At 52.0% G+C, this 56,532-nt stretch carries 55 protein-coding genes and 6 pseudogenes (2 of these 61 running past the window's edge); 14 read left to right on the top strand and 47 right to left on the bottom strand.

The annotated features are described in order from the left end of the window. Positions 1-900, bottom strand: the 5' portion of a protein-coding gene (brnQ, locus tag B5E84_RS07285; RefSeq protein ID WP_087221260.1) for a branched-chain amino acid transport system II carrier protein. Its footprint begins 297 nt before the window's first position; the window shows 900 of its 1,197 coding nt (coding positions 1-900); the start codon lies at positions 898-900; its stop codon lies off the left edge, out of view. A 216-nt stretch (positions 901-1,116) separates the two neighbouring features. Between brnQ and B5E84_RS07280 the strand changes: the two are divergent. The 7 genes and pseudogenes from B5E84_RS07280 to B5E84_RS07250 all read left to right on the top strand — a co-directional run. Then, positions 1,117-2,334 (top strand): annotated as a pseudogene (locus B5E84_RS07280) (Na/Pi cotransporter family protein); the annotation flags it as partial. Positions 2,335-2,626: 292 nt separating this feature from the next. Continuing rightward, positions 2,627-3,232: a YgjV family protein gene (locus tag B5E84_RS07275; RefSeq protein WP_087221254.1), complete on the top strand. Its 606-nt coding sequence runs from the start codon at positions 2,627-2,629 to the stop codon at positions 3,230-3,232. Positions 3,233-3,435: 203 nt separating this feature from the next. Then, positions 3,436-4,203, top strand: a complete 768-nt coding sequence (locus B5E84_RS07270; protein ID WP_087221251.1) for a Crp/Fnr family transcriptional regulator — start codon at positions 3,436-3,438, stop codon at positions 4,201-4,203. A 284-nt stretch (positions 4,204-4,487) separates the two neighbouring features. Next, a complete protein-coding gene (locus B5E84_RS07265) occupies positions 4,488-5,309 on the top strand; it encodes a purine-nucleoside phosphorylase (RefSeq protein ID WP_087221248.1) in 822 nt (273 codons plus the stop codon). 130 nt (positions 5,310-5,439) lie between these two features. Further along, positions 5,440-6,441: a helix-turn-helix transcriptional regulator gene (locus tag B5E84_RS07260; protein WP_087221245.1), complete on the top strand. Its 1,002-nt coding sequence runs from the start codon at positions 5,440-5,442 to the stop codon at positions 6,439-6,441. A 241-nt stretch (positions 6,442-6,682) separates the two neighbouring features. Next, positions 6,683-7,294, top strand: coding sequence for a hypothetical protein (locus B5E84_RS07255; RefSeq protein WP_087221242.1), 612 nt, complete (start codon positions 6,683-6,685; stop codon positions 7,292-7,294). A 24-nt stretch (positions 7,295-7,318) separates the two neighbouring features. After that, positions 7,319-7,645 carry an HIRAN domain-containing protein gene (locus B5E84_RS07250; RefSeq protein WP_087221239.1) on the top strand — a complete coding sequence of 109 codons (327 nt, stop codon included), beginning with the start codon at positions 7,319-7,321 and terminating at the stop codon, positions 7,643-7,645. A 440-nt stretch (positions 7,646-8,085) separates the two neighbouring features. On the opposite strand, the gene B5E84_RS07245 is transcribed toward B5E84_RS07250, so the two are convergent. Then, positions 8,086-9,147: a helix-turn-helix domain-containing protein gene (locus B5E84_RS07245; RefSeq protein WP_087221236.1), complete on the bottom strand. Its 1,062-nt coding sequence runs from the start codon at positions 9,145-9,147 to the stop codon at positions 8,086-8,088. 176 nt (positions 9,148-9,323) lie between these two features. Then, complete coding sequence (locus B5E84_RS07240; RefSeq protein WP_087221233.1) at positions 9,324-10,697, bottom strand: MATE family efflux transporter; 1,374 nt, start codon at positions 10,695-10,697, stop codon at positions 9,324-9,326. Positions 10,698-10,931: 234 nt separating this feature from the next. On the opposite strand from B5E84_RS07240, the gene B5E84_RS07235 reads away from it, so the two are divergent. Both B5E84_RS07235 and B5E84_RS07230 read left to right on the top strand, forming a co-directional pair. Continuing rightward, the gene (locus tag B5E84_RS07235) at positions 10,932-11,150 is read left to right on the top strand and encodes a heavy-metal-associated domain-containing protein (RefSeq protein WP_050005262.1); all 219 of its coding nucleotides are present in this window, start codon (positions 10,932-10,934) and stop codon (positions 11,148-11,150) included. Between the two features lie 63 nt (positions 11,151-11,213). After that, complete coding sequence (locus B5E84_RS07230) at positions 11,214-13,079, top strand: heavy metal translocating P-type ATPase (RefSeq protein WP_087221230.1); 1,866 nt, start codon at positions 11,214-11,216, stop codon at positions 13,077-13,079. Positions 13,080-13,143: 64 nt separating this feature from the next. Here the strand turns inward: B5E84_RS07230 and B5E84_RS07225 are convergent, their stop codons facing one another. Further along, positions 13,144-13,506, bottom strand: a complete 363-nt coding sequence (locus tag B5E84_RS07225; protein WP_050005260.1) for an ArsR/SmtB family transcription factor — start codon at positions 13,504-13,506, stop codon at positions 13,144-13,146. Between the two features lie 75 nt (positions 13,507-13,581). Between B5E84_RS07225 and B5E84_RS07220 the strand changes: the two genes are divergently transcribed. Next, positions 13,582-13,899, top strand: coding sequence for an ArsR/SmtB family transcription factor (locus B5E84_RS07220; protein ID WP_087221228.1), 318 nt, complete (start codon positions 13,582-13,584; stop codon positions 13,897-13,899). A 48-nt stretch (positions 13,900-13,947) separates the two neighbouring features. Here B5E84_RS07220 and B5E84_RS07215 read toward each other — a convergent pair whose 3' ends face one another. Beyond that, entirely contained in the window at positions 13,948-14,466 is a 519-nt protein-coding gene (locus tag B5E84_RS07215) for a nitroreductase family protein (protein WP_087221225.1), read from the bottom strand. A 145-nt stretch (positions 14,467-14,611) separates the two neighbouring features. Here B5E84_RS07215 and B5E84_RS07210 point away from each other — a divergent pair, with 145 nt between their 5' ends. Further along, the gene (locus B5E84_RS07210; RefSeq protein WP_087221222.1) at positions 14,612-14,965 is read left to right on the top strand and encodes a winged helix-turn-helix transcriptional regulator; all 354 of its coding nucleotides are present in this window, start codon (positions 14,612-14,614) and stop codon (positions 14,963-14,965) included. 542 nt (positions 14,966-15,507) lie between these two features. Here B5E84_RS07210 and B5E84_RS07205 read toward each other — a convergent pair. The 11 genes from B5E84_RS07205 to B5E84_RS21290 form a co-directional block, all read right to left on the bottom strand. Next, positions 15,508-15,783 carry a DUF2442 domain-containing protein gene (locus B5E84_RS07205; protein WP_087221219.1) on the bottom strand — a complete coding sequence of 92 codons (276 nt, stop codon included), beginning with the start codon at positions 15,781-15,783 and terminating at the stop codon, positions 15,508-15,510. A 14-nt stretch (positions 15,784-15,797) separates the two neighbouring features. After that, positions 15,798-16,067 carry a DUF4160 domain-containing protein gene (locus B5E84_RS07200; RefSeq protein WP_087221216.1) on the bottom strand — a complete coding sequence of 90 codons (270 nt, stop codon included), beginning with the start codon at positions 16,065-16,067 and terminating at the stop codon, positions 15,798-15,800. A 276-nt stretch (positions 16,068-16,343) separates the two neighbouring features. Further along, the gene (locus B5E84_RS07195) at positions 16,344-17,555 is read right to left on the bottom strand and encodes a tyrosine-type recombinase/integrase (RefSeq protein ID WP_002576318.1); all 1,212 of its coding nucleotides are present in this window, start codon (positions 17,553-17,555) and stop codon (positions 16,344-16,346) included. A gap of 145 nt (positions 17,556-17,700) precedes the next feature. Continuing rightward, a complete protein-coding gene (locus B5E84_RS07190; protein ID WP_002576319.1) occupies positions 17,701-18,912 on the bottom strand; it encodes a tyrosine-type recombinase/integrase in 1,212 nt (403 codons plus the stop codon). Positions 18,913-18,996: 84 nt separating this feature from the next. After that, positions 18,997-19,227 carry a hypothetical protein gene (locus B5E84_RS07185; RefSeq protein WP_002576320.1) on the bottom strand — a complete coding sequence of 77 codons (231 nt, stop codon included), beginning with the start codon at positions 19,225-19,227 and terminating at the stop codon, positions 18,997-18,999. Positions 19,228-19,703: 476 nt separating this feature from the next. Continuing rightward, entirely contained in the window at positions 19,704-20,174 is a 471-nt protein-coding gene (locus B5E84_RS07175; RefSeq protein ID WP_002576321.1) for an RNA polymerase subunit sigma-73, read from the bottom strand. A 167-nt stretch (positions 20,175-20,341) separates the two neighbouring features. Next, positions 20,342-21,169 (bottom strand): bacitracin resistance undecaprenyl-diphosphatase BcrD, encoded by an 828-nt coding sequence (bcrD, locus tag B5E84_RS07170; protein ID WP_002576322.1) that lies wholly within the window; start codon positions 21,167-21,169, stop codon positions 20,342-20,344. Beyond that, the gene (locus tag B5E84_RS07165) at positions 21,169-21,918 is read right to left on the bottom strand and encodes an ABC transporter permease (RefSeq protein WP_002576323.1); all 750 of its coding nucleotides are present in this window, start codon (positions 21,916-21,918) and stop codon (positions 21,169-21,171) included. Before B5E84_RS07165 ends, bcrD begins: the two co-directional genes overlap by 1 nt. Further along, positions 21,911-22,828, bottom strand: a complete 918-nt coding sequence (gene bcrA, locus B5E84_RS07160) for a bacitracin ABC transporter ATP-binding protein BcrA (RefSeq protein ID WP_002576324.1) — start codon at positions 22,826-22,828, stop codon at positions 21,911-21,913. Before bcrA ends, B5E84_RS07165 begins: the two co-directional genes overlap by 8 nt. A 180-nt stretch (positions 22,829-23,008) precedes the next feature. Continuing rightward, entirely contained in the window at positions 23,009-23,629 is a 621-nt protein-coding gene (gene bcrR, locus B5E84_RS07155) for a bacitracin resistance transcriptional activator BcrR (protein WP_087166405.1), read from the bottom strand. Continuing rightward, complete coding sequence (locus tag B5E84_RS21290) at positions 23,619-23,816, bottom strand: helix-turn-helix domain-containing protein (RefSeq protein ID WP_009246557.1); 198 nt, start codon at positions 23,814-23,816, stop codon at positions 23,619-23,621. Before B5E84_RS21290 ends, bcrR begins: the two co-directional genes overlap by 11 nt. Positions 23,817-23,981: 165 nt before the next feature. Here B5E84_RS21290 and B5E84_RS07145 point away from each other — a divergent pair, with 165 nt between their 5' ends. Then, complete coding sequence (locus B5E84_RS07145) at positions 23,982-24,335, top strand: helix-turn-helix domain-containing protein (protein ID WP_002576326.1); 354 nt, start codon at positions 23,982-23,984, stop codon at positions 24,333-24,335. Positions 24,336-24,415: 80 nt separating this feature from the next. Here B5E84_RS07145 and B5E84_RS07140 read toward each other — a convergent pair whose 3' ends face one another. From B5E84_RS07140 to B5E84_RS07110, 6 genes are all read right to left on the bottom strand, one after another. Further along, a complete protein-coding gene (locus B5E84_RS07140; protein WP_002576327.1) occupies positions 24,416-24,712 on the bottom strand; it encodes a hypothetical protein in 297 nt (98 codons plus the stop codon). 284 nt (positions 24,713-24,996) lie between these two features. Continuing rightward, positions 24,997-26,412, bottom strand: a complete 1,416-nt coding sequence (locus B5E84_RS07130) for a relaxase/mobilization nuclease domain-containing protein (protein ID WP_002578499.1) — start codon at positions 26,410-26,412, stop codon at positions 24,997-24,999. A 55-nt stretch (positions 26,413-26,467) separates the two neighbouring features. Continuing rightward, positions 26,468-26,800, bottom strand: coding sequence for a hypothetical protein (locus B5E84_RS07125; protein ID WP_002578498.1), 333 nt, complete (start codon positions 26,798-26,800; stop codon positions 26,468-26,470). Next, positions 26,797-27,651 (bottom strand): nucleotidyl transferase AbiEii/AbiGii toxin family protein, encoded by an 855-nt coding sequence (locus B5E84_RS07120; RefSeq protein WP_002578497.1) that lies wholly within the window; start codon positions 27,649-27,651, stop codon positions 26,797-26,799. Before B5E84_RS07120 ends, B5E84_RS07125 begins: the two co-directional genes overlap by 4 nt. Continuing rightward, entirely contained in the window at positions 27,648-28,241 is a 594-nt protein-coding gene (locus tag B5E84_RS07115) for a type IV toxin-antitoxin system AbiEi family antitoxin domain-containing protein (RefSeq protein ID WP_002578496.1), read from the bottom strand. The genes B5E84_RS07120 and B5E84_RS07115 overlap by 4 nt, the downstream gene beginning before the upstream one ends. 136 nt (positions 28,242-28,377) lie before the next feature. After that, positions 28,378-28,815, bottom strand: a complete 438-nt coding sequence (locus tag B5E84_RS07110; protein ID WP_002578495.1) for a hypothetical protein — start codon at positions 28,813-28,815, stop codon at positions 28,378-28,380. Between the two features lie 120 nt (positions 28,816-28,935). Here B5E84_RS07110 and B5E84_RS07105 point away from each other — a divergent pair, with 120 nt between their 5' ends. Beyond that, positions 28,936-29,175 (top strand): helix-turn-helix domain-containing protein, encoded by a 240-nt coding sequence (locus tag B5E84_RS07105; RefSeq protein WP_002578494.1) that lies wholly within the window; start codon positions 28,936-28,938, stop codon positions 29,173-29,175. 33 nt (positions 29,176-29,208) lie between these two features. Here the strand turns inward: B5E84_RS07105 and B5E84_RS07100 are convergent, their stop codons facing one another. The 7 genes and pseudogenes from B5E84_RS07100 to B5E84_RS21055 all read right to left on the bottom strand — a co-directional run bounded on the left by B5E84_RS07100 (position 29,209) and on the right by B5E84_RS21055 (position 39,522). After that, complete coding sequence (locus tag B5E84_RS07100; RefSeq protein ID WP_002578493.1) at positions 29,209-29,520, bottom strand: CD1845 family protein; 312 nt, start codon at positions 29,518-29,520, stop codon at positions 29,209-29,211. After that, positions 29,517-29,822 (bottom strand): hypothetical protein, encoded by a 306-nt coding sequence (locus tag B5E84_RS07095; RefSeq protein WP_002578492.1) that lies wholly within the window; start codon positions 29,820-29,822, stop codon positions 29,517-29,519. Before B5E84_RS07095 ends, B5E84_RS07100 begins: the two co-directional genes overlap by 4 nt. Positions 29,823-29,974: 152 nt before the next feature. Next, a complete protein-coding gene (locus B5E84_RS07085; RefSeq protein ID WP_002578491.1) occupies positions 29,975-30,319 on the bottom strand; it encodes a plasmid mobilization protein in 345 nt (114 codons plus the stop codon). Further along, complete coding sequence (locus tag B5E84_RS07080; RefSeq protein ID WP_002578490.1) at positions 30,316-31,122, bottom strand: DUF3848 domain-containing protein; 807 nt, start codon at positions 31,120-31,122, stop codon at positions 30,316-30,318. The genes B5E84_RS07085 and B5E84_RS07080 overlap by 4 nt, the downstream gene beginning before the upstream one ends. Position 31,123: 1 nt before the next feature. Next, positions 31,124-37,654, bottom strand: a pseudogene (locus B5E84_RS21380) (SNF2-related protein); the annotation flags it as partial. A 162-nt stretch (positions 37,655-37,816) separates the two neighbouring features. Then, positions 37,817-38,257 (bottom strand): annotated as a pseudogene (locus tag B5E84_RS21485) (MutS N-terminal domain-containing protein); the annotation flags it as partial. Between the two features lie 908 nt (positions 38,258-39,165). After that, positions 39,166-39,522 carry a TnpV protein gene (locus tag B5E84_RS21055; RefSeq protein ID WP_072853158.1) on the bottom strand — a complete coding sequence of 119 codons (357 nt, stop codon included), beginning with the start codon at positions 39,520-39,522 and terminating at the stop codon, positions 39,166-39,168. Between B5E84_RS21055 and B5E84_RS21050 the strand changes: the two genes are divergently transcribed. Continuing rightward, complete coding sequence (locus tag B5E84_RS21050) at positions 39,521-40,324, top strand: hypothetical protein (protein ID WP_072853160.1); 804 nt, start codon at positions 39,521-39,523, stop codon at positions 40,322-40,324. The genes B5E84_RS21055 and B5E84_RS21050 overlap by 2 nt on opposite strands. Before the next feature lie 49 nt (positions 40,325-40,373). Here B5E84_RS21050 and B5E84_RS07070 read toward each other — a convergent pair whose 3' ends face one another. The 18 genes and pseudogenes from B5E84_RS07070 to B5E84_RS06990 form a co-directional block, all read right to left on the bottom strand. After that, a complete protein-coding gene (locus B5E84_RS07070; protein ID WP_002588921.1) occupies positions 40,374-40,589 on the bottom strand; it encodes a transposon-transfer assisting family protein in 216 nt (71 codons plus the stop codon). 1 nt (position 40,590) lies between these two features. Then, a pseudogene (locus B5E84_RS21480) lies at positions 40,591-41,112 on the bottom strand (YodL domain-containing protein); the annotation flags it as partial. A gap of 38 nt (positions 41,113-41,150) precedes the next feature. After that, a pseudogene (locus B5E84_RS07065) lies at positions 41,151-43,812 on the bottom strand (LPD16 domain-containing protein); the annotation flags it as partial. A 2-nt stretch (positions 43,813-43,814) separates the two neighbouring features. After that, entirely contained in the window at positions 43,815-44,096 is a 282-nt protein-coding gene (locus B5E84_RS07060; RefSeq protein ID WP_002588923.1) for a hypothetical protein, read from the bottom strand. Then, positions 44,093-46,192 carry a type IA DNA topoisomerase gene (locus B5E84_RS07055; RefSeq protein ID WP_002588924.1) on the bottom strand — a complete coding sequence of 700 codons (2,100 nt, stop codon included), beginning with the start codon at positions 46,190-46,192 and terminating at the stop codon, positions 44,093-44,095. Before B5E84_RS07055 ends, B5E84_RS07060 begins: the two co-directional genes overlap by 4 nt. Next, positions 46,173-46,391: a hypothetical protein gene (locus B5E84_RS21535; protein WP_038270835.1), complete on the bottom strand. Its 219-nt coding sequence runs from the start codon at positions 46,389-46,391 to the stop codon at positions 46,173-46,175. The genes B5E84_RS07055 and B5E84_RS21535 overlap by 20 nt, the downstream gene beginning before the upstream one ends. Further along, positions 46,388-47,161 carry a DUF4366 domain-containing protein gene (locus B5E84_RS07045; protein WP_002588925.1) on the bottom strand — a complete coding sequence of 258 codons (774 nt, stop codon included), beginning with the start codon at positions 47,159-47,161 and terminating at the stop codon, positions 46,388-46,390. The genes B5E84_RS21535 and B5E84_RS07045 overlap by 4 nt, the downstream gene beginning before the upstream one ends. Next, positions 47,151-47,408: a DUF4315 family protein gene (locus B5E84_RS07040; protein ID WP_002588926.1), complete on the bottom strand. Its 258-nt coding sequence runs from the start codon at positions 47,406-47,408 to the stop codon at positions 47,151-47,153. The genes B5E84_RS07045 and B5E84_RS07040 overlap by 11 nt, the downstream gene beginning before the upstream one ends. Positions 47,409-47,438: 30 nt before the next feature. Beyond that, entirely contained in the window at positions 47,439-49,175 is a 1,737-nt protein-coding gene (locus tag B5E84_RS07035) for a CD1108 family mobile element protein (protein WP_002588927.1), read from the bottom strand. Then, entirely contained in the window at positions 49,168-49,542 is a 375-nt protein-coding gene (locus B5E84_RS07030; RefSeq protein ID WP_033126285.1) for a DUF3851 family protein, read from the bottom strand. The genes B5E84_RS07035 and B5E84_RS07030 overlap by 8 nt, the downstream gene beginning before the upstream one ends. Continuing rightward, a complete protein-coding gene (locus B5E84_RS07025; protein WP_002578788.1) occupies positions 49,539-51,920 on the bottom strand; it encodes a VirB4-like conjugal transfer ATPase, CD1110 family in 2,382 nt (793 codons plus the stop codon). Before B5E84_RS07025 ends, B5E84_RS07030 begins: the two co-directional genes overlap by 4 nt. Before the next feature lie 10 nt (positions 51,921-51,930). Continuing rightward, positions 51,931-52,353: a PrgI family protein gene (locus tag B5E84_RS07020; protein WP_002578789.1), complete on the bottom strand. Its 423-nt coding sequence runs from the start codon at positions 52,351-52,353 to the stop codon at positions 51,931-51,933. 20 nt (positions 52,354-52,373) lie between these two features. Then, on the bottom strand, positions 52,374-53,243 hold the full coding sequence (locus tag B5E84_RS07015) for a VirB6/TrbL-like conjugal transfer protein, CD1112 family (RefSeq protein WP_002578790.1): 870 nt from the start codon (positions 53,241-53,243) through the stop codon (positions 52,374-52,376). Between the two features lie 83 nt (positions 53,244-53,326). Further along, a pseudogene (locus B5E84_RS21040) lies at positions 53,327-53,425 on the bottom strand (Maff2 family mobile element protein); the annotation flags it as partial. A gap of 86 nt (positions 53,426-53,511) precedes the next feature. Then, complete coding sequence (locus B5E84_RS07005) at positions 53,512-55,131, bottom strand: recombinase family protein (protein ID WP_069988280.1); 1,620 nt, start codon at positions 55,129-55,131, stop codon at positions 53,512-53,514. A gap of 111 nt (positions 55,132-55,242) precedes the next feature. Continuing rightward, positions 55,243-55,431, bottom strand: coding sequence for a transposon-encoded TnpW family protein (locus B5E84_RS07000; RefSeq protein ID WP_066522963.1), 189 nt, complete (start codon positions 55,429-55,431; stop codon positions 55,243-55,245). Between the two features lie 14 nt (positions 55,432-55,445). Further along, a complete protein-coding gene (locus B5E84_RS06995) occupies positions 55,446-56,288 on the bottom strand; it encodes an ATP-binding protein (protein ID WP_087221213.1) in 843 nt (280 codons plus the stop codon). Beyond that, positions 56,285-56,532, bottom strand: the 3' end of a protein-coding gene (locus tag B5E84_RS06990; protein WP_072854084.1) for a phage replisome organizer N-terminal domain-containing protein. Its footprint extends 511 nt past the window's final position; the window shows 248 of its 759 coding nt (coding positions 512-759); its start codon lies beyond the right edge, outside the window; the stop codon is at positions 56,285-56,287. The genes B5E84_RS06995 and B5E84_RS06990 overlap by 4 nt, the downstream gene beginning before the upstream one ends.

Raw genomic sequence — 56,532 nt, 5'->3', positions numbered from 1 at the left:
GGTGCACACGTTCAGGCAGGCGATAAAAAAGATCAGCGCGATGATCACCGTCCCCGCCGTGCCGAAAAGGCGGTGCACCACCAGGGTCAGCACATCCGCCCCGTTGGTCACCGGCTGGCCCAGGCCGGAGGCGGCCACGCCCACGTAGGCCAGGCAGCTGTATACCGCGGCCAGAAGGACGCCGGCGATTCCGCCGGCCTTGATGGTTTCTCTGGCCACGTCCCCGTCCCGTTTTACCCCCATACCCTGGATATTCATGGCGATCACGATGCCGAAATTCAGGGCCGCGATGGTATCCATGGTCTGATACCCCTCCACAAACCCCTTTACCGCCGCCAGGCGCTCATACCCGGCTGTGGGCGCCGCGGCTGCCGTCTGATCCCCGAACAGGCAGCCCGCAAAAATCACCGCGATCAGCGCCAGCAGGGCCGGTGTCATAATTTTCCCCAGCATATCCTTCAGCCGGTCCGGACGCAGGGCAAAGAGAAATGCCAGCGCAAAAAACAGCAGGGAGTAGACCGCCATCACCAACGGTCTTGACACCGTCCCGACAGCTCCTAAAAAGGGGGCCGCCGCCATTTCAAAAGACGTGCTGGCCGTCCTGGGGATCGCCAGCCCCGGCCCGATCATCACGTAGATCAGCAGGGTAAATACTGACGCAAACACCGGATGCACCCGCCCCGCCAGCCGGTCCAGGCCGCCGCACTTAGCCACCGCCGCCACTCCTAAAATAGGAAGCCCCACGGCGCTGATCAAAAGCCCCGCCATGGCGGGAACCGCGGACGTACCCGCCTGGATTCCCACTAAAGGGGGAAAAATCAGATTCCCCGCCCCGAAAAACATGGAAAACAGGGTAAACCCAATGAGCACCCGTTCCTTTCTCTCCAGTTCCTTCTTCATGTTCTGTGTCCTCCTTCATCAGCCTGTCATATTCCGTCAAAAATGTGGGATTGTTCCACTATATCATGGGGTTTTGCGGCCTGTAAAGAGGGATTGTTAAATCTATGTAAAATCTGCGTTAAATGAAGGAAAACTCTATTGTTCTTCTTAAAAATTTCTTTTACAATACGCTCCAGGAACCTAAAAACCGTTTATAAGAAAATGAAGGGGATTACTATGCAAACATCAGACTTTTTGAACCTGTTGGGCGGCCTTGCCCTTTTCCTGTACGGAATGCAGATGATGAGCAACGGTCTAGAGGCTGCTGCCGGGAATCGGATGCAGAAAATTCTGGAACGCCTCACTGCCAACCGTTTCATCGGCGTGTTGGTAGGTGCCGGAATCACCGCCCTGATCCAGTCCTCCTCCGCCACCACCGTCATGGTCGTCGGTTTTGTAAACTCCGGCATGATGACGCTGCGGCAGGCTGTGTGGATCATCATGGGCGCCAACATCGGAACCACCATCACCGGACAGCTCATTGCCCTGGACGTAGGCGCCATCGCGCCTCTCATGGCTTTCCTGGGCGTGGCTATCGCTATGTTTATCAAAAATAAGCAGGTACAGCATTACGGCCACATTTTAGCCGGACTGGGCATCCTGTTTATCGGAATGGACTTTATGAGCGCGGCTATGATGCCGCTGCGGGACTCTCCTGCCTTTGTAGAGCTGATCACCAACTTCTCCAACCCGCTGATCGGCATTACGGCAGGCGCCCTTTTCACTGCCCTGATCCAGTCCTCCTCCGCCTCTGTGGGAATCTTGCAGGCTCTGGCTGTCAGCGGCGTGATCGGACTGCCCACCGCGGTGTACGTGCTGTTTGGACAGAATATCGGAACCTGTATCACCGCCATTCTGGCCTCCATCGGCACCAGCCGCAGTGCAAAGAGGACTACCATCATCCACCTGATGTTCAATATCATCGGAACCACGATTTTTACCTTCGCCTGCATGACGACTCCCCTGACCACCCTGGTCAGCTCCTGGACGCCTTCCAACCCGGCCGCCCAGATCGCCAATATGCACACCCTCTTTAACGTGGTGACCACCATCCTGCTGATCCCCTTCGGGACTCAGCTTGCCGGACTGGCGGTGCGCATCCTTCCGGAGCACCCGTCGGAGAAGGCCGAGGGTTTCCGTTTAAAGTATATCAACGTGATTCCGGAGGCCCGCTCCCGGGAAAGCCATCTGGGCACCTCCGCCATCGCCATCCATAATATTGGAAATGAGCTGAGCCGCATGGCCGGAATGGTATCTGAAAACATCCGGGAGAGCTTTGATTCCGTCCAGAGCGGAACCACCCAGAACCTGTCCTCCGTGACGAAACGGGAGGAATACGTAGACTACCTGAATAAGGAAATTTCCAGCTACATCTCCTCCTTCATGGGCCAACAGGCTCTGGCGTCGATCTGACGGGATTGAATATTATATGGGAAATGACAGGAGCCAGATCCGGCAGAGGGATCCGGCTCCTGTTTTTTGCGACCTGTCCGCAAAATCCCGGAGCTAGACCTGCCGTCCCAGACAAATACCGTCTCTCCACAGTCACACTCTTTCTCCCTCATTCCGCCTGACAATTCTGTCCAAAAAAGGCCATATGTCCTTTTTTTACCCGCCGCCCTGTGCTACCATGTCCTTATAACAACCCGTCACATCCAGATAAAAGGAATGAAAGGAGCCACGATTTATGAACCTTCACTTGCTGATTGAACTGTTCGGATACCTGGGATCTGTCCTGGTGGTGATCTCCATGCTGATGACCTCCGTCATGAAACTGAGAATCATCAATACCATCGGCAGCACGATCTTTGCCACCTACGCGTTGATCATTCACTCCTACCCCACTGCTTTGATGAATTTCTGCCTCGTTCTCATCAACCTCTACAACATGAGAAAGCTGTCTGTCAACGGCCAGACCTACACCACCGTCGAGCTGAAACCAGACGACGCCTTCCTCCAATTTTTCATCAGCCACTACCGGGAGGACATTTTAAAATACTTTCCCGACTTTACAGGAGCTGGCTCCGCTGACCGGGTTTTCCTGACCCTGTGCGGAGATTCCCCCGCAGGCGTCTCCATCGGACACTACGCCGGGGAAACGGCCATGCACCTCAGCCTGGATTACTCCACCCCCATGTACCGGGACTGCTCTGTGGCGTCCCACCTGTATCAGGACTTAAAGAACATGGGGATCCAGGAGCTGATCGGAGACCGAAACGTCAAAGAGCACACCGAGTATCTAAAGAAAATGGGGTATCGGGACGACGGCGGCGTATTCCGGAAAACCCTGTGATCATCCTCTGAAATTTCCTGTGACAAAAGGCTGATAAAAGCCTTATAAAAACAGGCAGACCTGTTTCCTTTCCCTCATAAATACGGTATAATAACGAATAACTTACGGATCCGTTTTCCGCGGTCCGCAACCTGCCCGATCCCGTACCGGCCGCCGTCCGGCATGGGATCGGGCCCGTGATTTGTGAAAGGGAGAAATGGGAAATGAGCATTGACTTTATCAGCTATCTTCCGAAAAAAGAGCAGGAACGAATGGAGCGGCTGTTTCACGGCTGCCCACAGGATGTGCTGGACAGCCTGGAAGTAATCAAAGTGCCGAAAGGGAAATCCATCATCCGCTCCGGCACTCCCTGTCTTTACATCTACATCATCCTCCGGGGACGGGCCCAAGGCATGGAAATGCACCTGGAGGAAAAGGTATATATTTTTCGCAGCTTTACCTCCGGCCGGATCCTGGGAGAGCTGGAGTGTTTCCTGGACCAGCCGCTCTACTCCGCCACCATCCAGGCCGTCACCTTGTGCACCCTCGCCAGGATCCCCATAAACCTCTGGCGTTCCTGGATCAGGCAGGACTCCGGCATCCTCTACAGCCGCGCCCAGAACATCATCGGAGAGCTGACCCGCCAGCTGAAAGACGGACGCCAATACCTGTTTCTCAGCTGCTATGACCGAATGATTCTTTTTTTGCTGGAGCTGTTCCAAACGGATGACAGCCCCGATGGATTCGTGCTGAAAAAGACACGGCCTGAATTAGCGGAGCTCCTCGGTTTCTGCATTAAGACCGTAAACCGCACCATTTCCCAATTACAGGAGGACGGCCTGCTCTCTGTCCGCCAGGGAAAGATCCGCCTTTCCCCAAAACAGGCGAAACAGATGCAGGAATACTGCGACCAGCACTTCCTGTCCGAAAATGCGTTCCCCATAAAAGCCCCATCCGGCTCACGGCCCCGGGGCCAGTCTCCTTCCGGCTGAATCCTCCGCCCGGTTTTGCCTGGCGTCTGCCGCCGGCTCATAAAAGGACTTTCCGATCTGTCCTTTTATGGGCCGGTCTTTTTTTTGAAATCCCTTCTGTCCCTTATATCCGCCCATCCCGCCCGCCGCAGGGCACATTTCCAGTTTTTATTCTTTGGGTCTTTATTCTTTTTCTGCAAAATCGGGACATATGTCCTTTTTTTTAGCCGCCTCAGGATTCATACTGGAATTACAAAAACAAGGGGTATGGAAACAGCTCCCCGCGCAATGAAAGGAGAAATCATATGTTTTACAACCAAGTTCTTGACTCTGCTGCATTTATCCGCACAAAATGCAGCCAAACCCCGACCGTGGGAATCATCCTCGGAAGCGGACTGGGCGATTTCGCGGAAACCATCGAACAGCCGACGGTCATCCCCTATCATGAAATCCCTAATTTCCCCCAGTCTCACGTGGCAGGCCACGCTGGAAATCTGGTGATCGGCACCGTAGGCGGCCAGGTTATCTGCGCCATGCAGGGACGTTTCCACTATTATGAGGGCTTTACCCTTCGGGAAGTGACCTATCCGCTGTACGTGATGAAACTGTTAGGCGTGGAAAGCCTGATTGTGACCAACGCCTGCGGCGCCATCAATCCCAGCTTTCAGCCGGGAGACTTAGTCCTGTTAAACGACTACATCAATACGGTGGGCCTCAATCCTCTCACCGGCCCCAATGACGAGCGCTTTGGCCCCCGTTTCCCCGACGTTTCCGCCCCCTATTCTCCCGCGCTCCGCGCCAAGGCAGACGCGGCGGCCAAAAAGCTGGGCATTTCCTATCAGGAAGGTGTTTATGCCTGGTTCGGCGGCCCCTGCTATGAAACCGCCGCTGAGATCCGGGCCTTCGCCGCTATGGGCGCAGACGCGGTGGGAATGTCCACCGTACCGGAAACCATCGTAGCCAACTACCTGGGCATGGGGGTTTTAGGAATTGCCTGCATCACCAATATGGCTACCGGCATCGCCAAGGTGCCCCACACCCACGAACAGGTTGTAAAAATCGCCAATGAAGCCAGCGACCGTCTCTGCGGCTGGGTCAAGGAAATCCTTGCTGGCTGGGCGAAATAGCGAAGAAACAGAAACCACGATATAGCGAAAGCTTTCTATCCTCCGGTTTCATGTAAAATTTCCTCTCCCACCTTTCTCTCTTTCTCTGCTATAATATCCCATAGACAAGGGAAAACGGGAGGAACGCGCCATGGCAAAGGGAAACAATCAAAAGCTGAAACTGCTTTTTCTGACAAAAATCTTCATGGAGGAAACGGATGACAGCCACGGGCTCACCGCGCAGGAGATCATCGACCGCCTGGCCGCCCGGGGCGTCAGCGCGGATCGAAAAACTCTCTATTCTGATTTCGAGGAGCTGCGCTGTTTCGGCCTGGACATCATCGGGGAAAAATGCGGAAAAACCTACCTCTACCGCATCGCCTCCCGCACCTTTGAGCTGGCGGAACTGAAACTCCTGGTGGACTCCGTCCAGGCCGCCAAATTCATCACGGAAAAGAAATCCGCCGCCCTCATCAAAAAGCTGGAATCCCTGGTGAGCGTGCACGAGGCCAAACAGCTCCAGCGCCAGGTTTTAATCAGCGGCCGGGTCAAAACCATGAACGAGAGCATTTACTACAACGTGGACAAGATCCACACCGCCATCCACACCAATTCCCAGATCCGTTTCCAGTATTTCCAGTGGAATGCGGACAAGCAGCAGGAGCTACGCCACAACGGGGCCTGGTATTACGTCAGCCCCTGGCATCTGGTGTGGGACGACGAATACTACTACCTGGTGGGCTACGACGGCGAGAGCCGGATCTTAAAGCACTACCGCATTGACAAAATGCTGCGGATCACCGTCACCGGCCAGCCGCGGGAGGGAAAAGAGCTCCTCTCCGGCTTTGACGTGGCCGCCTACTCCAAATCCCTGTTTGGGATGTTCGGCGGAGAGAAGGTCTCCGTCACCCTGCGCGCGGAAAACCGGTTCGCCGGAATCCTCATCGACCGGTTCGGCAAGGAACTGCGGATCAAAAAAGAGGAGGACGGCCATTTCCGCACTACGGTGGAGGTGGTGTTAAGCGATATGTTTTTGAGCTGGATCATCGGGCTGGGCGGCGGCATCCAGATCATCGCCCCCGACCGGGCCGTCTCTAAAATGAAGGAAATCGCCGGCAGGCTCACCGCCCAATACTGCGGCGGCGACAACTGAACACTGTGCTATGCCTCTTAGGCTCCGGACCTGCGCCGGGGCCTTTTTGTGTTATAAACACAAAAGCCTCTTGGCAGGAGGCGCACTCCGCGCAAAGGAAGATGGCTACTAATCGCAGAGGCGCTCCGGCGGAAGGCTCTGCCACGCATATTTTTCACATTTAGTGGGAGTTTTTTCGGACAGGAAATCTGCTAGACTGGGATCATACCAGAAACATAATCCTCACAGAAAGGAGTTCCAAATGAGAGCGATGATCATTCTTCCCGGCCGAACCATTTACCACGAACAATGCTGCTGGCATCTGCGGCGTAGCCAGCAAAAAAACTGGATCCGGATGTCGCCGAAACAGGCGGAGGGCTGCGGCTTCCGGGCCTGCAAATGCTGCGGCACCACCCGGTTCCACCTGACCTCCGAGCCAAAGGCCCTGAACCGGTTTGTCCAGGGCAAGCATATGGAATACAAGCTCCTGGGAAACACGGTATACGTGAAAACGGAAATCAGCTGCTGGAGCATCCGCTATCTCCCGCGGAAATTCATCTACTCCATCTACCACCGAAACGCCTCCCCGGAGCCTGTAAACTTCGCCCATCCGGAGCTGGAGCGCTATCACTGTCAGGCGGACAAGCGGGACGCCCACACTTTGGAGGCCTGTTTCCAGTACATCCACAGCCATGACGCCTACCGCAAATCGGAGCTGGAATGCGGAGGAGACATCCGCCGGATGAACATAAGCCCCAAATACCGGCAGCAGTTGATGCGGAAAGAAAGGCGGCGGCAGCACCGTCGCATCAACGCCCTGTTTGCCGCCCTGGAGAGGGAACATCCGAAATACGCGGCCCTCGCCTGCTGCTGACAAAAAAAGAAAGGAGTATTCCCTATGGCAAAGCTTTATTTTACACTGACCGGCACCAGACACTACTTCGGAGATGAGTTTCTCCAGCCTGGCATGGAAGTTTTCTTAAAAAAGGAGCCGGAAAATCCCTACGATTCTGAGGCCATCCAGGTAAGAGTCCCTGGTCTCGGCACCATCGGCTACGTGGCCAACAGCCCCCACACCGTCCTCGGCGAAAGTTTCAGCGCCGGCCGCCTCTACGACCGCATCGGCGACAATGCCGCGGGAACAGTGGTCTACCGCCTCCCAAAGGGCGTCCTGTGCCGGGTTTCCAGGAAAAGCGTGATTTATACGCCGCCCGGGGAGAAATGAGGCAGAACGAGAAATGCTGGAGTTTTGTCTTCCTTTTTCCCGTGCGCGGCCCTTTTTCCCGCCCCATGGCCTGTACAGCAGAAAGACGGTTTCAGCCCGTTTTCCTGCGCGTATGCCCGTATCTCGCGCATAATGACAGAAAGCTTTCGCAAATTTACTGTGCAGACCTGCTCCAGGTAATTTAACAGACAGTGTCTGGCATTTTCACAGGAAATGCAAAAAGTGCCCTTCGGTTAACCTATTTAGTCACCACTTGGCCCTCATTTTATCCCTTTTTTGCCGTTTAATCACTTGGTAGCCACTAAAAATTGGGTGAAAATCGGTCTCGTTGCCTCAAACCATATCAAACTATATCAACCTTTCGGGATATAAATAATCGTATCAATAGTCTCCTGTACGACGGCTTTTTTCCTCTGCCGTCGCACAGCAAATATTATTATTTAGTTTTGGAGTACAGTTCCATCACTGGCATTTTGTTTGCGATATTCAGCCGGTGAGATTTTCAATACGTCACGGAACGCTGTGGCAAATTTACTCTGGTTTTCATATCCAACCTGATTCGCAATTTCTGCTATGGTGGCCTGTGTCTGCCTCAATAAAATTGCAGCCTGCCTAATGCGGTATTCCTTCATATAAGTTCCAATAGGCTGTCCATAAATCCCTTTAAAGGTATCCTTTAAGGTTGTAGTGTTTATCAAATATTCCTTAGAAAGATCTTCAATGGTTGGCCGCTCCTGAAGATTGGATGTCAGCCTTTTGTGGATTGTCTTGATAATCTCCACTTGTGGAGAAGTGTATAGCTCTCTCTGTTTCTCTTGGGACACATCCACCATACACAAAAACAAAAGCAGTTCCTGTACCTTTAATCGAAAATATGGTTTCTGTAAACAATCCGGCACAGAATAAAGTTCTGAAAATATATGTTCAATCTCATCCTTCGCTCGCATGATAAAGCAGTTTCCACCAGAACAAAACTTATCTTTGAATTGCAAAATATCTATGCCACTGTCAGAGAGAATTTCAGGCGGATTTTTCACTACCACAGACAGATTGATAACAACGGAAATCCCCCGATAATGCTTTAATGGAAACGACATTTCCGCCGCACAATTATCCATGGTATGGATTGACAGGTCGCCTTCTCCGAGATAAAGACAAGAACCGCTTGCTAAGCGACATCCCTCACGGCCTTCCCGGCAATGATTGATCTCCAATATATTTTTATCAATGTTCCCATCCCAATAGCAGCTCGTTGCCTCAAAGTCATTATAAATAAGCTGTATTCCGGGATAGACCTGATAGACCGTCATAAGTCCAAGGCCATCCGCACAATCCATTTTATAGACGGTACAATAGCCGTCGTTATCTTCCGGAATGACTGCGGATAACCCCGTTGATGAAAGTGGGGTATGCTCCATAACTGTCCTTTCCGCTATATTTTTATTGTTTATCTGTTGTGCCAGGGTTCTCCTGGCATCTTTTATTATATGGTTTTTTCCCATATTGCACCGCTCCAATCAGCAGGATTTGAAATCCAAATAGAACCCACTTTGCATTATAGTACGTCATGGCTAACTGTGCAAATGGAAAAGCCGTAAGCGCGGAGTCATCCGGCTTTCATGATTCGTGTTGTGTTATAGCCTACGGTTCCGTCACAGAGATACACAGCCGCCCCTCCTTACCGCAAAGCCTGCAAAGTGCGCGGCATTTTACGAAATTCAGACGCCATCATCGCAATCGTGATTACAACCAGAACCGCATCTGTCAGAGCAATCGCCAACCATACGCCGCAAATGCCCAGGCCGCCGATCATCGGCAAGAGGACACACAGCGGAATAAAGAGGATAATCTGGCGGAACAGCACCAGCCATGTGGCTTTATTCGCCTTACCCAAGGACTGGAACAGTGTGACCGCAATCAGAAAACTTCCCTGTAAAATGTAGGTACTGAACATAATGCGGAAATTCGTTACTCCTGACGCTGCCACCCCCGGCGTTGTAATGAACATAGAAAGCACCTGCTCCGGGAGCAGCTCGGCGGGAATCCAGAACAGCAGGGACAGAACGGTAGCCGCAGCAATGAATACTTTGGTCAGCAGCTTTACACGGTCATAATCCTTTGCTCCGTAGTTCGTACCGGCCGCAGGCTGGAATCCCTGACTGATTCCCCACAGAGGGACAAAGGAGAAATTCCAGAACCGCAGGGCGGCTCCCAAAAGGATCTGCGAAGTCTCTCCACCATAGTTGGCAGCTACACGGTAAATCACGGTCTGCTGAACAAGGGTCAAAACCTGCATCAACAGAGCAGAGATGCCAACCGCAAGCACCTGACGGAGAATCGGCCCATCAATACGGATACTGCCTATTTTTACATTTGGACTTTTCTTTTTGAAATACCACACAGTAATCGCAGCCTGGACAAACTGGGACAGCACAGTAGCATAAGCAGCAGCCTCAATCCCCATCCCATAAGGATTCAAAATGGAAATAAAAATGGGGTCAAGGATAATGTTCAGGATAGCACCGCTGGCGATGATGAACATTGCTTTTTTGAGCTGGCCTTCTCCTCGGATTACCATGTTTGCGCTTTGGAAGAAGTTGACCAGCAGAGAACCAGCAAATATAATCCGCAGATACTTTTCGGCGTAGTTCAGAATATTGTCACTGGCTCCGGCCAGAGATAAAAGCTGACGGGTAAAAACCATGCCGATGACCGTGTAAATCACAGACAGGATCACAACAGCGGCAACCAGATTGCCCATGATCTTCTTTACCGTATCGTTGTCCTTTTTGCCAATGGCTCTCGATAAAACTGAGGCGGAACCCACTCCCAACATAGCTGCGGAACCGGCGTTGATCAGGGTAAACGGATAGGAAACCGATACGGCTCCCATCTGAATATCCCCAACCATCTGTCCGACAAAGATGGAATCCATCATGTTATAGAGGCCCACAACGACCATGCCGAGGACCGCAGGGATGCTCAGCTCCAGCATCAGCGAGAAGGGGCGCTGTGTAAGCAGCTTTGTTCTTGTATCCAGTGATTGTTTCATCACGTTACCTCCCATTTGATATTAGCCACGTCTAACCATAAAAAGTATATAAAATTGCGGGGCGTTTGTACGCTCCAAACCGCAGTATTTCAAATCCAATCAGCAGAACCCTTTCCCCATCCATTGACTTTAAGCCGTTGTGTAAATATACTGTGCCCGTAACAGTTAAATGAATGTTTAATTGTTCGGCCATGTCAAACCAACCAAATACTAAAAGGAAAGGGGGTCTTTGTGATGAAAAAGACCATTAAGCTGATCGACCTTGACTGCGGCCACTGTGCCGCCAAGATTCAGAAAGCCGTACAGAAAATCGACGGCGTAAATGACGTGGAAGTGAACTTCCTGAGCCAGAAGATGGTTCTGGATGCTCCGGATGACCGCTTCGACGCAATTCTGGCTGAGGCCAAGGCGCTTATCAAAAAGATTGAGCCGGATGTGACGGTCAAGGCGTAAGAAAAGCTGAACACCGGCTGCCAGAAACGGCAGCCGGTGTTTGACTGAAAGGAGATGTTTATTATGACACGAAAACAAAAGCGCCTGCTTTTCCGCATTATCATTGCGGCAGTGCTGTTCGCTGCCGGCAGTCTGCTCACACTTGATCCGACTGCGGAAATGGCAGTATTTCTGGTCTGCTATGTTGTAATCGGCTGGGATATTGTCTGGAAGGCTCTCACCAATATCCTGCATGGACAGGTATTCGATGAAAACTTTCTGATGACGATTGCCACTATTGGCGCACTGATCTTAGGAGAACACTCTGAGGGCGTAGCCGTTATGCTGTTCTATCAGGTAGGGGAATGGTTCCAGTCCTATGCGGTTTCCAAATCCAGAAAATCCATTGCAAGCCTGATGGACATTCGCCCTGACTATGCAAATGTAGAACGGAATGGAAAACTTGAACAGGTCGATCCTGAAGAAGTAAACATCGGGGACACGATTGTAGTAAAGCCTGGTGAACGGGTGCCGCTGGATGGTAGGATCATCAAAGGCACGTCCGCTTTGGATACATCTGCTCTCACCGGCGAATCCATGCCCCGTGACGTGGAACCTGGGATGGAAGTAATCAGCGGGTGCATCAACCAGACAGGCATCCTGACCATTCAGACCACTAAAAAGTATAGGGAATCCACGGTTGCAAAAATTTTGGACCTTGTGGAGAATGCCAGCGACAAAAAAGGAAAAACAGAAAACTTTATCAGCCGTTTTGCCCGCTACTACACCCCGATTGTTGTCTTTGCAGCGATTGCCCTTGCAGTTCTGCCGCCTCTTGTCACTGGACAGCCATTCACAGTCTGGATTTACCGGGCGCTGACCTTCCTGGTGATTTCCTGCCCCTGCGCTCTGGTTATCTCTATTCCGCTTAGTTTCTTTGGCGGCATCGGCGGTGCATCCAAAATCGGTGTCCTTGTCAAAGGCAGTAACTATTTGGAATCGCTGGCCCATACAGAGGTAGTGGTATTCGATAAAACCGGCACCTTGACAAAGGGTTCTTTTGCGGTCAGCCAGATCAATGCAGTAAGTATGAAAGAGGCACAGCTTTTGGAGCTGGCGGCTTATGCCGAGGACTACTCCAACCATCCGATCTCACTCTCCATAAAAAAAGCGTATGGCAAGAAGATCGACCACAGCCGCATTAGTGATGTGCAGGAAATTGCCGGTCACGGCGTCCGCGCTGTCATAGATGGGAAAACAATTCTCGCTGGCAACGCAAAACTGATGGATAAAGAAGGAATTGCCTATATCCCCTCGAATGCCATTGGTACAGTCATCTATCTGGCCTGCAACGGAAAATATGCTGGTTACATTGTCATTGAAGATGAAATCAAGGCAGATGCTCCGTCTGCAATCAAAGCGTTAAAGGAAGTCGGCGTCAGGAAAACCGTCATGCTCACCGGCGATGCAGATGCCGTCGGAAAGAAAGTGGCGCAAAAGCTGGGGCTGGATCAGGCATATACCGAATTGCTCCCGGCGGACAAAGTTGACCGTGTAGAAATGATGCTCCGGCAGACCACCGAAAAGGGGAAACTGGTGTTTGTTGGCGATGGAATCAACGATGCGCCTGTGCTTGCTCGTGCGGATGTAGGTATTGCCATGGGCGGTCTTGGCTCCGATGCAGCGATTGAGGCTGCGGACGTGGTTTTGATGACAGATGAACCCTCGAAGATCTCCGCAGTTGTCCAGATTGCCAGAAAGACAATCCGTATCGCAAATGAGAATATCGTGTTTGCTCTCGGCGTCAAGATTTTAGTTTTGATTTTGGGAGCTACTGGATACGCAAATATGTGGGCAGCCGTTTTTGCAGATGTTGGCGTATCGGTCATCGCTATTCTAAATGCGATTCGAGCGATGCGGGTAAAGAAATTCCTCCCCGCGACACGTTGACAGATAAGCAGGGATATAAAAATGCGCCGCTGTCCATTGTGGAAACAGCGGCGCATTTCACTTATCAATCAGTCGGACAAGATATTTCAAACAAGGCATCAACGGTTTTATGGAGAAGTTTTGCAGGGCCTGTGTTGGATAAAGTATAGTAGACTTCCTTTCCCTCCCTGCGGCTGGTAATCAGACCGCTGCTTTTCAGATTTTTCAAGTGGTGGGAAATGGCCGGTGCGCTCATTTGTACCGCTGCCGCTAAATTGCAGACACATTCCTCACTGTGGCACAACAGCCACAGGAGCCTCAGGCGTGACGGATCACTCAACTGCTGAAAAAGGATCGCTATATCCCGGAAGTTTTCTTCCGCAGGCATTTTATCTAAAACTTTATCAATGTCTTGTCCATGATTATGGGGCAAATGGTAGTGCGACATATCGGCCGCCTCCTTTCCAAAAATAGAATACCCGCAAATAGTACAGCTGTCAAATACGAAAGATTGGAGGTCACTATGGAGCAACGGCAAAAATCATGCGTACTTATACCTGACGCAGCGGACATAGATCGGTTATCTGAGCTGCACAAAGCAATGGGCGATTTCACTCGCATGAAAATCCTATGGGCACTTATGGGCCGGGAATATTGCGTGAATGAACTGGCCACGCAAATGAATATGTCCGAATCCGCAGTTTCCCATCAACTGAAAATTCTAAAATTTGCAAAGCTGGTTTCCCCACATAAAGTCGGGAAAAATGTATTCTACGCTTTATGCGACGAACATATCAAGTGGATTTTAGAAGAAACCTATGCCCATATCTCTGAAAGATAAAGAGGCGCAGCCCTGTGAAAAAGGGTTGCGCCTCGGTACGGCGATTGTTTACAGCATATCGTAGGAAACCAGTTTATCCATAGGAATGCGCTGAGCGGCAAAGCGGTTCGGATCGCCCTCGCCCTCGGCGGAGTAGCCGATAGCAAGGATATTGATCGGCTCCAGATTGGCAGGCAGATGAAATGCCTTGCTCAGAACGTCCGGCTTAAAGTAGCATACCCAAACACTCCCCAGGCCCAGTTCCGTTGCCTGGAGCATCATGTGGTCCGTCAGGATAGAGGCGTCAATGTCGCCAGTCTGCTTTTTGTCAAAGGGCCGCACCCATGCCTTGTTGTGGTCTGCACACACGATAATTGCCAGCGGCGCTCCATAAACCTCGGCGGCCTCGCCCACTTTCGCAAGGGCCTCATCACTCTGGGCAACAATCAGATGAACCGGCTGAAGATTAGCTGCCGTCGGAGCAACGTGCGCGGCCTCCAAAATCTTGGCCAGCTTTTCAGGCTCCACCTTCTGATTGGTATAGCTCCGAACAGAGAAACGCTTTTTAGCGATTTCAAGTAATTCCATAGTTATAACATCCTTTCTGTGTGTTCTATATGTCAAATCAACCATCGACTATATTGTAGCACCGCAAATTTTTTTCACAAGAATGTACTTTCCGGGAAGATAGTACCCAAAAGGAAAGTGCTCTTTCGTCAAGGGAGGTACGAATATGCAAGCAGAAAACTTTAGTTGCCCTGTGGAGGCGACGTTATCCTTGATCGGTGGTAAATATAAGCCACTCATCTTATGGCATCTTATCGAACAGCCACTTCACTACATGGAGCTTCAGCGGCTCATTCCAAAGGCCACAGCGAAGATGCTTTCGCAGCAGCTCCGGGATCTCCAGCAACACGGAAAGGTTTCCAGAGAAGTAATACCGGAAAATCCTCCAAAGACAATCTATTCTTTAACACCCTTTGGGAAAAGCATTGTCCCCGTTTTGGAGGTTATGTGTAATTGGGGAACCAGTTATCTGGACGGACTGGATGCGAAACTCCCTTGCTGCCCATCCATGAGAAAATAAAGAATCCGGCACAGCAGATGCAGACGCATTAAGCTGTGTCGGATTTCTTTTTCTGTTCCCGGATAACCTCCCCCGAAAATGCAAAAAGCGCCCAGTAAGAATGCCGGGCGCTCAGCGATCAATTTATTTTCCTTTGTTTGGATCAGGTCAAATTCAGACGAAACACGTTGAATAAAAATGCACCCTGCCGGAGCCAAAAACACGCGCCTTGAGAGGGCTGAAATCGCCTGAAAATTGTCCTACTTTTTAGCCCATTCCCCCTGTCTGGGGATGGTTGTCCTATGTTTAGCCCATAAAAAACGGGTTAAAACGTGTTTCGTTCGGCCAAATCCCGTCAAACTATATCAGCCTTTCCGGGTATAAGAATTCCCCGGAAACCCTTGATTTTCCGGGGTTCTTGAACCATTTTGATATATCCCGCCAGCAGATTATCTCTTGGAGAACTCCAAACACCGTAAATACAGTGGTTATAAGCGGTTTGTCAGTTACGTGTTAGTTATACATATACGTTCAGATCTACATATACTGCCCCAAGCCATATATTACGCAATCATTTCCACCGCCATCGGTAATTCATACAGCATATCCGGGTCAATATCCAAGCACATTGTATTATCCCAATTCTTATGAATATCCCATGCAAGCGTATCGTTCATCACCGTGCAGGTATCCATAAAAACATCTATATCTTTCAGCGGATAAAATACTTCTTTCTCAATCATCCGTGACATATCATAATGTACAATTTTGCCATCTTCAAAGTATACATATACAGAATAATCCTTCATTGGTATCACCTGTACTACCCTCGGAAACATACTGTCACCTCCTGCTATACTAACGGATTAATTCGATTTAACGGCTTACCATCTTTTGACAGTTCCCAATTCTGCATCAGTTCGTCCTGATGTAAAACACACCAAGCTAATATTAACTTTAATTGTCTTGAGGGGAAAGCACCCTTTATCACTCTCGCTCCTTCGATTTCAACAATTACCCTATTTCCATTATATTCTGCATGAAAATGCGGGGGATTATGGGGATTATGGTCATCATAATACATTATCACCCTAATTCCATAAAATAGTGATATTTCCGGCATTTTTCCTCCTTCTTTATTTCATCAGTCATATATGTTCTCTTTCTATAGATAAAGTATGCCACAATTATTTTATCAAAAAAACCCCACAAACATAACGTCTGTGGGGTTTGATATTGCAGTATGCAATTGATTATCTCTTGGAGAACTGCGGAGCGCGACGGGCTGCCTTTAAGCCGTATTTCAATCGTCTGAGCGATGATTTTCCTTGATATTCCGGGCTTTTTTGAGCCTCGGCCCCTCGGTTGTCCTATTCCTTAACCAAAAAACAGGCCACTTTTACGAGGGGACAGCTTGATGAAATGCAGAATTTACTACATCGAATAGCTGTTCTGGTTTATTATACTTTACTCTTGCATAGATGTCCATAGTTGTCTTGCTGTTCTCATGTCCGGCAAGGTACTGGACCGTCTTGGGGTCAACACCTGCATACAGAAGATTGGTGATGTAGGTATGCCGCAGCAGGTGCGGTGTCACATCGAAGTCCAGGCTATACACAATGTTGGGATTGTTTTTCTGATGTCCTCCCAGACTCGGCTGAACAGTGTACTTGATGCTCTGTCCGTTCACATACTTATAATAGGTACGCTCCTTGGTAGACCGAACAACGATGTACTGCCAGACACGTTTGAACTGCGAATATGACAAGGGCTGTCCCTCACTATCGGCAATCACATATTCCGATTTGGAGGCAGCCTTGGCTTCCCGCAGACAATTCACAAGGCATTTGGGAATGGGAATATCCCTTCTTGCTGCTTTCGTCTTAAGCGTTGTAGAGATAACCGGTCTGTTATGCTCTGATCGCCATGCGCGCCGCACAGAGATATATGGAGTGGGTGCATCGAGGAACACACAATCCCATTGCAAGGCGAGAGCTTCTTCTCGGCGCAGACCGGCATATAAGCCGATCATGGTAAACAGATACGGCGGAAGTCCTTTGACGGTTTCCAGCAGCACTTCCACCTGCTGGTCTGTCAGCGAATCTTTCTTTTGGGTCGGTTTCCCTCCTTTTGCCGAAATCCCCTCACACGGATTGTATTCCAGCAACTGGCTCCGCTCTGCCGAGTAAAAAATGCACTTGAGGAGCATATTCACCGTATTGTGCAGGCTCTCGGACTTATTGGACAATGGGATCAGCGCCAGACGAATATCATCCGCTGTTACTTCCTCCATATACATATCTCCCAAAGGCTTGATAATGTAGTTCTTCATATTGGAGGCGTAGCCCTTCAGTGTAGCCGGCGACACTTTTGCGGATTGCATCAACAGCCACTTCTCACAATACTCGGCCACAGTAGGATGCTCCCGGTGGAAGATGATCTCCGCTACCTGGCGTCTCGCCTCCTGCTCTTTATCGTACAGTTCCTCGCAGGTAGTCCCATACAAGCTCACCTGCTTGCCGTCTGCGTCCAGAATCCGGGTTCTGTAATACAGGACACCCTTTCGTGTGACGGTTCCATATTGAGGTATGTTTTTTTTCTTCTTTGCCATAATTAATTTCCTTTCTCGCGTGGTGATGTATCTACACCTCCTTTTTATCAGAGATTTCAAATTGAATCAAAGATACGGCCAAGGAAAAACTAAGAGCGAGACATCCTTGTCTCGCTCTTACTTCATTTTCTGAATTGTTCGGAACTTACACAGCGTCCCATAAGTCAAAGGCACAGCCCATTGCTTTGACAAGATCATCCGGCCTGTTGTATTTGACCTTTGCGTAAATGTCCATCGTGATTTTGCTGCTTTCATGGCCCGCCAAATATTGTACCGTTTTGGGGTCCACCGAAGAATGAATCAGATTGGTGATGTAGGTGTGCCGCAGCTGATGCGGTGTCACTTCAAAATCCAGGCTATATACCACATGGCCGTTATTCCTGGCTTTTTCTCCAAGTTTCGGGTAAAGCATATATTTTACATACTTTCCGTCCACAAGTTTTCTGGCCATTCTCGGCTTTGCAGTCCGCGTCACAATATACTGCCACAGCCGCTTAAACTGTGTATAGGATAGCGGATCACCGTCCCGATTGGCAATCACATAATCCGAAGTGGATTTTTTCTTTGCATCTTTCAGACATTCAACCAGACAGACCGGGAGAGGAATGTTTCTTTGTGCCGCTTTGGTCTTTAGCTCGGTAAGAATGACCGGCCTGTTATGTTCTGTGTGCCATGCCCGCCGTACCGTTAAGTACGGAGCCTCTGCATCCAGATACACAGAATCCCATTGCAGCGCCAGGATTTCTTCCCGGCGCAGACCGGCATATAAACCGATCATCACAAATACATAGGGCGGCAAATCCCGGATCGTGTCCAAAAGCCGCTCAACCTGTTCATCCGTCAATGCCTGTCTTTCTTCCTGGGGAACTCCTCCCTTTGCATCCAGGTATATGGTCGGGTCCTCGTCAATCACATGGCTCTCCTTGGCCGCCCGGAAAATGGACTTGCAGAGAATCACCACAGACTTATAAACCGAAGCCGACTTCTTGGAAACAGGTACGAGGGCAAGTTGGATGTCATCCAGGGATACATCAGCCATTCTCTTGTCTCCCAGCCCTCCAATAATGTGCCGCCGCACCTTAGAGGTATAATCTGTCAAGGTGGTGGCCCGAACATGGACGGACTGCATCAGCAGCCACTTCTCACAGTACTCAGCAACCGTAGGCGATCTTCGACGAAACGTAGTACTGTCAATCTGCTCTAACGCCTCCAGTTCCTTGTCATAAAGCTTTTCGGGCGTCTTTGCATAAAGCGCCACTCTGTTTCCATCCGAATCTTCGACTCTGGTTCTATAATATTCAATGCCGTTAAGCACGACCGTACCATATTGAGGAATTGCCCTTTTTCTTTTTGCCAATTCCGTCACCTCCTAAGAATAATGTCCAGCGCTGTACCTTTGTTTTATCAGACATATTAGGTTCCAGCAAGGATACGGAACAGCTCAAGCTCGGACACTTCGCAGCTTGCGGTATGTAGCGCTTTTTTCCACTGGCTTTGCACGATGGGTGCATTTTGCGATATACTCCTGAAGGCCAGCATCTGTAAAGTACACGCAACCATTTTGCACATACTGAACATAGGAAATTAGCCCACTGTTTCGAGCTGCATCCAAAGTGGCAATGCTAATCCCCAGTAATTTGGCAGCCTCTTTCCGCGAAATCAATTTTTCCATAGGTGGTCCCCCTTTCTGTCAAAGATGTGGTTGTTGCTTTCAAAATCACATGAATGCGCTGGCAACCGAAGCTGCCAGCGCATGGTATCTGACTTTGAAAAATTTACTCGCCACATTTGCCACGCACCCCTGGCGATGGGGACATTCCGGTCTCCGCTGGCGCGGCTGTCATAACTCCACAGCGTCGTTTTACTCGTGCGCCGCAGAGTTCCCCCCAAGTCTTTAGGAGGCCGTGAGGAAGTATCTTTAACCCCTATGCAGTCATCGCGCCCTGAAATGCCACTTTCGGGTATCAGGCTGACGTGGATCGCTCGGAACAGTCCTATTCATCACCTCCTGGGGCTGTCCATCTTCGCGGCGTGCCTGATTCGCTCGTACATAGGTTATGTACCGGAAATGCCGTCTATGAAATTGTCAAGCTCCACATTGGGAGAATGTTCTTCCCTCAATGGGTAGGCACTGATACGCTTCATTTGTTAAGTGTTATTCAAAAATTTTTTTATTTTTTTAAATCTTTGTGCAACAGCACTTCTGGAACAATGCCAAAGACGTGCTACATCAATTTGACGATAACCATCCACAAAAAGTAATGTCAATAGCTCCAAATCTTTCTTCGACAGCTTCTTCAATCTCAACAGTAGTTGTTCGTTTTCCACCGAAGCCAACCATCCATATCGCGTTTGATCAATCTTATCAACATCCCATTGATAAGATAACGATGCAAACTTTCGGAACAGCTGTGATTGACCACATACTTCATCATATTGTTCACAAGGTATTGGTTGCGTATGGTTTTGAAAAACCCTTTGACTGCAAAACCATGCCCAGTCATATTCTTTCATGGCAGCAATCTGTTCTTCGCTCATCCCTGCATCACAATACTCAACTTCTAAACGCTTCCATCTACTATCAAACTTCTTTTTCTCATATCCATAATTAAATCCCATTATTAACCTCCTGTAGATTCAATTTGCAAAATTCACCATGCAAACTAAAATCAGGAGGAGATCGACAACGAGAATCTCTGGGTTGTTTTCCATCCCCAGAAACAAAAATGCCAGCTGATCTTAAGGACCAACTGGCATTTTTATTCGCGCACAAAGAAAACGCATTATTAAGATTTTATAAGTACAACAAGTATACCAAGCACAATTCGATACCAACCAAACACCTTAAAATCATGTTTTTTGATAAAGTTCATTAGGAATTTAATTACTAAGACAGATACCGCAAATGCCACAGCCATACCGAGAACAAGAGCGAGCAGTTCTGCACTTGTAAATTCAAACCCGAATTTTAACAGCTTAAAAGCACTTGCTCCAAGCATAGTAGGTACTGCGAGGAAAAAAGTAAACTCTGCTGCTGCCACTCGTGAAACTCCTATGAGTAAAGCACCTATAATCGTTGCTCCCGACCGTGATGTGCCGGGTATAAGTGATAACACTTGAAATGCCCCTATCAAGATTGCTGTTTTATAGCTGATGTCAGAAAGTGCCATAGTAGTAGGAGTACGCTTTTTATTCCAATTTTCTATGAGAATGAATAACAAACCATAAAAGATTAACATGATTGAAATCACAATGGGGGTTTGGAGGTAAGCATCCAAATAATCATCAAATAGAATCCCCATAATAGCTGACGGTACACAAGCTACCGCAACCTTGAACCACAACGAGAAAGTATCCTTTTTAACAATTGACTGTGCTTTGTTCTTAAATTGAAAGGGAAACATCTTGTTCCAAAACATTACAACCACTGCGAGTATAGCTCCAAGTTGAATAACAACAAAAAACATTTCTTTAAATGCTTCGCTCATATTAAGTGTGATAAATTCGTCCACAAGAATCATATGTCCTGTGCTGCTGATAGGTAGCCACTCAGTAATACCCTCAACAATTCCAAGAAAAATAACTTTTAAAATTTCTATAAAATCAAGTACCATTATTTCAAATCCTCCTTTTTAAAATGATGAAAGGTCATAAGAAAACCAACTGCTGATACAAGAATAATAATAGATACAGACAGCAGTGTAGGATAGCCGGTACTCTGAAGTTTACCCTGCACCAAGAAATAGGTGGCTGTCCACGGATACAACGCTCCCCATTCTTGATTTGAAAGTGCGGCACTTCCCATGACAATCACGGCAGAGCCAATCATCGGGGCGACAAATCCTTTTGTTTTCATAGCAACAAACACAAAAGGAGAAACTGTTAAAAACATCAGGATACTGCCAAACAAAAACTTGGGGAGCCATACTATTGCCACTAGTAAGCTATATCCCTCCAATGTAAAGACAGCGTCATATAGCCCACAAACGATAAATATACCTGCCCATGTTACAAGGGTTAGCATAACAATCCAAAGAAGCAGGGTGCAAAATTTTCCAATTAATAGTTTTGTCCTTGAAATGGGTATGGGCAATATGGTTTTGAGGGTGCTTTCTGTGTACTCTCTGCTAAACAAGTAAGCTGCAATTGCCACATATATCATAATGTTTACCAGCAGCATGATATACAGTACACTGTCGCTGTATATGTCAGACAAGGTAAAGATAATCTCCGGCTTATCAAAATGTGTTTGCAAGGCTTCTATTAACATCAAAAGTGGGGTAGATAATACCCCTGCCACACTAATTAGCACCATTTTTGAACGCTTTAGTTTTAATAATTCACAAGAAATAAGATTAAGCAATACCGCCACCTCCAATCAGTTTAGAAAAGTAGTCCTCTAAGTTTTCCTCACTATCATTTATCCTTGTCACGAGCAGTCCATTTCGTGCAAATTCTCGATTGATTTCTCCAACACTTTGGCTAAAGTCATAAATTCTCACCGTACCGTCCTGCACTGTAAAATCCGTCATGTGGTAGTGGTTTTCTAAAATCTTTCCGGCTATCTCACTGTCAGATAAATCAAATTGAATGTATTTTCGATTCCTTTTGTGAAGCTCGGATATATTCACTTCCTCTACTAAATGCCCCTCGTGCATAACGCCGATAATATCTGCTATCTGTTCAATCTCGCTTAAAACATGGCTTGAGATAAAAATGGTAATGCCATGATTGTGACTAAGTTCAGATAAAAATGAGCGTATTTCAACTATTCCAATGGGGTCAAGTCCGTTAATCGGTTCGTCAAGTATTAAAAGCTCCGGCTCGTGCATAATGGCGGCGGCAATACCAAGCCGTTGCTTCATTCCGAGGGAATAATCGGAAAAGACTTTTCTTTTCTCCTTATGCAGCCCCACAACTTCAAGAGCTTTTTCTACTCCACTTTTAGATACTCCCCCTCGCAGTTTAGCGAGAATTTGCAAATTCTCATACCCTGTTAAATTACTGTAAAATCCCGGTGTTTCGATAATAGAGCCTACTTTGCTATAAAGGGTATGGATATTTTCCTTATAGTTTGTGCCAAACAAGCGTACCGTTCCCTCCGTTGGGAAAGCAAGCTGCAACATCATTTTCATTGCTGTGGTTTTGCCTGCTCCGTTTCTGCCGAGCAAACCATAAATTTTGCCCTTTGGCACATGAAGATTTACCTTATCGACAACGGTGGCTGTTCCGTATCGCTTCGTAAGATTTTCTGTTTCAATGATATAATCCATATTTGATTCTCCTTTCCGTGGGTTGCTGTTCTTGTTTTCGCTGACCACAATCTTATTATCCACGAGTATTGCATAGAAGCCAAGAAATCTACCGTCACAATGCCGACACAATAGATGTCAGCACGAAAAAAGCTCCGACACTTATCGTGTCAGAGCCTATTTTAAAGGGTTTATGGCATTTTACTTTGTTTGGGTTTGCTTTATCCAGACAAATATTTTAGCAACAAATAGCAGAAACATAAGGGCGGTTACATAGGGTTGTCTTGCCGCAGCGAAGAAGCAGATAAAAAGCGTACTCAGCACGAGAGAGCATTTTGTGATTATGTTGCTCCATGATTCCTTTTCAAAACAAACACACATCAGTTTCGCTATCCCAAGTGCAATCAAAACAATAAAAACAATCCAATAGATTGCAAGATATATTGGGGTAGTGTCTGTAAATGAAAGTAGATTGACAGAATAAATATATCCGTCAACAAGGTTACCGTTACCATACAACGGCAAAAGTATAAAAGTAACCGCCATCATATCTAATATTCCATAAATGAAACTGTAAATTTTTTTCAAGTTGGAACGATTTTCAGTTTCGGCAAGTGTAATCAGTTCTTCGCCCGATAGCAGTTCATCTATGGTCACAGAAAAGAATTTAGAAATACACTTGAGCGACTCAATGTTAGGGTAACCCTTGCCGCTTTCCCATTTTGAAATGGCTGTTCTTGATACATATAATTGCTCCGCAAGTTGTTCCTGCGTTAAGTTCTTTCCAGTCCTAAGCTGTTGTAGCTTTTCATTAAATTCCATGATTCTCCTCCTGTTTGTTCCTTGTTTTCATACGTCCATCAACGGGTTTTTCTGCATCTTTTGGTATCATCCATGCACGACCAAATTTTTCAGTTCCGTCAATGCGATTTTCCTCACATAATTTTTGTATCCGTCTTTCCGATATGCCCCATTTTTCAGAAGCGGCTTTCACAGAAATGTAATTCATAATATCAACTTCCTTTCGCAAAGAGTATATAATTATTATATACGGAATGACGAATAATAGCAAGTTTCTCTCCACTAATACGAAATTATACACTACTAAACATAAAATCATACTTCGTTCAAATATCATCACCCGAAATGTACAATGATATAGGATGATATTAAAATGTACCAAGATGAAAGAAAACTTGATTTTAAGCCGTTAGGTATAGCGATAAAAAAAGCTCGGGAAGCAAAAGGGTGGACACAGGAATATCTTGCCCAACTGGTAGACCTTACGCCACGCTCTATTATGTATATAGAGAACAGGGGGCAGCACCCAAGGCTTAACAAATTTTATCTCATTACTACCTTGCTTGACATCTCTGTAGACCAGTTCTTTTTTCCATGCAATGAAGATGGCGACAACAATCGCCGCAAACAAGTTGATGTACTGTTGAATGATATGGAAGAAAAGGAGCTTATCGTGATGGAAGCTACGGCTCAAGGCTTGAAAAAGGCAAGAGAAACTGCGGAATAATTAACGCTGTTTTCGTAAGCCAAGCCAACTGAAAAAAGTGCGACACCTACACAGGCTATCGCACTTTTTAGGTTATTTTTTTATTCTCCACACAAATCATAAAGCTGTTCACATCGGTTTTGAATATCTAAGATTTCTGTTTCGGTTAAACTCCTGCGGTTATGAGTAAGTTGTTGCTCTAAAAAATCACGATAGCCATCAAGTAAGGCATCCCGTAAAAGCTCGGGGGCTTTGCAATGTTCCACACCAAACCATTGCTCATCTTTTTCATCCCAAATCATAACGGTGTATCCTCGCTTAGTGTTCACCACCTCCAAAACACTATCTTTATTTAGGTAATCGTTGAATACTTCTAAAACCTTTTCAAAGGTCATCATTTTATCAGCCCTTTCATATTTTAGGTGCTTATATGTAAGTAGTTTATATACTTATTACGACTATGATAATAAAAGTAAATCATCGTGTAAAGGATACGGATATTGTTTGCGAACAAAAGTGGCAAGCAATGCCGGTGTTAATACACTCGGCCCACAGAGGGAAAAATCCTGACGTGATTTCCCCCTCTGCTTTGCTTGTTGAGGGCAGCGCCCCCAAGCCCCTTTGAACGCAGAATTTCATTCTGCGGCTACGCGTCCGATGGACGCTTATGACCATGACCGGCTTACCGCTGGCCGTGGTCTTTTTCTTGTTCTTTTTTCTGTTCCTCATCCATTTTCAGCAGCCGATCCACATTGGCCTTTGCCGTCAAAAGTTCCCGCATTTCCTCACGGGAACGCCGGTACTCGGCGTAGGTTTTCTTCTTTTCCTCCAGCAGTTTGGCATACTCAGATTGCAGGTCTTTGACCTTGGGCAGCTTCTTCACTCCCATCTCATCAAAGGCATTTTTTGCCGCCTGATGGAGCAGAATTTCTTGCTCATGTTCCTCCCGAAATTTTCGGGAATAACCGGCCTTGCGATAGGCAACATAGGTCTCGCGGGTCTTGGCATAATTAACGATATGGGTACGCAGGACGGCGATCTCTGCCATGCGTTTCTCCGTCGCCTTAATCTGCGCTGACAGCTCATTGTGATGGGCGGTAGCCGCCACCGCTTTTTCTTCCAGCTCTGTATAGTCCAGTAGGTGATGTTCGGTAAGAAAATTCACGGTCTGCGCCATCTGTTTTAAGTTAAAAACCTTGGCCCAGCGTGCATATCCAGCACCTTTCCCGGCCTGCAATTTTGCCTGAATATCCACCAGCAAATTGACCTTGGGTGGCTCCGGCTGCACGGTGGATTTCTTGCGGGGCGTGTGCTGCTTTTCTCCAGCCAGCACCGCACGGATTTCTGTTTCGCTGTACCCGGCTCCCAGCTTGTCATCCATACGGGCTACATTCTTCCAGCCGGGAGCTTTAAGGCGGATTGCTTTCCCGCGCCGAGATACCTCGCAGCCCATCTCGGAAAGCAGTTGCAGAAGTGTGTCAAAGTCTGCTGGCTTTTGCTCCAGCGCCCGGTCAATCATCACCCGTAGCTGTTCCCGATGGGAGGGCTTGGCTTGTTCGCCCAGCCACTTGTTGTAGCTTTTTCCGTGGGGCTTGGGGTTCTCCACAATGGATAGTCCGTTCTCGATACAAATGGTGTCACTTAAACGTCGAACAGCTCTGGTGCTTCCCCAAAAGTTACGGAACTTCCGGTCACAATCCATATTGACCGCCGACCAGATGATGTGATTATGAATATGCGATTTGTCGATGTGGGTGCAGACCACAAAGGAATGATTGCCTTTGGTGAACCGCCTGGCAAATTCTATGCCCAGCCGGTTGGCTTCCTCCGGTGTGATCTCTCCGGGCCTGAACGACTGGCGCACATGGTAGGCGATCACATCATCTGTACCGCGCACTCGTCCGGTGGCGGCAATATACTGCCGCTTTGCCAACAGAAACTCTGCATCAGCAGTGCGGCTGTCACATCCATAGCTGGTAATCAATTTTCCGTTGTCGGTCTTTTGGGGATTTGCCACATAGTCAATAATATCGCTGATGGCACGGCTCTCAGTCCGACCCTTGCCGATATGCAGCGGCATGATGCGTGTGGTTGCCATAAGGGAGACCTCCTTTCCAAAAAAGAAACGGCCTGCATGGTGCAGACCGCTTTTGTTATTCTATTAAATCGTCCTCATCGAGAAAATCAAAATTGTCCTCGATGTCCTCTAACCGCTTCGGAGGAAACCTCATCTCGTATTGTTCTTTTGCCAGCGCACGAACTTCCCGGCGCTTATCTTTCATTCGGTTCTTCAGCCAGGAAATCTGCTCCTTTGATAATCTCCATGGGAGATTCAGCAAGCGGTTTATTGTCATTTGCTCCGCTTGCTTCTCCGGCGGCAAAGAAGCACAGGATTTACAGACGTGCGCCGCATGACCTTTGCCGGAAAATTTTTCATTAGCCTTATATTCTCCGCAGACTTTACAATAATGGCCGTGCTTCTTCATAGGCTCGATTCCTTTTCACTGAGAGCGTATAAACTGCGCACCGCCCCCATGATGATGTTCCACTCCAGATCTGCCGCATAGGAAAATTTTTTGCGGTACGATTCCCAAAGTTTCTGCATAACCGAGCTGTTCTCCACTTCCTCAAAAACTTCGGCAGCTTCTGCAAGATGTCGTTCTGTCCCGCGTTTGTGAGCAGTGGCCCGCAGCGCATCATGGAGAATCTGAGGGTCCAATGTATTCCCATGCAGCTGTTCCAGAATATAAATGTCATAGAAATCTCTCATGCGGGTGTTGGTGGTAGTTCTGGTAATGATCGTTTCCAGCTTTTCGGCCAGAACCGTTTCCAGATTGTACGCCCAAATATCAATGGAGCGATCTTCCAGCATCAGCTTGAAAGAGTAGCGGATCTCCCTGGGGGTAATGGCATCCCCTGTGGAAATGTCAATCTTCAAAGGCGTCACCACACCGTCAAAGGTTGTAGTCATATTTACGCGAATCCCCGGATATTCCGCCTCATCCATAATCTCCGAAATACTTTTCAGCTGGAATTTGACGCCATCATCAAGCGGGACACTCACAATAGCGGAAATCAAATTCTCTATGTCCTCCACATTGACATTGGCTCCTTTTACAGTAGCGTCCAAATCCATCGTGGAACGGGCATCCAGACCAACCATAGCCGCTACCAGCATACCGCCTTTCAGAATAAATTTGTCACGATATTCAGAAAGGGAGATACGCTCCAGAAAACGCTCCATCATGTAGTTCCGCATCAAGAGCTGGGCGTCCGCAGATTTTTTTCTGGAAAGATTGCGGATCAGATCCTTCAACTGCCTTGCTGTTTTTATCATAAAAGCACCTCCAAATACTGCCGCAGAATTTTTTCTACCCGGAACATACCGGCATACCGCATCAATGTCCGCAGGTCTTTGTCTTTTCTTCTGGCATACATCTTTAATGCCCCTTGAAAAGTCTGCATCTCCATGTTGTTCCTGCTGCGGAGCAGGTCGCAGATGGTGCGCTCCAGGTCATAGACAGGAACTGTATGCCCAAATGGTGTCTGAGCCGTTGTCAGGCCCACCCCATGCAGTTCCGCCTTAATGGTGAATACCTGTACGCCCTCTGCTTTCAGCTTGGAGGGATTATATCCGGTCTTGACTGTGACCGTATATTCCAGCGGCTCGCGGTCTGTCAGATCGTGAAAAAATAAAGCTGTCTCATGGGAAAACACTGCCTGTTCGACCCGCAGATGAAGTAAGTACATGGCATCGACCCAGGCATCCTTGGAAAGATAAATTCCATGCGCGACCCGCTCCAATTCCCGTGAGTGCACATAATCATAAAAAACAGGCTTAGAAATACCAGCAGATACTACTTGAGCTGTTCGCAGCATCCCATCCTGTGTTTCCAGCAGCTGATCCAGCTGTTCAAATTGTCCCACCGTACCACTTCCTTTCACACTAATATTATAAGCAATATTAGTTCAAAAGTAAAGTGATGAAAATTCGGCATAATTTTACCGACAGCTTAACGTTCAACAGTTTTGGAAATATGAAGTGGCAGCAAAATAGACAACCTCAGCTGCCCATTTCATCACGATATGAAATAATCTGCTTCTTTTTCTGTTTGGCACACCGTAACGTTGTGGCTGCTCCGCCCCAATCATGGAGAACATAGGCCACCACTACATCGGCGGACTCTACCATCCAGCGATTTCTATGAGAAATCGAAAAACGGCGCGGTACGTTTTCCAGCGGTGGATACACGGTACTGTCATAGCCAGAAACATCCCGGCCAGTGTTCAAATATGCCAATACAAGAACCAGCTCGATTTGCGGATACTTTTTCTTTTGTTCCCGTAAAATAGACGCTGCTAAACTGTCGAACTCTCCATATCCTCCAAGATAAAAAGTTGTTGCTCCTTGCTCAATTAGGTCTTGTGTTACATTGCGAAGCCAATTCGCAATATTGTCTGCCTTTGTGATTTGCGAATGGCCACAAAAAGTTACGTTCATACGATGGCACCCCTATTACCATCATACTGCAAATAGCTCTATTAGTACAGGTACAGGGACCAATTTTAGCAAAACTGCCCATATACTAAATATAGTACAGTCACAGGGGCGGTGTATAGAATGAAGCTAAACGAGGCGGTAAGCAAACGTCTGTTAGAATTACTAGATGAAAGAAAAATGACACAATATCAACTGTATATGAAAAGCGGTGTTCCCAAGTCTACGATTGGAAATGTCATCAACTGCTCGTATGATTCGGTTAAGCTACGGATCATTCATGAGATGTGCCAAGGAATGGGGATTGGGATAGATACCTTTTTTGCATCGCCGCTTTTTCAAGAAGATAACCTAGAACCATAAAACCTCCGACGAAATTCGTCGGAGGTTTTCATATTATCCATAAACCAAATCTTGAATGATAAACTTCAAGTCCTGTACCTTGCCCAGTAGCCAGATTGCAGCCATTGGCAAACCATAGGGACTAATGAGAAATGCTATCACCAGCAGGATAATGCCGTTTTGCAAGGAGTAAGTAATCAGAACTGCCACACCCAGCAGGGCAACCACCATGCTGATAAGCCCCAGCACCAAACCGGAGACATAGACAATCCCCACACAAATCCAGACGAACAGGGTCAGCGACAGAATCACCGGAGCCATTAAAATCTTCAACGGCAGTTTCAGAATGAACCAGATCGCCCTCATTTTTCTTCCTCCTTCCATCGTTCCCGAAAGCTCTGACAGAGAATTTCTGCCTGTCTTTCATCTTCTTCCGTCACTTCTCGGCATCCTTTGGTTAGCCGCAGTTCCTCATAGCTGCGATAATCAGATAACAGCACCTCGAATAGTTCGTCCGGTGTCCGGCTGAGAAGTCCATCCACACAGTAGCGGGAATCTCCATTCCATGTGACGCGGAGATAACCTTCTCGACAAGGGAGGACTTCTTCCTCTAGATCACAGTCCAAATACTCACGAAAAATCTCCAACACCTTCTCAAAGGTTTTCATCTATTCTCAACTCCTTTGCGGCAATCTGTTTTCTACCCATATTATCCTTCCAACATTTCAAAAAGACAAGGATATGGGCAAAAGAAAAAACGGAGGAAGGCGCGGCGAAAAGAACGCCGTTCCTCCCTCCGCAGTTGGGGCATATATCCCTGTTACGAAAGCCTGGAAAGCTGGGTTAGGATTTCTTTCACGCCCTCCCATAACTGCTCCTGCCGTTGGGCTATATCCTCCAGGTCAGCATCATAAATCCGCCCCGTTTCATGTACCCGTCGGGTGAGCTGGTTCAGGTTATTGCTGCTTCGGCGCAACAGGGATACCAGTTCCTTCAGCTCCGGCAAGTCCAGCTGTACCACATAGCCGTCCACAGCCATCTTCCGCAGATAGGCGCTCAGGTTTTTTGTTCCGAACTGTGCCATTTTCTGCTGGATCGCTTCCATCTCCGCATCGGAAACCCAAAACAGGACCGGCACATCCCGTTTACGCTTTTTGGCGCTCATCGTTCCGGCTCCTGTTTCTTCGATAAAGCAGGCTTGTGGGTGGTAGGCTCCTGTTTGAGCTTTTGCAAGACAGAGCCTTTCTCCGGTTCCTGAAGCGTTTTTCGTGCCTGCCGTGTAAACAGATCGGTCAGACCAAGATTGACCTCATCCACAACCAGATAAGCACAGTGGCGCGAAGTGCCGCTGTCCTCCGGCATGGGAATGGTCTTTGCCCAGGCTTTGTTGTCACGGGAAACGCGACCGTCGCTGTCCTTATGCTGGATGGTGTTGGCAAGGATGAACTGTACTCGTTCCGACCCGAACTTTTCCAGCACCGCCTTAACCGCAGACTCCGTATCCAGTCGGTTATCCGCATAGTGGGCGCTGATGGCGTGTTCAATGGCCTCTTTACAGTCAAAGTTTGCCTGATAAGAGCGGTTATATTGTGCCATCTCCCCATGCTGGGACGCATAGGCGGCAGAATGGAGATAGAGAGGGATGGACCGCTGTTCTTCCAAAACCTTACACACATCATCCGCTCGGTTTTCAATGCTGTCCCGGATCACATCCATGTAGCCGGTCTCCAGCTTCTCAAAGTGACGGTACACATCGGCCAGCGGTGTAGGCGAATCCAAAAGCGCCTGGGCCTGGGCATCGGTCAGCTCCAAGTCCTCCATCGCCATCACAATGTCCTCCCGGACGGTGTACTCATAGGTATGGTGCAGGATTTCCTCCGGGGGCTGGCTTTTCAGCCAGTCCCGGTATTTGTCCTGTTCAGCGGCCATCTTCTCATAAAGGGCCGTATTCAGATCGTTGGTATTCATGTTATCGCACCTCCTCATGTTGTTTCGGTTTCTTTTCAGGGCTACGGGGTGGCACCGGGCGCTTCAAGCTGTCCAGCACCGAAGGCCGTGCGCTCTTGGCAACCACAGTTTCCGGCTGGGCATGGCCCTTGCCGTCAATGTTCAGCAGCGTGTCCAGTTCCACCAGACGGGCGGACTTGACTCGCAGATCATCCTCAAAGGGAAACGGCTTTCCGATTTCCTCTTTGGCTGCGGCCTGCTGTTGGTAAAGGTTGTCCAGCTGGTTTTTCACGGCTTCCAAACGCTGAGGCATTTGAGCCAGTGCATTGTCGATACGGGTGAGGTTTCCGCGCGGGTCTGTGCCGAGGCTTGCCCGGTGGGTCATCTGGCCTTTCAACAGGAGCGTATATTCCTGTTTCCAAGCGGAAAACTCCACGGACATAGTAAAGCCCCGATAGCTGCCGATCTGCACCGGTTCGGAGCCTTTGACCTCCTTACAGGCGTCTAGCAAGGCTGCACCGGCGTTTTCTTTGTCAGTCAGCACATCGCCCCGGATCTCCATTCCAGCAAAGCCATCCTCCGGGTGAGGATGGGCGGCCAGGGTCTCCAGATCCGCTTCAAAGCCTTTAATAAACCCCTTGTTAGTTTCGATTTCCTGGGGGAAGTATTTGAGCAACTGATCCTCCAGGCGGTACTGCTTGCTCTGATGGTCAGCTTTCATCAGCTTCAGACGCGCAACCTCCACATCCAAATCCATGCGCTCCTTGATACGGGGGTCTCCGGCGCACAGGGCCTTGATCTCGGCAAAGGACAGCGCCGTTTCGTCCACATCATCGCAGGAGCGGACCGGGCTTTTGCTGGTCATGATTTGCGAAATGAATTTCTGTTTGTTCTCCACCGTCTGCCACAGGTAGGCATCGAAAGTTCCCTCGGTAACATAGCGGTACACATGGACCAGCGGATTCTGGTTGCCCTGGCGCTCGATACGGCCCTTGCGCTGGGCAAGGTCTCCCGGACGCCACGGACAATCCAGGTCATGGAGCGCCACAAGCCGGTCCTGCACATTGGTGCCAGCGCCCATTTTGGAGGTGCTGCCCAGCAGGACGCGCACCTGCCCAGTGCGAACCTTGGAAAACAGTTCTTTCTTCTGCACCTCGGTCTTGGCTTCGTGGATAAAAGCAATCTGCTCGGCGGGCATTCCCTGGGCGATGAGCTTCTGGCGGATGTCCTCATAGATGGTAAAGGCAGGCTCAGGCTCATCCAACGGCACAGCCTGTTCCAGCGCATGAAGTGTGGGATTATCCAGCTGTTTGGCTGCCTTTTTGGAGGGGGCTGCCTGGGGCGTGGAAATGTCGCAGAATACCAGCTGGGTCAGCTTGTCAGCCTCGCCGTCCCGCCAGATCTGCATGATATTACCCACACACTGATTGACCTTGGTGCCGGGTTCATCCGGCAGCAGCTGGTTGATGATACGCTGGTCCAGACCCAGCTTGCGGCCATCGCCGGTAATCTTGAGCATATTGTCCTCTGAGGGGTCAACGCTGCCGCTGTGTACCCTGGAGGCGCGCTCGGAGAGAACCTGCACCATCTCTTTTTGGTGTTCAGTAGGCTGGGCCACGATGTTGTGGTATTCCACCTCCGGGGTGGGCAAGTTCAGCTGATCGGCGGTTTTGATGTCGGCAACTTCACGGAACAAGTTCATCAGCTCCGGGAGGTTGAAAAACTTGCTGAATCTCGTTCTTGCCCGGTAGCCGGTGCCTTCCGGTGCCAGCTCCAGCGCCGTGACGGTTTCTCCGAAGCGGCTGGCCCAGCAGTCGAAGTGGGTCATGTTCAGCTCTTGCAGGCGGTCATACTGGAGATACCGCTGCATGGTGTAAAGTTCGGTCATGCTGTTCGATACGGGGGTGCCAGTGGCGAAAATCACACCACGGTTTCCGGTCAGTTCATCCATATAGCGACACTTTGCAAACATATCGCTGGACTTTTGGGCATCGCTTGTGGAGAGACCTGCCACATTCCGCATCTTGGTGTATAAAAACAGGTTTTTATAGTTATGCGCCTCATCGACGAACAGGCGGTCCACACCCAACTGCTCGAATGTTACCACATCGTCCTTGCGGCTCTCGGCCTGCAATTTCTCCAGCCGGGCTTCCAGGGACTTCTTGGTGCGTTCCAACTGCTTGACCGTGAAACGCTCACCGCCGCTGTACTTCACCTCGGCAATGCCCTCGGTGATCTCGTCGATCTGCTCCTGAAGGAGCCGTTCCTGACGCTCTCGGCTGATGGGGATTTTCTCAAACTGGCTGTGTCCCATGATGATGGCGTCATAATCGCCGGTGGCAATGCGGGCGCAGAACTTCTTGCGGTTGTGGGTCTCAAAGTCCTTTTTGGTGGTGACAAGAATGTTGGCGGAAGGATAGAGCCGCAGAAACTCCGACGCCCATTGTTCGGTCAGATGGTTCGGCACCACAAAGAGGGATTTCTGACACAAGCCCAGGCGCTTACTCTCCATGGCGGCAGCCACCATTTCAAAGGTTTTGCCAGCGCCTACCTCGTGTGCCAGCAGCGTATTGCCGCCGTACAGCACATGAGCGATAGCGTTTTTCTGGTGTTCCCGCAAGGTGATGGCCGGGTTCATACCACCGAAAGTAATGTGTCCGCCGTCGTATTCACGGGGACGGGTGGAGTTCATTTCCTCATTGTACTGGCGGACCAGAGCTTGGCGGCGGTCCGGGTCTTTCCAAATCCAGTCTTTGAAAGCGTCCCGGATCGCTTGCTGCTTTTGGGCGGCCAGGGTGGTCTCTTTGGCATTCAACACCCGGCGCTCTTTGCCGTCTGCATCCTCTATGGTGTCGTAGATACGGACATCCCGCAGGTTCAGGCTGTCCTCCAGAATCTTGTAGGCATTGGCACGGCTGGTTCCGTAGGTGGTATAGGCTGCCACATTGTTCTGGCTTACAGAGCTTTTGCCGGTGATCTGCCACTCAGCGGTGAAAGAAGAATAGTTGACCTCGATATTGCGCTGGAGATAAAACGGCGTGTCGAAGGTCTCATACATAAACTGCTGGATGTACTCTTTGTCGATCCAGGTAGCGCCCAGGCGCACCTCAATCTCCGACGCATCCAGGTCTTTGGGCTAGGCAGCGGTAAGGGCCTCCACATTGACTGCAAAGGAAGGGTCCTGCTGTGCGGCCCGCTGTGCCTGACGCAGCTTGCGCCGCACATTGCCGGACAGGTATTCGTCGGCTGTTACATAATGGGGAGTGCCGTCTTTCTCCAACTGCCCAGGTACACGGAAGATCACGCCTTTTAGCTCGGCGGCCAGTTCGTCGCCGGTCTTGCCGGTCAACTCCGCCATATACGCCATATCGACAAAGGCTTTTTCGGAAATTGATACGGCCAGAGCTTCACTTGCGGTATCCACAGTGTCCACCGCCTTGTGGGGCTTGATGGTGCGCTTGGTGAACATATCCGCCTTGCGCTCCAGCTTGCCGTCCTCGTCAATGACTTCCAGCGCGCAGAGCAGATAGTAGCTGGAATCATCAGCAAAGGCCAGCCGGTTCGCCCGGTCATTGATAAGACCATATTTTGCAGAGAAGCTGTCATAGAGCCGGTTCAGTTCGGCCTGTTTGTCCTGGATGGCGCTGTCCGGTGTGGCGGCGTCCATTTGCAGATCAATGAGCTGCTGGACACATTCTCGCAGACCCACCAGTCCTTTCACACGGGCTTCGGCGGTGGCATTCAGGTCAGGCCGTACCATACAGCTGTTTTCACGGTAATACACATCGCCGTCCACAACGGTGTAGGAGTAATTTTTCACATTGGGGTCAGCAGGGATAGAAGTGTCGATGGCTTCGCCCTCGCCCAGCTCCGGCAGCTCGGCCTCCTGGTAGGTGCCGCGAATGTACTTCACGGCATCATGCAGCTGATCGGCAAGCTCCAGCCCCTCGATGGGGTTCACGGTGTAGTCCATGCCGTGGGCGGTGCTTTCCGGTTCCTGTCGGCCCAGCACCATTTCCGGGTGGTCCAGGAAATAGCGGTTGATGGCAAAGCCGTCCTCGGTCTGCCCGGTCTGCGTCCACTCCGGCACGATGTCCAACGGACGGTCACGCTTTTGCAGGAAGATGATGTCCGAAACGACCTCGGCACCTGCGTTCTTTTTGAAAGCGTCATTGGGCAGACGGATGGCCCCCAGCAGTTCGGCGCGCTGAGCAAGATACCGGCGCACGGTGGAATCCTTGGCGTCCATCGTGTAGCGGCTGGTGACAAAGGCCACCACGCCACCGGGACGAACCTGATCCAGAGCCTTGGCGAAAAAGTAGTTGTGAATGCTGAAATTCAGCTTGTCATAGGCTTTATCCCGAACCTGATACTGGCCAAACGGTACATTACCCACCGCCAGATCGTAGAAATCCCGCCTGTCGGTGGTCTCAAACCCTGCCACGGTGATGTCGGCCTTGGGGTAGAGCTGCTGGGCAATACGCCCGCTGATGGAATCCAGCTCCACGCCGTAAAGACGGCTGTTTCGCATTTCCTCCGGCAGCATACCGAAGAAATTGCCTACACCACAGGACGGCTCCAGGATGTTGCCGGTCTCAAATCCCATGCGGCCCACAGCCTCGTAAATCGCTTTGATGACCGTAGGGCTGGTGTAGTGCGCGTTGAGGGTGGAACCTCTGGCAGCAGCGTATTCCTCCGGGGTCAGCAGTTCCTTCAGCTGGGCATATTCCTTGCTCCAGCTTTCCTTGTCGGGGTCAAAGGCATCGGCAAGGCCGCCCCAGCCCACATACCGAGAAAGGATTTTCTGCTGTTCCGGCGTTGCCTGCTCGGTGGTTTCCTCCAGGTATTTCAGCAGCTTGATTGCCTCGACATTGGCCTGGAACTTAGCCTTGGGGCCGCCTTCGCCCAGGTGATCGTCAGTGATACGGAAATTCTCGGCGGTGCGACGCAGATTGGCCTTGTATTCCTCATAAGAGGCTTCCTCGGCAGCTTTGACATTGGGGAAGGTCTGCCACTCGCCGTTTACCTGAATGGAAACGGGGTGTTCGTCCAGTACCTCATCCAGAGTCTTTTCCGGCTCGACAGCAGGCGTGGGCGGCTCCGGCTCATTGGTTCGCAGGGTCTGAACAACCACATCATAGGGCAGATTGTTCTTATCGCCCGGATAGACAGCCACAGTCTCGGCTTGGAAGGCCGGGGTTTCGGCAGCCGGTTCGGGGCGTTCCTGCTCAAAACCGTCCAACTGACGGGCATACATCCCGCGCAGCAAAGGCGCAACCTCGCTCCACTGGAAGAACAGCATGGCCAGACGCTTTTCATCTGCATCCAGCACTTCCAGCTCGATACCTTCCGGCATCGTGCGGTAATCGGCGGTCTCGCCGGTCTCCAGCTCCATCGTTTCCACGATGTTGGGATAGGCCCGGCTCAGCCACAAGGCTACCTCCTGGTTACTCTTGCCGTTGCGAAGAAGCTCGGAAAGCTCCGCCTTGTCCGCCTCACCAATCAGGCCATGGGCCAGCACATCCCGAAGGTCCTGGTCCACCGTATCCAGATTTGCAGGCAGGAATTCGGTATAGAAGTCGTTGCGGTTATCCTCCCGCAAAAGCTGCTCAAACCGTTCCCGGCTCTCAGCCCGGTAGATGGGATAGCTCATGCCGGTGGGCAGCAGCTGCACCGTGTCATCCCGCAGCTCTGTGATCTGATGGGGCCGGTCATCCAGATAGACAATATCACCCACATTGTAAGGAGGAACCGCTGGATCGTAGGAGGTTCGCTCCCGGAGTGTGCCACGAGCCGCAGCGTATTCCTCATCTGAAACCAGAACACGCAAATTATGGGGAGAAGGCTGTTCCGGCTCATCTGCCGGGACGCTCTCTCTGGATATGGCCTCCACATCCGCCATAACACGCTGGATGAATGGGTCATTATCCAGTTTTTCCTCATCCACCAGTTCACCATTCACAATGCCGCGCTCGGCCAAAGCCTCCCGAATGGCGATGGGGTCGATGTTGTCGAACCGGTCCTGTTCCGCTTCGGTGTAGAACCGGTCCTCCTTGATAAGCTGAGCGATCCGGCGCTGTACCTTGGGCCAGGGCAGCACCGTTCCTTCGGGGCTTTCCGGGCGAACCGAAAACGGGGTTTTGCCATCGCCGCCGTCAAACTCATGGGCCAGCCATGCAGCGGTATCTTTTTCCCGCCCATGTTTCTCCATGTAACGGACAACGGCGTGTTTACTTTCGATTTTGCCGTTCCAGTCCTGGATAGCCTTGTCGATGTCATTGTCCGTGAGAGGGTGCAGCAGCTCATGGAGCTTGGGATAGGTCTCGTCGATGATTTCTCGATGAAGGCGCTGGCGGAACTCCGGTGTGTCGGAATAGAGGCGGAGCAGCTCCATGTTGCCAGATCCCAGGACAGCACGGCGAATAGCGGCATTGCCCTCGATCACGGCGTTCTCATGGTCACTGTGACCGCAGGCATTGCGATATGGCACATCTTCCATAACAGCGGCAAGTACAATGGGCTTGTATTGCTCATGCAGTTCTCGAATCGTAGGGGCTGCGGCTGCTTCGGTCTCCTGAAATACTCTGGTCCCGTCTGCGCCAAACTCCGCTTCCTGGGCATTGATGTGCTGTTCCGCCTCATGGTCGATAGAGGGCATGGAATACTCCTGCCGCTCCCTGCCGCCCTTCGGGACAGCGGAAATGGTCACATCATGCTTATCCCGCAGCTGTTCCACAACCTGCTCCAGCCGGTTTGCCGGAAAGCCGCACATTTCCACACGGCCACCGCCGGGGATAGCGCGGGTCGTGAGATTGAGGTCCAGTTCCGCAGCAGCAGTTTTGGCGTCCTCACCGTACAGCTCAAAAAAATCCCCCATTTGGTAGAGGATTATATCATCCGGGTGGCGCTCCTTGACGCCGTTGTATTCCCACACAGCCGGGTCCGGCTGCTGGGCTTGCAGGGCATCTTCTTCCGCCAGGGCCTTTTCTGCCTGGATTTTGTCATACTCCGCCTGTTCCTGTTCTGTGAGATAGCGTCCCTTCTGGATCAGGTCGGTAATCCGTTTGGCGACTTTCTCCCAGGTGAAATGCACATCCGGGCAGCCGTCTTTTTTGTAGTGCAGACCTTTTCCGTCGTGGCTTTCATCGCTTTTCATTGCACCGGACAGGGCATGGGAGTGACCGCCAATACCATACTTATGTTTGAGAAAATCCACCTTTTCCTTATCCGTATGGGGTTCCTGGAAAAAGGTGAAAACTCGGCCCTTACCGCCCTCAAATCCGCTGCCTCTGGTCATGGCGGCGTCGATCTCGTCCTCAGAGATAAACTGCTTGACCGAAGGTACTTCCGTCAACTGAGAGGTAAAGGTGGTGCGAGGCAAGGACAGATCTTGCAGGTTCTCCCAAATTTCTTTGGGTTTATGGTAGTGGAAGCGCAGCAAATCCCGATCCTGCTGGTAGGCCGTCCAGAAGGCAGCATATTCTTCCGCAAGGTTCTGGCGAAACTCCGGGCTTTTCAGCTGTTCGGTGAGCCATGCAGATTCCTCCGGGAAACCGCGCCCCGGATTGTTGGAAAGGATGGGCAGATACCCAGCTTCTCTGGCTTCCTCGCTGAAATCGTGGTACAGATTCCAGAACTTTTCCGCGAGGAGGGAGCGTTCATAGCCCGCAGCCTCAGCCAGCTCCACATTGGTGGCAAACTGGCCGTCCTGCAAAAGCTGGCCGATACGCTCAGCGGCACTCTCCCAGGAAATGACCTGGGCGGACTTATCGTAACGGGCAGTTTTGCCGTGGGAAAGATGGATTCCATCCTCGGCATACCATGCAGTGATGCTGCCAATCCCGTTGCCGCCATGGTACAGGGTTTTCAGGGTGTCTGCGATCTCGGTGGTGGACTTCTGCTCCTCAAAGGCCGCGACAATGCGCTCTCTCTGGCGATAGGTGTTGCCGCCCAGCCGCAGCACATGGTCGATGTCAGCCTGGGCAAAAGAAAAAGCAGAGGATGTTTTCACATTCTCTGCTTCATCTATGATTCTGATTTGTTCTGCTTCGGAGAGGAAGAAACTCAGCTGTGAATAAGCTCCGCCATCAGAATCTCCTCGGCCTGTGCTTTGCAGGTGTTCATCAGGCCCACCCAGCGCATCGGGTCGCTGGCTTTCAGCTGCTCCGTCGCGCCCGCGTCTTTCGCCAGCTGGGGCATCATCTGCTCCAGACGGCTCTGCGCTGTCTCGTCGATCTCGATGAGGTGCGGGTACAGCTTCTCGGTCAGCAGCAGCTGATTGTAAATCAGGGGCCGGTGTTCCTTCAGGTACGCTTTCCGCATCCTGCCGTACTTGCCCAGGGGCTTCTCCGGCTGTTCGGTCAGCTTCAGGTCGGGAATCTGATAATCTCCGTTCATCGTGTAAGTCAGGCTGTTCTCCATGTGTAACGCTCCTTTCCGCGAGTTGCTCGCGCTCATAGATCTGGATGGTGACGCCGATCTGCCGCAAAACCTGCTGGTTAATCTGGCTGACCGCCGCGCCCAACGCCCCAACCGTGGCCGGGGTATTGAAATCGAAAATCGGCATGAAGTCCTCATGCTGGAAATATTGTTCCGTATCCAGCCCACAGCGAGACATCAGGGCATAGGCGATACTGACGGTGGCGGCGGACTTAAATTGGACTTCGATGTTGTAATCATCGTACTCCGCCAGGAACGAACCGTCAACGATATAGCGGAAATCTCTCTGATGATCGTCCCAATACTCACTCGCCAGCTTTCCGGCTACATCCGTGAGCTGCTGGGCGAGATTGTCACCGGCAACGCCGTAGTTTTGCTCCAGCATGGCCGACACAGGCCCAATGTGCTGTTCTTCCAGCTGCCACAACCAGGGTGTACGGGAATGTTCACGGGTGCCGGTATCGGAAATATCGAACACATAGCGCAGGCGAAGCTTGTCGCCGGAATCGTCCACCAGGGCAATACCCTTGGAGCCACGGCGCACATACCGTCCCATTTTTTCATTCCACAGGTCATACTCGGCGCAGGCGGTGGCATCCGGGCGCTGGGCGTAAATCATCATTTGCTCGTGGAATGGGTATTTATAAAGGCGGGCGGCGGTGGTGAGAAAAGCCGTCCACTCCTTCCAGCTGCCTACAAGCTGGGTCGATACCTGTTCGGCCATCTGCCGGTAAAATTCAGCTTTGGATGGCATGGTTTTCTGTCCTCCCTTCATGTTGAATAGAAATGGGACGGCATATCAGGCCGTCCCATCAGGTCTTTATGTGTGTTTTTTACTCGTCGAAATCTGGGTACAGCTCCAGTTCGGCAAACTCGGTGTCGTTCATAGCTTGGAGTTTACCCAGGGCGCTGTCCGTCAGTTCCCGCAGCTCGGCTTCCTCCGGCGAAAGCTCACCGCGCATCTCCGTCAGAGCGTCGATCAGCCCGGTGCGGCTGCCGGTGTTGTAGATGCAAAGAAGGTTCGTTTCCTCAAAGGTGAAGTTGTTCATATCAAAGCTCCCTTTCCGCGCTCTTTTTTTGCGCTGTCTTTTTGTGTTCCGTCTTGGGCTGGCTTTTCAGCTGCTCCATTACGGACTTTTTCTTTTCCCGTTCCTCTCGATGGACGGCTGCTGCCAAGTCCATAAGAGAAATGGGCTGACCACTGCGGGCCTGTTGTTCCAGCTGGGCCACTGTCGGCTCCTTTGGGCCGTTATTGATGATACCGTCGATCATGCCGTAATCATCTTCCACCGTCATTTCCGCATTTCTCAGCGAATTTTCCGGCAAGAAACCTTGCACCTGGGTGAAACCAACACTGTCGCAGTAATGACAGGATACCTGACCATTCTGCTTGATGGCAACGATGTCACTGACGCTCATAGACGGGCTGTGAAAATCCACCGGCTTTTGCAGATTGAACTGCTCATACAGCCTTTCCAGCTGCTCCATAGTGCTGCCGGAACCGTCCAGAGGGGCGGTATAGATAAGGTCATAGTTACTCCGCTCTACGGACAGATTGTGCGATTGCAGCCAATCCAGATTCATAAAACGCACATTCTGCGGGTCATCCTTGCTCACCTGATAAATAGCAAAACAATTTCCCTCATGGGAAAGAAACGCCTGTTCCCGTTCCAACTGCCGATCCTGTCGTTCCAAAACTTTTTCGTGAAAGTCCGGGCTTTGCTCCCATTCCTCGCGGGACACAGCAAAGATACCGTCATGGGCGTCCAGGTCGGCAGTGTCAAAGGCCATTTCCGGGTTTTCACCCTCCTGGACGATATAAACGGTCAGGTCTCGCTCCATCAGCTCATAGGCTCGCTCTTTGGAGAGGGGCAGAAGGTCACCGTCCAGGTAGCCGCATTTCTCCAGATCATCCTGAGTCAGTGCCGGGTCCGGCATGGGATACTCGTCCAACGCCTGCTCCTGGGCATCCGGCAGCTGGGTGGCGGCAGCTTCTGTGGTCTGCTGGCTGACCTGTTCCTGCATCTGGTGGTAAGCCGCCTCCTGCAAAGTCTCGATCATGGACAGCGGCGCATACTTGATGGACTTGCCGCCCATCCCCAGGTCCTCGCAGATATGGCTAACCGCTGTGGAACGGCCCATATCCGGCCCGTCCAACTGGCCGCCGTCCATCTGCTTCATGGTTGCCACATCGTAGAGCGTGTAGTCCCAGCCGGTGTCGCAGGGCTGAACATGAAGGTAGCTGGTATCATCCAGCACCAACAGGGCCTCCCGGTACTCGGCGCTGGGCTGGACACTTTCGGTATTTTCCGGCTCGGTCAGCTGTTCCGGTTCAGTCATCGGCACCAGCTGATCCAAGCGTCCCATAAGCTCGGCAGCTTTTTGGGTGGTTTCATCCGGTTCATCCTCGTTCACGATATTCTGGAGCCATTCGCGTACACCGCTGGCATCTCCGCTTCGGAGTGTGGCAGTCAGTTCGTGCAGTGCGTCCTCACGGCTATCTGCATTGTTCCGATACTCATAAGGGTCATAATCGAAAGTGAACTGGTCGATGTCTGCTGCCAGCTGCTCGATAGAGTCCTGCTGCGGTTCCGTGGCGGCAGTCAGGTCAATGCCGCGCTCCTTGCAGATTTCCTTGTAGTTGCGCTCGATGTCGTTAATCAGCTCGCAGGAAGTCTTGTTGATGGTCTCCAGACTGGCCCGCAGCTCCTTCAGCTCCTTGTCCTTCGACCAGGAAGCGATGTAGCCAAAACTGTTCTCGCCGGTCTGGATGCCGAAATACTGGCAAACCGCATAAGAAATGCTCTCGGCCTCCACTTCCTCGGTGTTGCGGTTCTTGGCGGCCTGTTTCACCGCCGTCAGATCTTCCTCCACTTCCAACCGCCACTCAAACCGATTCTCGTCCACATAGCGCCAGCCTTCCTCGGCGGCGGCCTGTTCCGCCTCTGCTTCGGTGGCGAAGTCCAGACGGAAGTCATGCTTGGTGCCGCCCTCGCTCACCATCACGATCTTCCAGGTCGGCTCCGCTTCGTACTTTTTGGGGTCGTGGAGCTTACTGTGCGCGGTCTCATGGACAGCGGCGGAAACAGTCTGCACCTCGCTCATGCCTTCCCGGATGGCGATCCGCTGCTGGTCAGAGGAGAAATAGCCGTCCATGTTCTCGGCCATCGGCTCAAACTCGATGGGAACCGGAGCCGAGCGGCGCAGAGCTTCCATGAAAGCCTCATAGTGCGGCACCGTCCCGGACAGGCTGGAGGCCAGCTCTGGCAGGGGCTTTCCGTCCGTCTGGCTCACATCGAACACCTTCACCGGACGGAACATGGGGATTTCAATTTCTTTTTCCTCCATGACCGCCTTGCCATCCGCGTCCAGGATGGGTGCATGAGTATCCGGGTCGCGCTTCATTTCCTCGATCTTCTTTTTGTAGGGCGTGGGGGCAATGATGGTGATACCATGCTCACCCTTTTTCACATGGCGCTCAAACTGATTTTTCCACTTGTTGAACCCGGCCACCAGGGTGGCGTCCGGGCGCTGCATATAGATGAGCATGGTGTTGTTGACGGAGTAGCGGTGGAACTTGGACATGACGGACAGATAGCGCATATACTTCTCGCTCTCAAACAGTTCCTTGATACCCTGTTCAATGCCCGCTGTGATCTCTTGTAACCGTTCTCGATTGGTGGTCTTATCAGCCATGAATTTCACTCTCCTTTCCAATTTGGCTATTTCTGATTGATGTTCGGCAATCCACAGCTTTTGCTCCTCCGGGCTGTTCTCCAGAAAAAAATCCAGCAGATAGCCCACATAGTCCTTTTTCTGGATTGCCTCCATGAATCGGGGATGTGGATTTTCCTCCGGTGTTTTGGGTGTGTAGTCCGTTTCCCACTTGCGGAGCAAATGAAAGTAGTCGGCCAGGACACGAAAGGCATGGTCTCGGTCCTCCTTGAATTTCTGCGCCTCGGATTTCTGGCGGACATGGCGTCGCCGGGGAGGGGCCTGACTGTCATAAGCCAGGCCAAAATCCTGGGCCAGCTTCTCGGCGGCCTCTTTGGGGGACAGATTGTAGAGCCTCGCTGTGAAGTCAATCACATCGCCGGTGGCTCCGCAGCCAAAGCAATAAAAATATTCCTCGTTCAGCTTCATGCTGGGATTTTTGTCATCGTGGAAGGGACAACAGGCCATGCCGCTCCGGTTGACCTCGATTCCGTACATCTGCGCTGCTTCTCGGACGGTGATGGACTGCTTGACAGCCTCAAAGACACTTTCAGCCATGCTTACTCATTGCCTTTCTTGGGGGTGGGCGGCCTGTATCCGGCAGCCTTGGCCAGTTCACTGGCTGCCTTACGGCGCTCGGCGCTGTAAGGTTCCCGGACGGACACACAGCGTTTGGGAACGAGAAAGGTCTGGCGGTCCTTTTTCACAATCTGGTCCGGGTATTTCTCTGCCAGTCGCCGCAGCTTCTCCAGCAGCCGGGGGTCATGGGTATAGACCTCGGCGGTGGCTTCGGCCTGGTTGTAGAGGATGATGGTTTCCTGTTCATAGCGTGAGAGCTTCATCGTTTGCCACCTTTCTGCTGGTCAAACTCCAGCTTGAAGTTGGCGTACTGCCCATCATCCGCCAACACCACAGTGGCATCGTAGGTCTTGCCGGTTTTCTCGGAGTACAAGCCCCTCACATGAGCGCGGCCATCTTTGAGCAGTGCCGTTACGATGGCTTTGGTAGGTTGCTTGTGCTTCATCTCCCACCACTTGTTGTTTTTCCAAATTGCAAATTTGCAAGATTCTGTCTGACAGAAGAAGCCTTTTTGCATTTCTGCAACCTCTCCGCCACAGCGGGGGCATTTGCCCACCACTTCGTGGGAAGGGCTGAACAAATACTCCGTTCCCTTGATAGCTTGATAGGTTCCCACAAGTTCTTTGAGCATGGCACTAATCCCAGCCATGAAATCCTCCGGGGCCAGCTCGCCACGCTCGATCTCACCCAGCCGGTACTCCCACTCAGCAGTCAGAAGGGGCGATTGCAGCTGCTCCGGCAACACGGTGATAAGGGATACCGCGTCATGGGATGGCATGAGCTGCACGGTTTTCTTGCTCTTTTTGCGCTCCAAAAAGCCGGTGGAAACCAGCTTTTCCAGAATCCCGGCGCGGGTGGCCGGGGTCCCCAGGCCCTTGCGCTCGGCATCCTCCGGCATATCGTCCTTCCCGGCAGTCTCCATTGCGGAGAGTAGCGTATCTTCGGTGAAGTGCTTGGGCGGGGTGGTCTTGCCCTCCTTGACGGTAGCACCAGAAAGGGGCAGCGTCTGACCTTCAGACAGCTCAGGCAGAGCCTTGTCCTCGGGTTCTTTGTCCTGCTCCACATTCTTCAGCCCTGCGCGATAGGCAGCGTCCAGCGCCCGCCAGCCGTAATTTTTCACTGTGCGGCCTTTGGCAGTAAACTCCGCTCCGGCGCACTCGACAACAACGGCGGTTTCCGCAAAGGTATAGGGCTGGGCCACGGCGCACAGCAGGCGCAGAGCCACCAACTCCAGCACCGCCTTTTCGCCCACCGGCAGGCCGGACAGGTCCGCGCCCTGGAGGTTGCGGGTAGGGATCACTGCATGATGGTCGGTCACTTTCTTGTCGTTGACAATCTGGGCGGCATTGCAGGCAATCTCCATGCCATTGGAAAAGGGCATCGCCCCGGCAGTGAGCTGGACCAGCTCCGGTAGACTCGCCGCCATATCCGAAGTCAGATAGCGGCTGTCCGTCCGAGGGTAGGTACAGAGCTTCTTTTCATACAAATTTTGCAGGTAGTCCAGGGTTTGCTGGGCGGTGAACCCCAGCAGCCGGTTGGCGTCCCGTTGGAGGGTGGTCAGGTCATAGAGGGCGGGCGGCTTCTCGGATTTGTTTTTGCGCCCCACTTTTTTCACTGTGGCAGCCGCACCTTGGCAGGCCGTTTTCAGCTGTTGGGCGGCAGCCTTGTCTGCCATGCGCTCCCCGGAAACGGTGAAACCGGGCAGCTCCAGTGTGACCGTGTAGAATGGCACCGGCTTGAAGGTGTCGATCTCGGCTTCTCGCTGGACAATGAGGGCCAGCGTCGGGGACATGACACGTCCGATGTTGAGGGTCCGGTGGTACAGCACGGAAAACAGCCGGGTGGCATTGATACCCACCAGCCAGTCCGCTTTGGCGCGGCAGAGGGCCGCATCCCGCAGGCCGTCATAGTCTGCACCGGGGCGCAGGTTTGCAAAGCCCTCCCGGATGGCGGAATCCTCCATTGAGGAAATCCAGAGCCGCTTCATGGGCTTCTGGCAGCCCGCCAGCTCATAGACGCTGCGGAAGATCAGCTCCCCCTCGCGTCCGGCGTCGCAGGCGTTTACCACTTCGGTCACATCCGGGGCGTTCATCAGCTGCTTCAGCACATCAAACTGTTTCTTCTTGTCCTTGCTCACCACCATCTGCCAGGGTTCCGGCAGAATGGGCAGATCGTCATAGCGCCACTTGGCGTAGTCCGGGTTATAAGCGTCGGCGTCGGCCAGACCAGCCAGATGGCCCACACACCAGCTGACCCGCCAGCCGCCGCCCTCCAGATAGCCGTCCTTGCGGGCGGTGGCCCCAATCACGGCGGCCAGACTTTGGGCAACGGACGGTTTCTCAGCGATCACCAGCTTCATGGTTTTTCATCCTCCTTTCCCGCAGCCATGCGGTCAGCTGCCGGTGGCAGAATCCCACGCAGGGCTGACCGTCACGGTAATTTCCGCAGCCATAACAGGGGTGGCCGGGAGATAAAGTAGGAGGACGGGAAGTTTCCTTCCCGCCCTCCGGCCTGCGTGTCATCATGCGTTCATAGGGGCTGTCGGTGAAGCGGGTCAAACCGTCTTGTCCTCGCTTTCCTCGTCGCCGCCCCCGTCAGCGTCCGGCTCGTCAGATTCCTCGGTCTCCCAGGAGTCCTCGTCCTCCTGATCGGTATCATCCTCGCCGTAGTCATAATCGTCCAAATTGTCGTTGCCCTTGGTCTTGGGTCTGCTTTTTACCAGCTTAAAGTAGGCAAAAGCGCCGCCGCCACCCATCAGAGCCAGCACCGCCAAAAGAATGGCCGGATTCAGTCCTGCGGGTTTCTGCGCCGGTTCTTCCGGTTCCGGGGTTTCTTCCGGGGTCTCCGGTTCCGGCTCCTTACCCGTGCAGGCGCTCATATTGGTGGCACACACCGGGCAGGCCGTATTCACCGCACCGGCCACACATTTCTCCGTACAGGTACAGGTGGCGGGCTGCTCCTGGGTGGTCTGACCGTCCTCCATCAGCGCCATCAGGTCCGCCTCGTCCACCTGGTTTAAGAAGTGGACAGCGGTTTCCTTGTCCTCGTTGGCCCGGTCAATGAGGATGTAGAAGTAGTTGCCTGCCTTGGTGGTGACGGTGATGAGCTGCTTGTTGTCGCCGAAATCATCCACCAGGGCGGCGTTGCCATCCGGGGTCAGGGCCGGACTGTCCTCGGTTTCCTCCACGACCACATTGCTGTCGTTGGTGGCATCCTCCGCCGGAAGTTCTTCCGTTCCCTGGGCAAAGGCAGTCACGGAAAGGCCCATCATCAGCACCAGGGCGGCGCAGAGGGCCGAAAGGGTTTTGAAAATTTTCTTATTCTTCATGGTCGGTATCCTCCTGTTCGTTGTAGTTGGCGGAGGCAGCGGCCATGCCAGGGACCGTACCACCGGAGAGCATGGCGTTCAGCTGCTCCGGGGTCAGCCGCAGGGCGCGCACCATCTGAACGATTTCCAGGTTCTCCGCCTCGGTTTTCTGCGCCTCCAGGGTTTTCAGCTTGTCCTGGTACTCCGCGATCTTCTCGCGGACCTTGGCAATCTCCTGGTCAATGCGCTGGATTTTGTTCTTAGCCATTTCAATCACTCCTTTTCTCATAAATCGGCCTTACCAGTTCATCAGGCCGTAGCCCTTGATGCACTCGTAGGACAGGGAATAACTCTTGATCTTGCAGGCGTCGCCAGAATTGCCCTCCACGGTGTAGACCCGGCTGCCGTCTGTGCCGACCACAAGGCCCACATGGTCGGCGCTGCCATCCAGGTCCCAGTCAAAGAAGATGGCGTCGCCGGGGGCGATATTGGCGTAATCACGCCCGCCCCATTGTCCGTGAGACTGGAACCACGGAATACCCTGGGACTGGCAGGCGGCAAAGCGCGGCTCGGACAGCCCCATCTGGCCGTAGCACCAGGACACGAAGCAGGCGCACCATTCCACACGGGAATTGAAGCCGTACCAGCTCCAGTAGGGCTGACCGCCCACATTGCCCACCTGACTTTTGGCTATGTCCACCACGGCCTGATTGCCGGGGCGGGTGCCGTTGACGAATACCACGCCGGTCAGGTCCTCGGAGTTGCTCGTATCCGGGGAGCCGCCGCCGAAGATCAGCGGCTTGTTGCCCAGCGTCTGCCGGTACACCTGGTACATTTCCAGCTGTTCCGGGGTTAGCAGCTCCGAAGCCACGGAAGATATGGGCTTGCTGGTGAGCTTCACATTCAGAATGTAATACTCATACGGGACTTCCTCGGTGGTCGTCTCGCCGGTCACGGGGTCCGTGGAAGTTTCGGTGCGGTATCGTATCTCCACTTCCTCGGTAAGCGTCAGTTCATACTGTGCGTCGAACACGCGCTCCAGCTCGGCCTGGGCGCTCTGCCGGGTATAGCCTTGCAGCACGGCGGACAGGTAGGCTGCCAGCTCATGGGGGTCATGCCCGATCATATCCAGGTCATAGCGGTACTCGTCATACCCCGGATGGCTGCTTTCGATGTTGTCGATCTCGGCTTGCAGCGCCGTTTCTTTGGCAGCGTAGTCGGCCTCCACCGCCACCAGCTCAGGATCATCCGACGGGTAGGTGGTGCCGGACACCACGGAACCGATACTCTGCGCCATCATGGAGCAGGAGGACATGGTGTTGAGCAGCATACAGACCAGCAGGAAGATCGCACCCGCAATCAAAAAGCCCTTTTTGTGGCGCATGACAAACGCGCCCGCTTGCTGGGCTTTCTCCTTGACCGCCTTGGCCGCCATGCCGGTGGCCTCCGCAGTCTTGGCGGTGTTCCCGACAGCTTGACCGGCGCGCTTGGCGGCAGCGTATTCCTTTTTGATGGCCTGTTTCTGCTGCCAGCGGGAGATGGGGTTGCTGGCAAGCTGGGGATTTTCCCGCAGGGACTTCTGATACAAGGCGTTCACATTGGCCTTCTCCAGCTTCTGCTCGGCCTGGGCCGCCTTGCGGTAGGGCTTCAACTTGTGGCTGCGGTAGCCTTCCCGTGCAAGCCTAACGCCGGTCTCGGCAGCCTCCTCGGACTTGTGGGCGCTCTCCACGCCCACATTGTCCTGTTCGGTCTCCCGGATTTCCTTGTGGAGCTTCCCCAGAGCGGCATTGGCGGGGGTATCCCGCACCGCATGGGACAATTTGGAGGGCGGCTTCTTCTTGTCCTCCAGCACCAGCTTGGTGGTCACTTTGCCGGTCTCCGGGTCCACCGTCTTTTGCCGGACCTGCTTTTTGGGGATTTTGGCCTGCGCCTTGTCTGCTTTGGCGGCGGCCTTGTCCGCCTTACGGATGGGCTTCTCCAGAGCCGGGTCAGCCCGTTCCTCGTCCGTAAAGCGCAGGCGCGGTTCCTTATTCAAACCATTCCCCCAACATGAGGGAGGCCGTCATGTAGCGCAGCTCCACATAGACGGCCAGCCCCACAGGGTCACGGGAGGGGTGCTGAAGCAGATGGGCGTAGATCTGCGCCACCACATTGGCCAGCAGCTCGGACTGCCCGCCCTCGAAGATGACGATGGCCGGGACGCCGTTCATGGCGCACCAGATTTCCGTCAGGCGCAGCAGGCCCGCTTCGCCGTCCTCGTTCAGCTCCGCAGCCTGATCCGCCGCCGTGCGGGTCTCGCTGACGGCATCGGCCAGCTCGGTGAGCAGCTGGGTGCGCTCACCCTCCAGGGCATCGTCAAAAAACATCATGGTATTCAGTTCGGTGTTGGGTTTCATGGTCATTCATCCTCCTTTTTCAGTTCCTGGGGTTTGGTGGTCATAATGCGGTACAGCTCGGTGTTCTTGGGGAAATGGTCCACGAAAGGCAGGATCGTGGAGCCATAGAACAGCAGGCCCTCGCCCTCGCTGGAGTGGGTCACATAGGAAAGCTGGTGAGGGGAAATGCCCAGCTGCTTGGCGAGAATCTGCCGGTCCCCGCCCGCCTGGTTGAGCATATACACGAAGTCGGAGTTCTCAAAGATGTTCTCCACCTCGCGGGAAGAAAGCAAGTCTTTGACATTCTGCGTGATGCCGGTGGGGATGCCGCCCCATTTTCTGAACCGCTTCCAAATCTCCACCGTGTAGGCGGCGGTCTGTTCCTCTTTCAGCAGCAGGTGCATCTCGTCGATGTAGTAACGGGTGGATTTGTGGGCAGCACGGTTGATGGTAACGCGGTTCCACACTTGGTCCTGGACCACCAGCATACCGATCTTTTTCAGCTGCTTGCCCAGCTCCTTGATGTCGTAGCAGACGATACGGTTGTTGATGTCCACATTGCTCTGATGGTTAAACACATTGAGGGAGCCGGTCACATAGATTTCCAGCGCCGTGGCGATGTACTGCGCCTCTTTCTCGTCCTGCGCCCGCAGCAGGTTGTAGAGGTCCTCCAGGATGGGCATATTCTCCGGGCGGGGGTCATTGAGATAGTCCTGATACACCAGCCGCACACAGCGGTCAATGATGGTTTTCTGAACCGGCTGCAAGCCCTCTTTGCCGCCTACGATCAGCTCGCACAGAGACAGGATGAAGTCGGACTTGAGAGACAGCGGACTTTCATCGTCCGAGTAGTCCAGGTTCAAATCCATAGGGTTAATGTAATTGCTGCTGGTGGGCGAAATCTTGATGACCTGCCCATGCAGGCGCTCCACCAAGGGCGCGTACTCGGCCTCCGGGTCGCAGATAATGATGTCATCATTGGTGAGCAGGAAACAGTTGGCGATCTCGCGCTTGGCGCTGAAGGACTTGCCGGAACCAGGGGTGCCGAGAATCAGTCCATTGGGGTTTTTCAGCAGCTTGCGGTCCACCATGATGAGGTTGTTGGACAGGGCGTTGATACCGTAGTACAGCGCCTCTTTGCCGTTCTGGAAAAGCTCCTGGGTGGTGAACGGAACAAAGATAGCCGTGGAACTGGTGGTCAGCCCCCGCTGAATCTCGATCTGATTGAGGCCCAAGGGCAGCGCAGACATCAGCCCTTCTTCCTGCTGGAAGTCAAGCCTTGTCAGCTGGCAGTTGTACTTCTGTGCGATGGAACTGGCCTGGAACACATTGTTGCCCAGCTGCCGGGGATTGTCCGCCGTGTTCAGCACCAGGAAGGTCACAAGGAACATTCGCTCGTTTCGGCTCTGCAAATCCTGCAAGAGCTTCTTGGCCTCGGCACCGTAGGTGGCAAGGTCGGAGGGAATGATGTCCATGTCATATCCGGCGCGGACGGCTTTTTTCTGTTCCTCAATTTTGGATTTATCCAGGTCGGTGATTTTCCGCTTGACCGTCTTGATGGCCTTGATCTGATCTACGGACTGGATATGCAGGCTGACGATCAGAGAGCTTTCCATATCCAGAAAATCCGCCAGCATCCGGTCATTCAGCTCCGGGGCGAGGATCTGCAAAAAAGAAACAGCCCCGTATTTTTTACCCATACGGAACTGTTTGCCGGTGCGGAACTCGAAGCCGGACGGCGCGATGAAATCCTTGGTGGACAGACCGGACGGAGCCAGCCAGTCCCATTCAAAGCGGAACGGCACCTGTTCATCCATGTGGAAAATGCCGTGAAGCTGTGCCAGCCGCGCCTTGCCGTCCAGGGTCTCGGCGGCCACGCCCAGGCGTTTGAAGTTGTTGAGAATGTCGGTCTCAATGCGCTCCAGACGGGGCTTGGCGGCCTTGAGGCTGTCGGCGTCGATGCCGAAAGTCAGGTACTTGGTCTTGATAAGACCGTTGTTGCCTCTTGCCAGCTGGTTTTGCAGCATGGTGGTGTACTCCACCCGGATGCTGTCAAAATCATCCCCCTGGAGAGGAATGTTGATGGCGCGGGCAAAGGTCTCCTCAGAGGCTGCCAGGTTCAAAAAGGACAGCTGGAACTGAATGGAGCTGTCGAAGTAGTTGAGGAAATCGCACCAGCCCTCGAAGATCGCTGTCTTGTCCTCGTTCTGCGAGAGCTGATAGTTGATGTCCTGGAATTGGATGGTCTTTGTGTAGCGGCTGCCTGCCACACGGCAGATGCCGTCCGGCCACATCCGTTCATAGGGGATACTGTCCTGAGCCGATTTTTTCTTTTTGTCTGTGCGATTGGCACGGGCAATGGCAGCCTCGATCTGCTTTCTGTCGGCGCGGGACAGCTTTTTCATCTTTTTCTGATTAACCGGCTGCGCGGTCTTTTCGTCTTTTCCGAACAGCCGGTGCAGCCAGCTTTTGATTACCGTGAACAATGTCATACACCTCCTTGTCGAGTTTTTCCTGCCGTTCCAAAACGGCATAGAAGTTGTTGGTCTGATACGGGCGCTCCTTGGGCCGGATGACGGCCACCTTGATGATATTGCCCACGATCTTTTCCAGGGGCTGACCGTGTTTTTCATACATCGCCAGCATGAAGAAGGGCAGCATGACCAGCATCATACACATGGCAGCCACGCTGTTTCCCACAGGCCCCCGGAGCAGGAAGAAAAGCGGTACGCCGATCAGCGCACCGCCGCCGAAGCAGACAAGCTGCCTCTTGGTTAAGTTGAACGCGACCTTGGTTTTGACTTTCGTAAGATCCTTGGGTACAGGTACATAAGCCAAAGGGATTACCTCCTTCCTGGTTAATGTGCATTGAAAACGGATTTTGCGAGGCTGCCGGTCTTAAAGAGCGTAAAGCACAACAGGACCGTATAGCCCACGCAGCTCCAGATGGCCATAATGATGTCGGATTCGGTGGCAATACTCTGCACCAGCACGGCGTAGATCGCCACACAGACGATGATGAGAAATGCCTGGAAGCCCAGGGCGATCAACGAGCGCAGATAGTTCTGGCCCATACCGCCCCATTCCTTGCCCATCATGGTGGCCATAGGGATGGGAGCCACCGAGGTCACAAGGTAAATCTCAATCATACGGCCATAAATCACGATAAAGATACAAATGTAAAGCGCCCACATGGTAATGCCGATAAAGAGCGACTGGAACCACAGGCCGAACAGCGGCCCCAGGTCCATATCCATCAGCCGGGACTCCATATCGGTCATGACAGAGGAGATGTCGATGGAAGCGTCGGAACCGATGATGCCCGCCGCCTGCGCCACCACACTTTGAGCTGCGTCAAACACGCCCATCACGATGTTCCAGGTGTTTGAGACGATGAGGATGGCAGCGGCAGATTTGAACACCCATTTGAAGATCATCCAGGTGTCCACATCATGCAGGTTGTTCTTGTCGGTAATCATCTGAATCAGCTCCAGCGTCATCACGATAGCCAGGATCACGCCAGCAATCGGCACCATGATGGAGTTGGAGAGATTTTGGATCATGCTGAAAATACTCCCGTTCCAGCCCTGAGGGGTCTGGCCCACCTGTGTCGCAATGTCTGCGACCTGCTGGTTCACGCTATCGAACATCCCCGATAAGTTGCTCATAATGCCGCCTACCAACATTTCCTTGAGCCAGTCAGTAAGGGCATCGAGTAAGAAATCCATACGGTGTCAACCTCCTTTCAGCCGCCCCCGCTTGGGGGCAGGGGCGGCAAGGATTTCTTATGACAGCTTAACGACGGGAGCGATCAGACGGTGAACAGGCTGGAGAGCAGGGGTACGAGGACCATGCCGACCACGGCGACGCCAGCGCCAGCCATGAGCTGCTTCATGCCCTGGGACTTTGCTTATGTGCGATAAAGAAGTAATAGAAGTGCAAAAAATTTTGCCGTTCCTATCCGGCACTTGGCCATTGTGTCGGATAGGTCGGGCGTTAGGCTTCGGGCAAGTCAATCTTGCCGACAAAGCTGTAATAAATCTCAATGTCCTGCCTGCGGATGCCGTTCTCGTCATAGCTGCACTCATGCACGACGATTTTCTCAATCATCTCCCGCAAGAGGGTGGGGGTCAATTCCTCAAAGGCAAGGTGCTTTCGGACGATACCCATAAACTTTTCCGCATTGACGGTGGCGGCCTGCGACTTGGAAAGTTCCTCCTGCAAAGCGGCGGCGCGGTCTTTCAGTTCCCGCTGTTCCTGCTCATAGTCTGCCGACAGTTCCATGAAACGCTCGTCGCTGATTTTGCCGTTCACATTGTCCTCATACAGCCGCTTGATAATGCGGCTCACTTCGGAAATGCGCTCCTGCGCCTGTTCAAGCTGCTTGGTGGCTGCGGCGGTCTTTCTCTTGCCGCCGATCTCGTTCTGCTGGATAAGCAGCTTCACAAAGCGGCTCTCATGCTTGGCGGCATATTCCGTCACTTGCCGGAGATTGGAGAGGACACCGGCGGTCAACAGGTCGGTGCGGATAAAGTGCGCCGTACAGTCACGGGTGCGCTTCTTGTAGCTGCCGCAGATGTAACAGTCCTGCTTACGGGTCTTGTTCTGATACCGCTGCTGGTACATCACATGGCCGCAGTCGGCGCAGAACAGCATACCGGAGAACAGCCCCACTTCATCATAGCGGTTCGGGCGTTTGCGCTGCTTGCGTAACTCCTGCACGCGCTCCCATGTTTCCCGGTCTATGATAGGCTCATGGTGGTTCTCAAAAATGGCCTGCTTCTCGATGGGGTTCTCTACGCTGTGCTTGGTCTTGTAAGAGGGCTTCTCCGTCTTGAAGTTTACCAGACAGCCGGTGTACTCCCGGTTTTCCAACAGGTGGACAACGGTATTTGTCGCCCATTTGCACTCATAGCCGGGGTGGTAGCGGCGGGTGCTGCCCGTCCTGCGGTATTCCAGCGTCCCCGGCGTGGGGATTTGCTGCTCCGTAAGCATACGGGCAATCTTGGTCGGGCCGTTCCCGGCAAGGCAAAGCTGGTATATCTGCCGGACTACCGGCGCGGTTTCCTCGTCAACGATATAATTCTCGTCCTCGTCCATGAGGTAGCCGTACACCGGCTTGCTGGTAACGGGCTTGCCGCTCATGCCTTTTGCTCTCTTAACTGCCTTGATTTTCTTGCTCGTATCTCTCACCAGCCATTCGTTGAACAGATTTCGCAGAGGGGTAAAATCGTTGTCCATGCCGCCGTTTGCGCTGTCCACATTGTCGTTGACAGCGATAAAACGCACGCCCTTTTGAGGGAACAGCATTTCCGTGTAAAACCCTACCTGCAAGTAGTTTCGCCCTAACCGGCTCATGTCCTTGACGATAACTGTACCCACTTTCCCAGCTTCAATGTCTGCAAGCATGGCTTGAAAACCGGGCCTTTGAAAGTTCGCGCCGGAATAGCCGTCGTCGGTGTACCAGCGCAGGTTGGTAAAGCCATTCTGTTTTGCAAAGGCTTCGAGTATCCTTTTTTGATTCGATATGGAATTACTCTCACCTTGCAATTCGTCCTCATGGGACAATCTCGGATAAAGGGCGGTAATGAGGTTTTGGGTGGCTTGTCTTAACATAAAATCCTCCGTTTCCGACAGCCAGCCCCACTATTCCGTGGTTTCATTGTACCACGGAATAGGGCTGGTTGTATAGCGGCAAAAGTGTCAAATCTGCTTCTTTACAGCTTGTCAAATCGCCGGTTTTTGTGTAGCAGCGGCTTCCGCTTCCAGTACCCGCGCCATTTTGTCGGCGGCGGTGGTGGTCGTGTCTTTCTTGAAATAGCCGGACACGACAAGGACGGAATTGCCCATGCGGATTTCCGTCACGCAGTCGGGGCGGCGGGCGGTGCGGGTGTCGGGCTGCTTGTTATCTGCCATAGGCAATACTCCTTTCAGTCGGTAATCAGTTTCTTCATGCTCTCCATTTTCCGCTGCGCGGTTTCCTGCCGGAAATTCTCGCCGGTAAAACGTACCGGGACGCACATGGAAAGCAGCCGGTCATAAATCCGGGAATGGGCGGTGTCCTCCGGGTTGTGCAGGCCGTCCAGCGTGAGGTTGGTCGTGACGATCAGCGGCTTGCCGCTGCGGTAACGGCTGTCAATCACATGGAAAACCTGCTCCAGCCCGTATTCCGTTCCGCGCTCCATGCCGAAATCGTCAAGGATAAGCAGCGGATAGCGGCAAAGGCGGGAAATGTACTCGTTGCGCCCCTCAAAGCTGGCGGCAAGGTCATTGAGGATAAGGGCAAAGTTCGTCATGTGGACGGGGATTTCTTTCTCCATGAGGGCGTTTGCGATACAGCCCGCAAGGTAGCTTTTCCCGGTTCCCACGCCGCCCCAGAACAGGCAGCCGATATTGTCGGTTCGCATATCCTCCCAATGCTCCACATACCGGCGGGCAATCCCGGTCTGCGGGTTCCTGCCGTTGTCGTTCTCAAAAGTCCAGTCCCGCATGGTGGGGTCGGTAAAGCCCCGGCGTTTCAGTTCCTCCACGGTGTCAAGGTGCCTGCGCCGCTTCTCGGCGGCCTCCCGTTCCTCGCGGGCGGCTCTCTGGCAGTCGCACTCTGCCGGGTGGCGGTCACGGCCAAAGACAGCGGCCTTATCCGGCGCAAAATAGGCTTCTTTCGGCTTGCGGCACTTGCCGCAGTACAGTAAACCGTCCTCGCCGGTGTAGTCCTCCGGCTCCGGGGTGGTGGTCGTCATATTCTCCAAAACAGCGTTGATTTCGTTCTTCATAAACTCTCGCCCTCCTTGCATGAGTAGTCTGGTATGCCCTTTTTCGGGGCTTTCCTGGCTGCGTCCTCCTGCGCCCATTTGTAGATTGTGGCGGCATGGCTGCGGTATCGCTTGCCGCTGGACGCGATATGGCAGGATAGCCGGTCAATGTAGTAGTTCCACTTGTCGGGCAGGTCTGCTTTCAGCCCGTCCAGTTCTGATTGCGAAAGAAAGACATTTTCATACCGGCCATAGGCGGCGCGGG

Source organism: Lachnoclostridium sp. An14, from assembly GCF_002160755.1.
Lineage (GTDB): Bacteria > Bacillota > Clostridia > Lachnospirales > Lachnospiraceae > Lachnoclostridium_A.
Note: the sequence above shows the minus strand (reverse complement) of the source record. Positions and strands in the feature narration are given on the sequence as shown.

Bases quoted from the DNA above. Each gene is read 5' to 3' on its own strand.
- B5E84_RS07055 (WP_002588924.1), bottom strand. From the start codon at position 46,192: ATGAAGCTGGTGATCGCTGAGAAACCGTCCGTTGCCCAAAGTCTGGCC.
- B5E84_RS07060 (WP_002588923.1), bottom strand. From the start codon at position 44,096: ATGAAGCTCTCACGCTATGAACAGGAAACCATCATCCTCTACAACCAG.
- B5E84_RS07230 (WP_087221230.1), top strand. From the start codon at position 11,214: ATGACACGAAAACAAAAGCGCCTGCTTTTCCGCATTATCATTGCGGCA.
- B5E84_RS07040 (WP_002588926.1), bottom strand. From the start codon at position 47,408: ATGGCTAAGAACAAAATCCAGCGCATTGACCAGGAGATTGCCAAGGTC.
- B5E84_RS07095 (WP_002578492.1), bottom strand. From the start codon at position 29,822: ATGAAAACCTTTGAGAAGGTGTTGGAGATTTTTCGTGAGTATTTGGAC.
- B5E84_RS07025 (WP_002578788.1), bottom strand. From the start codon at position 51,920: ATGAAAAAGCTGTCCCGCGCCGACAGAAAGCAGATCGAGGCTGCCATT.
- B5E84_RS07100 (WP_002578493.1), bottom strand. From the start codon at position 29,520: ATGAGGGCGATCTGGTTCATTCTGAAACTGCCGTTGAAGATTTTAATG.
- B5E84_RS07145 (WP_002576326.1), top strand. From the start codon at position 23,982: ATGTACCAAGATGAAAGAAAACTTGATTTTAAGCCGTTAGGTATAGCG.
- B5E84_RS07070 (WP_002588921.1), bottom strand. From the start codon at position 40,589: ATGAACAACTTCACCTTTGAGGAAACGAACCTTCTTTGCATCTACAAC.
- B5E84_RS07255 (WP_087221242.1), top strand. From the start codon at position 6,683: ATGAGAGCGATGATCATTCTTCCCGGCCGAACCATTTACCACGAACAA.
- B5E84_RS07200 (WP_087221216.1), bottom strand. From the start codon at position 16,067: ATGCCGGAAATATCACTATTTTATGGAATTAGGGTGATAATGTATTAT.
- B5E84_RS21290 (WP_009246557.1), bottom strand. From the start codon at position 23,816: ATGAATTACATTTCTGTGAAAGCCGCTTCTGAAAAATGGGGCATATCG.
- B5E84_RS07105 (WP_002578494.1), top strand. From the start codon at position 28,936: ATGAAGCTAAACGAGGCGGTAAGCAAACGTCTGTTAGAATTACTAGAT.
- B5E84_RS07140 (WP_002576327.1), bottom strand. From the start codon at position 24,712: ATGATGACCTTTGAAAAGGTTTTAGAAGTATTCAACGATTACCTAAAT.
- B5E84_RS07220 (WP_087221228.1), top strand. From the start codon at position 13,582: ATGGAGCAACGGCAAAAATCATGCGTACTTATACCTGACGCAGCGGAC.
- B5E84_RS07225 (WP_050005260.1), bottom strand. From the start codon at position 13,506: ATGTCGCACTACCATTTGCCCCATAATCATGGACAAGACATTGATAAA.
- B5E84_RS07275 (WP_087221254.1), top strand. From the start codon at position 2,627: ATGAACCTTCACTTGCTGATTGAACTGTTCGGATACCTGGGATCTGTC.
- B5E84_RS07000 (WP_066522963.1), bottom strand. From the start codon at position 55,431: ATGGCAGATAACAAGCAGCCCGACACCCGCACCGCCCGCCGCCCCGAC.
- bcrA (WP_002576324.1), bottom strand. From the start codon at position 22,828: ATGGATTATATCATTGAAACAGAAAATCTTACGAAGCGATACGGAACA.
- B5E84_RS07175 (WP_002576321.1), bottom strand. From the start codon at position 20,174: ATGGGATTTAATTATGGATATGAGAAAAAGAAGTTTGATAGTAGATGG.
- B5E84_RS07005 (WP_069988280.1), bottom strand. From the start codon at position 55,131: ATGTTAAGACAAGCCACCCAAAACCTCATTACCGCCCTTTATCCGAGA.
- B5E84_RS07085 (WP_002578491.1), bottom strand. From the start codon at position 30,319: ATGAGCGCCAAAAAGCGTAAACGGGATGTGCCGGTCCTGTTTTGGGTT.
- B5E84_RS07265 (WP_087221248.1), top strand. From the start codon at position 4,488: ATGTTTTACAACCAAGTTCTTGACTCTGCTGCATTTATCCGCACAAAA.
- B5E84_RS07045 (WP_002588925.1), bottom strand. From the start codon at position 47,161: ATGAAGAATAAGAAAATTTTCAAAACCCTTTCGGCCCTCTGCGCCGCC.
- bcrR (WP_087166405.1), bottom strand. From the start codon at position 23,629: ATGGAATTTAATGAAAAGCTACAACAGCTTAGGACTGGAAAGAACTTA.
- B5E84_RS06995 (WP_087221213.1), bottom strand. From the start codon at position 56,288: ATGAAGAACGAAATCAACGCTGTTTTGGAGAATATGACGACCACCACC.
- B5E84_RS07120 (WP_002578497.1), bottom strand. From the start codon at position 27,651: ATGATAAAAACAGCAAGGCAGTTGAAGGATCTGATCCGCAATCTTTCC.
- B5E84_RS07030 (WP_033126285.1), bottom strand. From the start codon at position 49,542: ATGACCATGAAACCCAACACCGAACTGAATACCATGATGTTTTTTGAC.
- B5E84_RS07250 (WP_087221239.1), top strand. From the start codon at position 7,319: ATGGCAAAGCTTTATTTTACACTGACCGGCACCAGACACTACTTCGGA.
- B5E84_RS07130 (WP_002578499.1), bottom strand. From the start codon at position 26,412: ATGGCAACCACACGCATCATGCCGCTGCATATCGGCAAGGGTCGGACT.
- B5E84_RS07260 (WP_087221245.1), top strand. From the start codon at position 5,440: ATGGCAAAGGGAAACAATCAAAAGCTGAAACTGCTTTTTCTGACAAAA.
- B5E84_RS07125 (WP_002578498.1), bottom strand. From the start codon at position 26,800: ATGAAGAAGCACGGCCATTATTGTAAAGTCTGCGGAGAATATAAGGCT.
- B5E84_RS07215 (WP_087221225.1), bottom strand. From the start codon at position 14,466: ATGGAATTACTTGAAATCGCTAAAAAGCGTTTCTCTGTTCGGAGCTAT.
- B5E84_RS07210 (WP_087221222.1), top strand. From the start codon at position 14,612: ATGCAAGCAGAAAACTTTAGTTGCCCTGTGGAGGCGACGTTATCCTTG.
- B5E84_RS07015 (WP_002578790.1), bottom strand. From the start codon at position 53,243: ATGGATTTCTTACTCGATGCCCTTACTGACTGGCTCAAGGAAATGTTG.
- B5E84_RS07195 (WP_002576318.1), bottom strand. From the start codon at position 17,555: ATGGCAAAGAAGAAAAAAAACATACCTCAATATGGAACCGTCACACGA.
- B5E84_RS07205 (WP_087221219.1), bottom strand. From the start codon at position 15,783: ATGTTTCCGAGGGTAGTACAGGTGATACCAATGAAGGATTATTCTGTA.
- B5E84_RS07185 (WP_002576320.1), bottom strand. From the start codon at position 19,227: ATGGAAAAATTGATTTCGCGGAAAGAGGCTGCCAAATTACTGGGGATT.
- B5E84_RS07240 (WP_087221233.1), bottom strand. From the start codon at position 10,697: ATGAAACAATCACTGGATACAAGAACAAAGCTGCTTACACAGCGCCCC.
- B5E84_RS21055 (WP_072853158.1), bottom strand. From the start codon at position 39,522: ATGGAGAACAGCCTGACTTACACGATGAACGGAGATTATCAGATTCCC.
- bcrD (WP_002576322.1), bottom strand. From the start codon at position 21,169: ATGGTACTTGATTTTATAGAAATTTTAAAAGTTATTTTTCTTGGAATT.
- B5E84_RS21050 (WP_072853160.1), top strand. From the start codon at position 39,521: ATGTGTAACGCTCCTTTCCGCGAGTTGCTCGCGCTCATAGATCTGGAT.
- B5E84_RS07270 (WP_087221251.1), top strand. From the start codon at position 3,436: ATGAGCATTGACTTTATCAGCTATCTTCCGAAAAAAGAGCAGGAACGA.
- B5E84_RS07235 (WP_050005262.1), top strand. From the start codon at position 10,932: ATGAAAAAGACCATTAAGCTGATCGACCTTGACTGCGGCCACTGTGCC.
- B5E84_RS07245 (WP_087221236.1), bottom strand. From the start codon at position 9,147: ATGGGAAAAAACCATATAATAAAAGATGCCAGGAGAACCCTGGCACAA.
- B5E84_RS07080 (WP_002578490.1), bottom strand. From the start codon at position 31,122: ATGAATACCAACGATCTGAATACGGCCCTTTATGAGAAGATGGCCGCT.
- B5E84_RS07110 (WP_002578495.1), bottom strand. From the start codon at position 28,815: ATGAACGTAACTTTTTGTGGCCATTCGCAAATCACAAAGGCAGACAAT.